This window comes from Actinomyces urinae, from assembly GCF_900119695.1.
Taxonomy (GTDB): domain Bacteria; phylum Actinomycetota; class Actinomycetes; order Actinomycetales; family Actinomycetaceae; genus Gleimia; species Gleimia urinae.
In genome coordinates this window covers 57,672-111,409 of the sequence record NZ_LT632545.1, presented here as the reverse complement: position 1 = coordinate 111,409, position 53,738 = coordinate 57,672, and the positions used below count along the sequence as shown (strand labels likewise).

The window sequence follows — 53,738 nt, the reverse complement described above, 5'->3', positions numbered from 1 at the left end:
ACGTGTTACTCACCCGTTCGCCACTCTCACCAAAACGTAAAAAACGCCCTGGATCCCGTTCGACTTGCATGTGTTAAGCACGCCGCCAGCGTTCGTCCTGAGCCAGGATCAAACTCTCCAAACAAAACAAAAAGAGAAAAACCAGAACCAACCCAAAACCAGGCCAGCCCAGCGATCCCAACCAAAAAAACAAAAACAAAACAAAAAAGGACAAAACAAAAAACACACTATCGAGTTCACAAACAACACCCACACACACTCATCCCAAGAAAAATCGTAGGGAAAGAAGTGAGGTGTAACGCCGTTTCTGAGTTTTCACTGCTTGAAACAGCTTCTCCAGCTTACCAGGTTGCAATCACTTGTCAAGATTCCTGACGCGGATCACACTTCTTAGAAGCAGGCCACGAGGCTTTTGGGCTTTGCCATCTGTCTCGCAACGAGTCTCAACTCTACACATTCACTTTGGGCCGGTCAAACGAATCTTCGGTGACTCCCACCACACGCATAGTTTGGGCCGAGATTGTGGGACATACTTGTCCGCCCTACAATCCCGGCCACCAGGTCAGACTGCCTACTTGGCAGGACGCACTACTGCGAGATTTCGCCTGCCCTTACGGATCAAAACGGTCCCATCTGCCAAGGCGTCCTCGGCGCTAATAGTCTGGTCTTCACTCTCGACACGCTCATTATTCAGGTATGCGCCGCCGGAGGACACGGTTGTGCGTGCGGCTCGCTTACCCTTTTCCAAACCGGCTGCAACCAGAGCGTCCACGATCGTCGCCTCACCAAAGTTGACCTCACCTGCCGGCAACTCCGACGTAGCCGCAGACAAAGTGGCTGCATCAACCTTCTTCAAGTCGCCGCTACCCCACAGAGCCTCGGTAGCTTCCAATACGCGCTGCAAGGTTTCCTCACCATGAACCAGCTTGGTAACCTCAGCCGCAAGAGCCTTTTGTGCCTCACGCTTATACGGGGCATCCTCCACTGTCTTCTCGAGACGCTCGATTTCCGGGCGATCTAGGAATGTGAACACCTTCAAAAAACGCACCACATCAGCATCATCCACATTCAGCCAGAACTGGTAGAACGCGTACGGCGACAACATGTCCGGATTCAGCCAGACGGCCCCACCCTCTGATTTACCAAACTTTGTGCCATCCGCCTTCGTGATGAGTGGCGTGGTCATTACGCTGACCTCCACGTCCTCCACCTTGCGAATCAAGTCGAGGCCGCCAACCAGGTTGCCCCACTGATCATCACCGCCAGTCTCAAGCGTGCAACCGTAACGACGGTAAAGCTGCAGGTAGTCATTGGCCTGGAGGATCTGGTAGGAGAACTCCGTGTAAGAAATGCCTTCCTTAGAGCTCAGGCGCCGGGCAACCGCGTCTTTCGAGAGCATAGTTCCCATCCGGAAGAACTTGCCCAAATCACGGAGCAAGTCAATCGCGGATAGCTCTGACGTCCAATCCAAGTTGTTCACCATTAGTGCAGCGTTCTCGCCCTCGAAATCGAGGAAGCGTGAAATCTGCTTCTTCAGGCTCTCTACCCAGCCTTCAACAACCTCTCGGGGCTGCAAAGTGCGCTCACCCGACATGCGCGGATCGCCAATAAGGCCAGTTGCACCGCCAACCAAAGCCAAAGGACGATGCCCCGCGAGTTGCAGGTGGCGCATCAAAATCAACTGGACCAAATGTCCGTGATGCAACGAAGGTGCAGTTGGATCGAAACCGCAATAGAAAGTAACCGGTCCCGAAGATAGTTCCTTACGCAACTTATCTAGATCGGTGTGCTGACGGATCAAACCCCGCCACTGCAGATCATCAATTAGATCGGCCACTTCTATTCCTTCCAAATAACAACAATTTCCGATGGCATTCTAAGCCACTGTCACAATTCTTCACTATTTTTCATCTTTTGGCTAACGTGTTCCTATGGCGAGAAAAGGGAACCGCATCGGCAACACCGACAGGCGTAGCACGATTCTGAGAAAGTTAGAAAGCTCGGACGCTCCTATTTCCGCCACCGCATTTGGAGACCTGCTTGGCGTGACCAGGCAAGTCATCGTCAAAGATGTTGCCCTCTTGCGCGCCGAAGGCGTCCCCATCTTTTCAACCAATCGTGGATACCTGCTGATTCGCCCGGTCCAGCCACCTCGACGCGAATTCAAAGTTCGCCACGACTACGGCGAAACCAAAACAGAACTGGCGCTAATTATCGAGTATGGCGGACGCGTGCTGGACATCAAGATCGATCACCCGCAGTACGGAGAAATCAGAGCCGATCTAAACGTCGTATCACCCAAGAGCTTGAAAAACTTCCTGGAAAGCTTTGAACGGCCCCAACGTCTCTCTCGACTCACTGACGGCTACCACAAGCACACGGTCGAAGCCGATAGTGAAGAAACACTCGACGCGATTGAGGCGGCGTTAGGCGAACAAGGCTTCTTGTCCGAGCCCAAGCAATAATCCGAATTTGGGATAACCCAACGCTCTGATAACGTCTACCTGAGTGTATATACAGTAGCGCTTTGGAGATGGGCGATGAAAATCCCAAATAGGGTAAAAACCTCGGCAAACCGATTCTTTATCGACGGCCTCACCGGCATGGCACACGGCCTTTTTGCCACCCTAATCATTGGCACAATTATGGTTTCAGTTGGAAACCTACTCCCCGATGCCGTTGGAAAACCACTGGTACTCATGGGATCTATCGCTTCGGTTCTAACTGGCGCGGGCATCGGTATCGGTGTCGCACACCGGCTACATGCCAGCACCTATGTACTCGCGGGCACCGGAGTTGCGGGCATGGTTGGCGCCCACGCGGGCAAAATCCTCGACGCTGGAGTAGTAGACGGCCTCACCATGCAACTGCTCGGCCCCGGAGAGCCTCTTGGAGCCTTTCTTGCCTCGTTCGTAGCCGTTGAAATCGGCCGGGCAGTGTCCGGGAAAACTCCCGTGGACATCCTCGTGACACCGTTTGTAACAATCGTTTCCGGATCACTACTTGGACTTCTCATTGGTCCTCCAATCTCAGCCATGATGCTAAGCCTTGGAGACATCATCAACTGGGGCACCATGCATCGCCCCTTCACAATGGGAATCATCGTTTCCGTGGTCATGGGCATCATCCTCACTCTGCCCATCTCGTCCGCCGCGCTATCGATCATTCTTGGACTATCCGGCCTCGCAGCCGGAGCAGCAACCGTTGGAACCTCCGCGCAAATGGTTGGGTTCGCCGTGGCCTCATACCGCGAAAACAAGATTTCCGGCCTCATCTCCCAAGGCCTTGGAACATCGATGTTGCAAGTACCCAACATTTTGCGCCATCCCCAAATCTGGATCCCGCCGATCCTCACTTCGGCCATTCTCGGCCCCATCGCCACAACTGTCTTCCACATGGAAAGCAACGCTGCCGGCGCAGGGATGGGCACCTCCGGCCTAGTCGGCCAAATCATGACTTGGACCGTCATGTCCGAAACCACGAACCCTGCGACACTTCTGGCACTCATCGTTGGACTCCACTTTGTTGCTCCCGCGCTACTAACGCTAGGCTTTTCCGAAATCATGCGTAAACGAGGGTGGATCAAACCCGGGCAAATGAAGCTGCCCTAATGCACACCCGTGCGGGCAGGTGTAACAATGAAGCATGCGTAAAAGGATTGTTATAGGCGGTGCGAGCGGCTTTGTTGGCACCGCACTACAAAATGAACTGAAGAACGGCGATTGGGAAGTCACTCGCTTAACGCGTAGCGAACCGGGGCCTGGCGAAGTGCGCTGGCACCCCGACGCCTACGACATCACTCCTCAGGATCTCGCGGGCGTTGATGCTGTGGTTTGTCTTAACGGCGCGCCGCTCGCACGCTGGCCCTGGACGCACGCATACAAGCATGAGCTGGTGAACTCGCGGCTAAAATCAGTCAAAACACTGGCCGACGCTATTAACTCCCTACCAGAATCTCAGCGCCCCAAAACATTCCTCACCGGCTCCGCGGTGGGCTACTACGGCTCGCGCGATAATGAAGTGCTGGAAGAGGACTCACAGCCGGCTGCCGACTTTCTTGGCGGACTATGCCAAGTATGGGAGCGAGAATCTCGGCGCGCCAAAGTGGAGCGCGTCGTGAACATTCGCACCGGCCTCGTCCTGGAAGACGGCGGAGGCATGCTCCATGCCCTCGAACCCCTTTTCAAAACATTCCTCGGCGGTCGCCTGGGCGACGGGAGGCAATGGATGCCCACCATCTCACTACGCGACCACGTGCGCGCGGTGCGGTTCCTGTTAGAGAATCCGCAACTGGAAGGCGCGTTTAACCTCACCGGACCAAATCCATGCACAAACGAGGAGTTCACAGCCGGGGCAGCCGCACATTACCATCGCGTCCCCGGCCCTCCTGTGCCCGCGTTCGCCCTGCGCATGGTACTTGGCGACATGGCTGTGCTTGCTACCTCTTCACAATACGCCGTACCAACAAGGCTTCTTGAAGCAGGCTTCCAGTTCAAGGACGAGACCTTGCAGGAGCAACTGCAAAGTTCTACTTCCATTAGGTAAAACGAATCGGGCGGGCCCGCGGAAATATCGCGGGCCCGCCCGACTCTTAGAACAGCGTTAGCTAGATAGCGAGGCGACGCCGAAATTGTGCAACCTTTTGCTCCAACTCGGCCTTCTGCTCACGCACCCGTATTGGAGCCGTACCTGACCGACCGGCACGGGCCGCAACCGAACCCTGCGCAGAAAGTACGCTACGAACATCAGGAGTTAAAGCCTCGTGGATTCCGGCGAACTCCTCATCCGACAGATCCCACAGCTCCCGGTCAGTCGAATCCGCAAGCGCCACGCAGCGCCCGGAAATCTCGTGCGCATCACGGAACGGTACACCCTTCTTCACCAACCACTCCGCGATATCAGTTGCCAGCGAGAAACCGCGAGGAGCCAGATACTCCATGCGATCAGTGTGAAGCGTCATCGTCTGGATCATCCCGGTCATTGCTGGCAAGAGGACATCGAGCGTATCGATCTGATCGAAAACGGGCTCCTTATCTTCTTGCAAGTCGCGATCATACGCGAGCGGAAGCCCCTTCAAAACCGTCATCAAACCAGTTAGGTCACCAATCATCCGACCCGACTTACCACGCGCGAGCTCTGCAATATCCGGATTCTTCTTCTGCGGCATAATCGACGATCCCGTCGAAAACGAATCATCGAGTGTCACGTACCCAAACTCGACCGTGTTCCAAATGATGATTTCTTCCGCCAAACGCGACAGGTTCACACCAATCATCGCCGCGATGAAAGAAAACTCGGCGGCCACGTCACGCGCGGACGTGGCGTCAATCGAGTTCTCACAAACCTCGTCAAACCCAAGTTCTGCGGCGATATTGGCCGGATCCATCCCCAGCGTATTACCCGCAAGCGCACCCGCACCGTAAGGGGACTTCGCAGCGCGCTTATCCCAGTCAGAAAGGCGCTCTAAATCCCGGATCAGTGGCCACGCATGCGCCATCAGATGATGGGCAACGAGGACGGGCTGGGCGTGCTGCATGTGGGTACGCCCTGGCATGATTGCCTCACCTGCCTCACCAACCTGATGCAAAATAGCATCCACGAGGTCGAGCACTCGGCCCGACAGGTGCTTTGCCTCATCACGCAAGTACATGCGGATTAGTGTGGCGATCTGGTCATTTCGAGAACGCCCCGCACGCAACTTGCCACCCAGCTCGCTTCCGGCACGTTCTAGTAAGCCCCTCTCCAGTGCGGTATGCACATCCTCATCACCGGGTTGCGGAGCGAAACGGCCGCTCGCTACGTCCTCATCGAGTGAGGAAAGCGCCGCTAGCATGGCGTCAAGCTCTGCTTCGGTGAGCAGGCCGACTCGGCCAAGCTCCCTCGCATGTGCTTTCGAACCAGCAATATCCACGCGGGCTAAGCGCCAATCAAAATGGGTAGAAACCGAAAGCGCATCCAACGCCTGCGCGGGCGCGCCGGTGAACCTACCTCCCCAAAGACTAACGTTGTCGTTTGACATATCCCCTACTTGGTTGCCTCGAACGCGTCACCGTGCTCAAAACGAACGTCGCGGGCGGCGGCGAGCTTAGAGCTTAGGCCGTAGATCTCAATGAATCCGCGAGCGTGGGACTGGTCAAATGTGTCACCCGTTTCATAGGTGGCCAAGTTAAAGTCATACAGCGAGGTATCGGACTTGCGTCCCGTTACCGTCACGCGGCCACCGTGCAGGACGATACGCACATCGCCGGACACGTAGCTTTGCGTGTGATCAATGAAAGCGTCGAGAGACTGCTTGAGCGGCGAGAACCACTGTGCCTCGTAAACGAGTTCACCCCAGCGCATGTCTACCCGGCGCTTGTAGCGGTGCTGCTCTCGCTCAAGAGTGACGTTCTCCAGCTCCTGGTGAGCCTTAATTAACGTAACCGCGCCCGGGGCCTCGTAAATCTCACGAGACTTGATACCAACCATGCGGTCTTCAACGATGTCAATACGGCCAACGCCCTGCGCGCCGGCGCGCGTGTTGAGCTCTTGAATAATCTGCAGGGGCGTGAGCTTGCGGCCATCAATCGCCACGGGGATGCCCTTTTCGAACGTCAAGACGAGCTCGTCTGGAAGCGGTGGGTAAGTGGGGTCATCCGTGTAAGAGTAGACGTCCTTGGTGGGCGCATTCCACAGGTCCTCGAGGAAGCCTGTCTCGATGGCGCGGCCCCAAACGTTTTGGTCAATAGAGAAAGGGTTTGACTTGGTGGTCTCAATGGGCAGCTTATGTTTGTTGGCGTAGTCGATGGCCACGTCGCGAGTAAGAGCGAGATCACGAACCGGAGCAATACAATCCAAGTCCGGCGCAATCGAGGTAAACGACACTTCGAAACGGACCTGATCATTGCCCTTACCCGTACACCCGTGTGCCATAGTGGTGGCCCCAAACTCGCGGGCCGCCTTCACCAGGTGGCGCGAGATCAGCGGGCGAGAAAGCGCAGAGACAAGCGGATATTCGCCCTGGTAGAGACCATTCGCTTTCAAAGCCGGCATGCAGTAATCGTTCGCGAACTCATCACGCGCATCAGCCACGTAGGCTTCAACCGCGCCACAGTCCAGAGCACGCTGGCGAATCACCTCAAGATCCTCACCGCCCTGACCTACGTCAACGGCAACGGCAATAACTTCTGCGCCTGTACGCTCCCCGATCCAGCCGATCGCAACAGAGGTATCTAGACCGCCCGAGTAGGCTAGAACAATCCGGTTTTTCTTACTCATTTATTTTCTTCTTTCTGTAGCTCTTGGCTGGAAGTTTTAATGCCTTCCGCATATTTCAGTAGCTTGTCGCAGTACGCCTGCGCGGCCTCATCCGACACGCATACGACGATAATCGTGTCATCTCCTGCAACGGATCCAAGTACCGTTTCATCCCTCGAAAAGTCGATAGCCGAACCGAGGAGGTTCGCAGCTCCCGCCGGGGTACGAAGCACCACCAAGTTGTTTGCCGTAGCTCCACCTACCAGCAGGTCCTGGCACCAGCGCTGCAGCTTCTGTTCCGCGCCTTCCTCGCCCCACTCCACCGGTCGCTGTGGATTAGCCAACGCATAAACCTGACGTCCGTCCGCGCCTCTAACCTTCGTTGCCCGCACTTCCAGCAGATCACGCGAAAGCGTAGCTTGAGCAACGAAAATGCCCACCTTTTCTAACGCTTCACGAAGTTCCGATTGGGATGCGATCTGCCGGGTTGCGAGGATCTGTTCAATCGCTGCGTGGCGCCCAGCCTTCGAGGCTGGCGTGCGCGTGTTATCCGATTCTTTCACAGCTCTCCTTCGCTATAGCTTTTTGAAATAATGCCGGGCAAGGCCGCTGTGAACGCGCCTGCCTGCTCCCCGGTAAGTATCAGTGGTGGTGCTAACCGAATGGTTGTCGGATTTGCCGCGTTAATGATAAACCCGCTGTCTTGCGCCGCCTTAACAGCCATGCCGGCACGCGGTTCATCTAGCTCAATACCAATCAGCAGACCGCGGCCTCGAACCTGTTTAATATGCGGATTATTGAGAGCGCGGATGCTCTTCATCCATTGATCCCCCACGATTCGCGCATGTTCAAGGAGACCATCGGACTTGATCGTGCTTATTACCGCGAGCGCCGCGGCCGCGGCAACTGGGTTACCTCCAAACGTGGTTCCATGCATACCCGGCTTCAAAACCGCGCTTGCAACGGAAGACAAAGTTATCGTTGCACCGATTGGAACTCCCCCACCAAGTGCTTTTGCGAGGGTCACAACGTCTGGAACCACTCCGGTGTCATGGTGAGCCATCCACTGCCCGGTACGCCCCATTCCGGTTTGCACCTCGTCTACAACGAGGAGCGCGTTGTTTCGATCACACAAAGCTTGCGCCCGGGTCAAGAAATCACGCGGAATCTCGATTACTCCCGCCTCACCCTGAATCGGCTCGACAAAAATACCCGCAACATCACCTGGGGTAAATGCTTCATCCAGAGCGGTGGTTGTAGGCTCAATCCACTCGACGTTCGAGATGAGGGGCGCGAAAGGCTCCCTATAAGCCGACTTGTACGTAAGCGACAGAGCCCCGAGAGATCGGCCATGGAATGCGTTTTTTAATGCAAGAATGCGATTCTTACCAGTAGCGTTACCGTGCGCTTTTACGATCTTCAAGGCGGCCTCGTTCGCCTCTGTTCCCGAGTTTGAAAGAAACACTTTGGCTTGGCCAGATCCGCCCACGATCTCGCGCAGCGCTTCGCCCAGTTCGATTTGGGGCCTGGTTGCGAAGAAATTCGAGGCGTGCACCAGCGTGCGCACCTGCTTTTCAACCGCCTGCGCAATAGCCGGATGGGCGTGACCAAGTGCATTCACAGCGATTCCGCCCAGCAAGTCCATGTACTTGTTGCCATCCGCATCTTCCACGTACACGCCCTCCCCACGGGTCAACACCATCGCAGGAGTACCAAACACGCCGAGCATAGATTCCTCATAGCGGGCAAGCCAGTTTGAATCCACAGCTACCCCTCCTCGGTAATCATCGTGCCCACGCCCTCGTCGGTGAAAACCTCTAGGAGCATCGAGTGGGGAACACGTCCGTCAATCACATGAACCTGCTCAACGCCGCCTTCAAGCGCAGCCAAAGCGGCCTGCGCCTTCGGGATCATTCCCGCAGCAAGCGATGGCATCAACTCTTCGAGTTGCGCGCGGCTCATCCGATTAAGCAGCGAGGATTTATCTTCAAAGTCTTGGTAAATCCCCTCCACGTCCGTAAGCATAATGAGCTTTTGCGCTCCCACGGCCACCGCGATCGCCGCCGCAGCCGCGTCAGCATTCACGTTAAGCACATCGCCTGGAGAATCCTCATCAATCGCAATCGACGAGATCACCGGGATACGGCCATGACTAACAAGATCCTCTACAGGCGCTGGGTTTACCCCCGCCACGTCACCGACCTGCCCTAAATCTACCGGTTTACCATCAACGACCTGCACCTTGCGCCGTGCGTGTAACAGTGCGGCGTCCTCACCAGACAACCCCACGGCGGCGATCGAGCGTTCATTCAGGAGTGATACGAGTTCGCGCTGCACTTTTCCAGCCAGGACCATGCGCACCACCTCCATCACTTCAGGCGTTGTCACGCGAAAGCCACCCGCAAACGGGGCCTGCAGCCCTAGGCGATCCAGCATTTCGTTGATTTGTGGGCCGCCCCCATGCACCACTATTGGATGCACACCCCACGTATGTAAGAACGACACGTCCACCGCAAAAGCGCGTTGTAGCTGCGGCGAAATCATTGCATTACCGCCATATTTGATCACGACTTTGCGACCCGAATAACGCCGCAGCCACGGCTCGGACTCAAGCAAAATCTTGGTCTTATCCAATGCTGAAAGATCACTCATGATGTATATGCGCTGTTCTCGTGTACGTACGAGTGAGTCAAGTCCGTTGTGTAAACGGTTGCTGAACTATTGCCAGCACCCAGGTCGATCTCGATCTTGACCTCCTGGGATGCCGCCAAATCAAGCGATTCCTTCGGCTCACCTATACCGCCGTTCTTACAAATCATCACGCCATTGATTGAAACATTTACCTTGCCCGCGTCAAACGGAGCTATCCAGCTTGGAACCGTGCCTATCTGCGACAAAATGCGCCCCCAATTTGGGTCATTTCCAAAAATTGCGGTCTTCACTAAGTTTGAGCGAGACACCGCGCGTGCCACTTCCACTGCGGCCGCCTCACTACTCGCACCAATAACCGTGATGTCAACGAAATGCTCGGCTCCCTCCGCATCATCACGAAGCATTTTCGCAAGCTTTGCACAAGCCTGCTCCAATGCAGCAGCAAAAGTAGCCTCATCTGGCGTAATCCCCGATTCTCCTGAAGCGAGGGCTATCACCGTGTCGTTAGTGGACATGCATCCGTCCGTATCGAGGCGATTGAAACTCACCTGGACGGCGTGACGCAGCGCACTGTCAAGGGCTTCACTATCAACAACTGCGTCGGTCGTTATCACGCACAGCATGGTGGCAAGCGCAGGAGCGAGCATCCCCGCCCCCTTGGCCATACCTCCAACGCGCCACGCGTCCACCTCTATCTGGACCTCTTTTGGAACGGTATCGGTTGTCATGATTGCAGAGGCCGCGCTGGTTGCGCCCGATATGTCAAGGCCGCCCACCAGGCCTGGAATCGCCCGGGTGATCGACGCCGTATCAAGGTACTCGCCGATCACTCCCGTTGAACAAACCGCAATTTTTGCCTGGTCCACACCCGCGGCAAGAGAAAGCTCACTTACGCAAGCCTTCACATCCTTCAGCCCCTGTTCTCCCGTACACGCGTTAGCATTACCCGAATTGAGCAACACATGAGTAACCACGCCGTTTCGCATCTGTGCCCGCGAGAACTTAACGGGCTCTGCCTCCACACGGTTCGATGTAAAAACTGCCGCTGCTGCCGGGAAAGCTCCCTCGTTTACTACCAGAGCAAGATCTTTGCCTCCGGATGCTTTTAAACCCGCTGCGATTCCGGCTGCCACAAACCCCTTTGGAAAACAAACACCCGTGGACATCACAACACTCCGTTCATGTAGATGCCGAGGCACTCGTCAAAGCCAAACGCCGAATTAGCCGCTTGAACCGCAGCAGTTGCAGTGCCCTTGCCCAGATTGTCGACCGCCGCCATTGCCGTGAGAACACCTGTATCCGGGTTCACTCCCGCCCACACCTGCGCGCGGCCGGTTCCTACCACCGGGCCAGATTGAGGATAAGCCGGGGAAAGCTCAATCAGTTTCTCCGCGCCGTAGATGGCACTGTACGCCTCTTGCAATTCAGAATTGGACACACCATCCGTGGCAGCGTTCACCACTGCAACGATCCCTCGCGAAGTGGGAACGAGGATGGGAGTCATTTCCACCTCAATTTCGCCTGCCCCGCAAACCTGTAGATTTTGCACAATTTCGGGAATATGACGATGCTTTCCAACTGCTGAGTACGGCGCAATGTTGGAAAATGCGCTGGTTGCCATCAAATTTGGCTTGGGGCTACGCCCTGCGCCCGAATAGCCAACTGCAAGCGTAGCCACAATCGACCCGCTGGTAACAAAACCCGCAGCTACCGCCGGCATCATTGCAAGTGTTACCGCAGTAACGTTGCAACCGGGCACTGCCACAGCACGGGAGTTTCTCAAGATTTCGCGTTGGGTACCCGCCTTTTTCTGCTTCCCGGAAAGAATCGCGGCGGCCTCATCAGCGTGTACGAGTTCGGGCATCGCATAATCCCACGCCCGCATGTGCGGGCCGCCGTAGAACTTCTGCCAGAGCTCCTTTGACTTCAGGCGGTGATCCGCACCCGCATCGATCACCACTGGGCCGCCTTCCAGCGCGCCTGTAATATCTGCAGATTTACCATGCGGAAGGGCCACAAAAACTAGATCGAGAGACGAAAGAGACTCAACGTCGGAGGGTTGAATAATCTTGTCCGCCAAAGTTGGAATATGCGGGTTCAAATCACCAAACCGGGTACCCGCAGAAGAAGCAGCGGCGAGCACGCGGACATCAAAATGCGGGTGTTCACTCAGAATACGAGCAATCTCGCCCCCCGCGAATCCCGAGGCGCCAACAATTCCAACAGAAACACTCATGCGAATAACTATAACACTGAATGAATAGTTATCAACTAAGTGTTTGTATAGTGAATCCCCGGCCCAAAACGAGCCGGGGACGGTCTCAGCCGAGAGACTTTACATCTTTAGCAACGGAGCGCGCCCATCCACGAATGTCATCCCAATCGCGGAAGTCGCCTTCAACTGCGCCGCCAAGACGAGCAATCGTGCGTTCACGCAACGTCAGCTTAGACGGATCAAGACATCCTGAGAACTGCTTGTTCATCCGCGGTTGCACACCAATCTGGGTGGCTCCGACGCGAGCCGGATCCTTCACGAGTCCGGTGGGAACTGAAGACAGCCCCGCAGAGAACGTCCACAAATGCTTCTCAAACAGCTCCGCCTGATGCTCCTTCATGAAGGTACGCATCGACTCTTCCCACTGCGTCATGTGAACGGAAGAACCGAGCACTACACCGCCGTACTCAGAAATGTCCTTCGCGTCCGTAGCATTGACAATGTCTACGTCAACACCTTCGCTACGTAGTTCCTCGTAAATCGCATTGGCGATGTCACGGGTAGATCCGTGGCGAGATGCCCATACAACCAAAATCTTCATAGCTCTAGTTTGCCCTATTTTATGCCGATAGCACAGTTTGAGACGGGGAGTTCACACCACAAATCGAAGTGCGAACTCCCCGTGCAACCAGTTAGGCGCGCAGTTTTGCGCCAAGCTGGTTAGAAAGACGCGTGATTATCGCTTCCCTAACCTTCGCCGTCTCATCTGACTTCAGCGTGTGATCGGCTGCGCGCATACGCAATGCGAAAGCCAGCGATCGCTTACCTTCATCGATTTGAGAACCACGGTATTCGTCAAACAACTCCACGTCTTCAAGAAGATCTGATCCGGCCGCGTAGATCGCGTCAACCACCATCGAGACGGGAATATCCGCATCCAGCACAACGGCAATATCTTCCTTCACCACGGGGAAAGTTGAAACGGCAGAAACCGTAATCGGGTTGGCCGGCATTGCCTTGATCAACGCATCAAGATTTAGCTCAAGTGCGCCCGACCGTTTAGGCAGACCGTATTCCTTAACCACGGCCGGATGAAGCTCGCCCGCGCGACCAACTTCAACCAAATTCTTCTTCTGTCTGACGAACAGCACTGCACTGCGGCCCGGGTGCCACGGAGCGGCTTCCTCCGGGGTAGCAACCGGCTTCGGAGCAGGCTTCCCATGGGGCAACTGAACCTGCGGATCGCGGTACAGAGACGCAACCTCTACCTGCACGCCCAAAGCAGAACCGACAGCGAGGGCAGCCTCTAAAACATCAGCCCAATCAAAGTCCCGAGCCCCTGCACGAATGGCACTACCAACCGCTGATCCACCGGCAACGAGACCCAAGTGCCACGGCTGTTTAGGAGTTCCGCGATGAAGAGCTCCGATCTCGCGGCCACTGGGGCGCTGCTCTGCCGAAGGAATGGGCGAAGGCTTCGTGCCCTGCGGGCGAGTCACCATGCCCAGCTCGAAAACACGAACTGATTCAGCGCCGCGAGCAGCGTTGCGCTGCGCCGTTTCCAGTAGCGTATCGATGATGGAAGAGCGCATATTTGGCGCGCCATCCACTAGCGGGTTACGAAGTGCGACAACTTCTCTACGCTCATCGCCCTCCAGAATGCGCTGGCGATCGTGCGCGTTGCCAATGAACGGATAAGATCCGACCTCGACAAAACCGCGGTCTGCAAGCGTGCGTGCCGCGAACCGGCGGGCCACCTGTGCCTTGGGCAATCCAACACCGGCTGGCGCCTTGGGTAGTACCGGTTCGATATTGTCGTAGCCGTCAAGGCGCGCGATCTCTTCTACAAGGTCACAAGGCTCCGTCAAATCCGGCCTCCACGAGGGAGCCATCACGGAAAGAATATCTGCACGGCGTTCGACCGTTGCACCAATAGTTTCGAGCAGCTCGATAACGCGCTGCTCACCGTACTCCACGCCGGTTAAGCGAGCTGGTTCAGACAGCTTCATGTCGATAGCTTCGCGCCTGGGAACTTCGTTGTAATCAGTAACCGGTGAATCCGCTACGCCGCCGCCATACTCAACCAGCAGATCAACCACGCGTTGCGCTGCAACCGGCGGGAGCTCTGGATCCACCCCTCGTTCAAAGCGTTTTGCGGCCTCCGACGGAATCTTATGACGGCGCGCTGTACGCGCAATAGAGACAGCATGGAAGTGTGCGGCCTCAACCAAAACGTCAGTAGTGGCCTCCTCGACTTCTGAATATTGACCACCCATCACGCCAGCCAGGCCGAGGATGCGGCTACCGCGCTGGCCGTTAGGGCTATCGGTAATCAGAAGGTCTTCCACATCTAGCTTGCGCTCGACATCATCGAGGGTCACGAGGGTCTCGCCAGCGGTCGCGCGGCGCACTACGATAGGCTCCGCGAGCGCCGCCAAATCGTATGCGTGCAGCGGTTGACCAAGATCCAACATCACGTAGTTAGTAATGTCGACAGGTAGCGAGATGGAGCGCATGCCCATCGCTTCCAGACGCTTAACCATCCATGCTGGCGTCGGCGCATTTGGGTTGATACCACGCACGATGCGGGTAACGAACCTATCGCAACCTACCTTGCCGTGAATAGGAGAGGTATCGTCAACCTCGATCTTGAAACCTTCGGCGTTGCCAGCCGGAGGCTGCGTCTGCAGGTTTTGCGCAAGACCTGGGTCTGTGAACTTCGCTCCTGTCGAATGCGAGTATTCCCTTGCGACCCCGCGCATGGAAAAACAGTAGCCTCGATCTGGCGTGACATTGATTTCCAACAGTTCCTCACCAAGTCCGAGAAGACCAATAACGTCCTCACCTGGTGCAGGAATCTCGCTTTCATCAAATTTTTCTGTGAGCACGATAATTCCATCATGCTCATCCGACAGGCCCAGTTCGCGTTCGGAACAAATCATGCCGTCAGAAATGTGCCCGTAGGTCTTGCGTGCAGAGATAACGAAATCACCCGGAAGGACGCCGCCCGGAAGGACAACTACAACCAAGTCTCCCACTTTGAAATTATGGGCACCGCAAATGATGCCACGTGAGGGCAGATCCGAAGGCTCTTTGCCCTCACCAGGAGCATCATTGTGAATGCCAACATCCACGCGGCAGTAGTTAATAACCTTGCCGTTAGACTGTTCTTTCGCCTCCAACGTGAGGACGCGACCAACCACCAGCGGGCCTTGCACAGCTGCACGGTGAATCGTCTCTTCTTCCAAACCGACCTTCACTAGATCGGAGGCGAGGCGCTGCGCATCAGTGCCAGGGAGAACCTCCACGTGATCGCGAAGCCAAGAAATCGGTACGTTTGGCATGCTTAGTTCCCCTTCCCCGTTGTTCCGAACTGGAGGGAGAATCTTTGATCGCCCTCCACAATGTCATGCATGTCAGCGATCTCATGGCGCAACATCAAGGTGCGCTCAAGACCCATGCCAAAAGCGAAGCCCGTGTACTCATCGGGATCGATACCGCAGGCGCGTAGCACGTTCGGATTGACCATGCCGCAACCGCCCCACTCGATCCAACCGGCGCCGCCCTTCTTCTGCGGGAACCAAAGATCCATCTCCGCGGACGGTTCCGTAAATGGGAAGAACGACGGGCGCAGACGAGTCTTGGCCTCGGGGCCAAACATTGCCTTCGCAAAGTGGTCCAAGGTGCCCTTCAAGTGCGCCATAGTTAGCCCCTTATCCACCGCGAGGCCCTCCACCTGGTGAAATACGGGAGTGTGCGTGGCGTCAAGCTCATCGGAACGAAACACCTTGCCCGGCACCGCTACGTACAGGGGCAAATCGTGCGAAAGCAACAAACGTGCCTGGACGGGCGACGTGTGCGTGCGAAGCACTAGATTCGCATCACCCTCAGTCTCGCCGCCAACCGAGCGACCATCGATATAGAACGTGTCCTGCATCTGCCTTGCAGGGTGATCAATGTCAAAGTTCAACGCGTCGAAGTTGAACCACTCGTGTTCAACCTCCGGCCCCTCGCCTATCTCCCAGCCCATCGAGGTGAAGAAATCAGCGACCTCTTCAATCAAAACCTGAAGCGGGTGGCGTGCTCCCTCGGGCTGGCGCTTTACCGGAGCAGTAACATCTACGGCCTCCATGGCCAAAACGCGAGCTTCTTCTTCAGCCTCCAATAAGGCCTTTCGCTCATCGAGGGCAGCGGTGATTGCGCCGCGCGCCTTTCCAACCGCCTTACCCGCGGTTGCCTTTTCTGAACCCGGTAGCCCACCGATGGCACGGCTCGCAAGCACCACCGCAGATCCGTCACCGAAATGCTCCCGCTTGGCCTGCGCCAATTCCTCTAGAGTCGAAGCACTACCAATAGCCTCCAAAGCACGCTGCACGGCCGCGTCCATTTGCTCAGCGTCCAAAGGGTTTACTTCTACATTCTCATCAACGTTCGACATATCAATCCTTGTCGCTTATCAACGACTACCAGACTAACGCCTAAGGCCTCTAACTGCGGAATTGTTCCAATTCTCTATACAAAACACTCACCCACAACACACGTGAAGTGACTTTTGCGGGCTACCGCGCATAATTGGAAATATGACGAGTGAAGATACAGCCCAAGAATCGTTCAAAGAACCGAAGAAGTGGCGCATGCATCACCTTGCGATGGCAAAAAGGGCCGGTCGCAAACTTACGATGATAACCGCATACGACGCCCTCACCGCACCCATTTTTGAAGAAGCCGGTGTGGACATGATCCTCGTTGGAGATAGCTACGGCAACGTGCAGCTGGGCTACGGTTCAACCATCCCCGTCCTCATGGAAGATATGGAACGCGCAACCGCGGCTGTGGCTCGCTCCGTAAACCGGCCAATCGTTGTGGCCGACCTGCCGTTTGGAGCGTATGAGGCGGACTCGAAGGAAGCATTCGATAATGCTGTTCGCCTAATCCGTGTTGGAGCCAATGCCGTCAAACTCGAGGGGGGCGCGGAAATCGCACACACCGTCGCACTACTAACCCAAGCGGGCATCCCCGTTGTGGGGCACCTTGGATTCACACCGCAGTCCGAAAACGCCCTGGGAGGCCCGCGAATGCAAGGGCGCGGCGAAGCAAAGCAGAAGATGATTGACGACGCACTTGCCCTACAAGCAGCTGGCGCGGTTGCCATCGTCCTTGAACTCGTACCCTCCCCGGTTGCCAAAGCCGTGACCGACGCACTGCACGTTCCTACTATTGGGATTGGAGCGGGACCGGACACGGATGGGCAGGTACTTGTCTGGGCAGACATGGCCGGCATGTGCGAGTGGGTGCCGAGCTTCGTCAAGAAGTTCGCGAACCTACGCGAAAGCCTAAAAGACGCAGTTTCTGCCTACACCAAAGAAGTGAAGGACGGATCCTTCCCCGGCCCAGACCATTACAAGACCAACTAGAGAGCAAGATTTATGACCTCCGCATCACAGCTAGCACTTCGCGCCCCGCTCGGTAACACAAAACCGGGACTCATCTCTCCTAAACGTCACGTCCCAGACCACATTGAGCGACCCGAATACCTGTTTCATGACGGGCCCGAGGTAGTCACCACCTCTGATATCAAAACGCCTGAAACCATTGCGAAGATCCGCCGGGCCGGCAAAATCGCGGCCGATGCGCTAGCTAAAGCTGGCGAGGCTGTAGCACCTGGCGTAACCACTGATTACTTGGATCAAATAGTTCACGACTACATCATCGGGCAAGACGCCTACCCTTCCTGCCTTGACTACATGGGCTTCAAGAAATCGTGTTGCACCTCTATCAATGAAGTGATTTGTCACGGGATCCCCGACTCGCGTCCCCTAGAAGAGGGCGACATTGTCAACATCGACGTAACTGCCTACATCGACGGGGTACACGGCGACACTTGCGCCATGTTTACCGTTGGTGAGGTTGACGAGGAATCTCGCCTGCTTTGCGAGCGCACCGAAAAAGCTATGTATCGCGGGATTAAGGCAATAGCGCCCGGCCGTGAAATCAACGTGATTGGTCGGGTCATTGAAAAGTATGCCAAGCGCTTCGACTACGGCGTGGTGCGCGACTACACGGGGCACGGCGTTGGTGAAGCCTTTCATTCCGGCCTCATCATTCCTCACTACGATTCACCGCGCGCAACCGAAATAATGGAAGTTGGCATGGTCTTCACCGTTGAGCCAATGCTCACTCTCGGTTCTATCGAATGGGAGCAGTGGGACGACGACTGGACGGTTGTCACCAAAGACCGATCTCGCACCGCCCAGTTTGAACACACGATCGCAGTTACCGAGGACGGCGCCGAGATCCTCACCCTGCGCTAGAACTAAGGAGCACACCATGGAACAAAACCTTGCCTTTGGCATAGACATCGGCGGATCTGGCATCAAGGGAGCCGTGGTCAACCTTGATACCGGCGAGTTTTCCACCGAACGCGTGCGCATTCCTACGCCAAAAAAGTCCACTCCCAAAGCCGTGGCGCAAACCTGTAAAGAACTGATCGACCAGTTCGATTTACCTGCTGACATGCCTGTTGGCATCACGTTCCCCGCCCCGGTCTCGCACGGCGTAGTTCTGTTCATAGCCAACTTGCACAAGTCGTGGGAAGGAGTGAACGTCATCGAGCTGATGGAAGCAGAACTTGGTCGCAAGGTCTACCCCGTCAATGATGCAGACGCCGCCGGTTACGCCGAAGTTGTTTACGGCGCAGCCAAGGGCGTTGACGGCCTGGTTATTGTTACCACGCTCGGCACAGGCATTGGCACCGCGATGATCTACAACGGACAACTGCAACCCAATACGGAGCTCGGCCACGTGGAAATTGATGGCTACGATGCGGAATCTCGAGCCTCATCGGGAGTGCGCACGGCCGAAGACCTGTCGTTTAAGAAGTGGGCGAAGCGGCTCACCAAGTACTACTCCCACCTGGAGATGCTGTTCACCCCCGACCTGTTTGTTGTGGGCGGTGGCGTGTCTAAGAAGCATGACAAGTTCATACCACTCATCGACATCAAAACGCCCATGGTTCCCGCCAAACTATTCAACACTGCGGGCATTGTAGGGGCTGCGGCTCTGGCCAAACGCTACCTGACCGTATAAATCGCTTAGATTTTGCGCTGTCCTCATTCATTGATTATTGAGGGCGGCGCCGTTATGTGAAGGCGGAGAAGACGGCCTATAAGCCGGATTCTGTTCCAGGGCGATGCCCCTTCGATGGCCATCTATCTCGGACCACTGTTACCAGCGGCCTCTAGCAACCTACCCGCGCGCTTTGGACGGACAGCCCGGCGCGCTGCTTGGTTTTGCTCCCGGTGGGGTTTACCCTGCCAGCCCAGTCACCTGGGCCGCGGTGGTCTCTTACACCACCTTTGCACCCTTACCCGAAAACGGGCGGTTTGTTTTCTGTGGCACTATCCCGCGAGTCACCCCGGGTGGCCGTTAGCCACCACCGTGTCCTGTGGAGTCCGGACGTTCCTCGACAATGTCGCGGCCATCCAGCCATCTTCTCCGCCGCTCAAGTCTACTAGAGTTGGACGCATGCTTGTACTTTTACCCCCATCTGAAGGCAAAACCCTTCCCTCCGAGACCGTCGATTTTAATGCCGACGCGATTGCCCCGTTTTCCACGCAGCTCGCCGACGCGCGCCGAACTGTGCTCGATTGCTTGATTGAAACTTCTGCGCGAGGCGACGCCCTGGAAATCCTAAAAGTAGGCAAAACCATTGCAGACGAGGTGGAAGCCAACAAGTACCTGCGTTCAGCGCAAGCTGGCCCCGCGTGGCAAGTGTATTCGGGCGTACTTTACGAAGCTGGCCGATTTGGCGAGATCGGTGCGGGGTACAAGGCCAGCTCGAACTTCGAGATTTGGGTACAATCTGCTCTGTTTGGAGTGGTAGACCTGGCCTGCCCCATCCCGCCCTATCGCCTGTCAATGGATACGAAACTACCGGGTCTGGGCAACCTTGCCCCCTGGTGGAAGAAACACCTCGAAACCCTCATGGAACAGCGCGCCCACCATCGCGTGGTGGTTGACGCCCGCTCTGGCGCGTACCAAAAAGCCTGGCCGGGAACTTCCGCCGAATGCGACCTCATCCGAGTGAATGCGGTGCGCGAACGCGACGGGAAACGCACCGTGGTTTCACACAATGCGAAGAAATACCGCGGAATCCTCGCTGGCGCTCTACTGGAACGCGCTAGCGAGGCTGACGGGTCCATCGATTTTGTGCTCGATACCGCGCGTTCACTGACCGGCGCCGATTTCACGGGCGTCGAAGTTAGACAACGCCGCGATTTTCTCGAGCTCGTGATCGTGACGAACTAGCCCCTACTCGGTTTTAACGATGATTGCTTCCAGCTCGTCGGACATGAGCACTTCATCCTCGGCGAGCATCGTGATGTCATGCCATTCCGATTCGGGAAGATCTACAACCATGCCCACGATTTGGCGGCCCTTGGCCTCGTACACGCCGATGCCGCCGGTGCGCTCGCGGAAATACTCGTATTCATCCAGCAGCTCAGAGTCGATTTCGCCCGCAAGCTCGTCACGTTTCGCAAGCTTTTCGTTAAGCTCAGCTTCGACCTCGCCCATCGCGTCTTGAAGTTGCGCGATTGCGGCCTGCTCATCGGCTCCCACTACTTCGGTCTGACGGTCTAGTTCCGAAACGGTCTCCTGCGCGGCCTCGAATGCAGCCATAACCTCAATCAGTTCATTTTCGAGGACATTGCGGCGCTGGGCCATCTGGTTCAGCTCGTGCTGCATGGCAGTGAGGTCTTTGTGGGATCCTTCGCCTGCCGCGAGGCGCTCACTCATCACGTCTTGACGGGAGGTGAGGCGCTCCAGATCATTCTCAACCCGCTTCACTTCACGGTTTGCGTCCGTTGCGGCGGAACGCGCGGTTACTTTTGCGCGCTCCAGATCAGCTTTTCGCCCCTCAAGCGCGTCGAGCACTTTAACCGCCGGGTGTTTACTGCGGGCCGCGCGCAACTGCAAGATCCGCGTGTCAACCTGTTGTAGTTCAAGAAGTTTCACCTGGTCCGCTTTTGAAGCTTTCACTATGCCCGCTCTTTCACTAGGTAGTGCCTTTAGTTCTAATCAAAGTGTATTAGGCTGACGCGCCCTACCCAATAGTTTATCCAAGGGTTTCCAGGTGCAGGTTCCACGGTTCGGTGACAAATCGCGAAACGTCTACCTGTAGCTCTACGCCCGCATCCGTGGCGGCTTCTTCAAGATCATCTGCCAGGTGCGGCAACCACAGCCATTCAGTTGCCCAGTGCGAACCGCAGATGAGGGCCGGGCCACCTTCTTCGAGGTGCTCGCTGGCGGGATGATGGCGCAGGTCCGCGGTGACGTATACATCGGCCCCAAGCTCGCGGGCGCGCGCGAGGAACGAGTCGCCAGAGCCTCCTGATACGGCAACAGTTCTGACCGGCGTCTCAAGATCGCCGCCGGGTGCGCCTACGAAGATGCCGTGCGGACCAGCGGGGAGGGCCTTCGCTACGCGATCCGCGAACTCCCGTAGTGTTTGCGGCACTTCGAGCTTACCAATGCGCCCCAAACCGCGAGCGGTTCCCGCCTCGTCCGCGTCGATGGGATCAAACGGCTCACCTTCAATGCCAACCGCCTGCGCCAGTGCCCAAGCCACGCCGCGCGCCGCCGAATCAGCGTTGGTGTGCGCGTTCATAAGGGCCACATCGGATTTGATGAGGTCGTGAACAATCCTGCCCTTGTAATCCAAGCGCGACACGAAGCTGGTGCCTCGCAGGTATAGAGGATGGTGCGTAATCAGCATGTCGTAGCCGTCCTCAATCGCCTGCGCAACCGTTTCAGCAACGGGATCAACAGCCAGGATGATCTTACTTACCTTCTGCTCAGGGTCACCAACGATTAGACCGTTCTTATCCCACGACTCTTGGAGGCGCTGCGGATAGCGGGCCTCCATAATTTCCATAATCTGCGCAACATTAAGCATGTACTGAGACTATCGAAGAACTACCTTTGCTCAACGCCAATACCGCGTTGCGTTTTGGTTTTCGAAAGGCTCCCCCATCCACAACGATGATTGTTGGTTACGGTTTTTAAATAAGGCGCCTTCTCTAGCGCGCGGCGGGCGCAGCGGTGGAGTCGCGGAGAATAAGTTGGGTGGGGATCGTTATGTGCAGGTTCTCGGTTTCTCCTTGGATCTGACGGTGGATCAGATTGACCATTCCAACGCCAGCCCCATAAAAATCCTGCTTCACGGTGGACAGGGGCGGGAAAGAAAATTCCGCCAGTTCGATCCCGTCAAAGCCGATCACAGAAACGTCCTCGGGCACTCGTCTATTCCGTTCATGTAGCGCTCGAATAAGACCCAATGCAACTTCATCGTTAGCACAAAATACGGCCGTAACATCGGGATTTTGCGCTATTTTCTTACCCGCTTCATACCCTGATTTCGCGCTCCAGTCCCCCAAGATTATGGGCGGAACCTGCCGGTTTTCTCTTGTCAAAACATCGCGCCAAACCGCTTCACGAACCTGGGCGGAACGCGAATGCTGCGGGCCGCGCACATGATAAACAGTGCGGTGACCTAGGTCTAGTAGATGGTTCACGGCCTTACGCACGCCCCCTACTTGATCCGCAGAGGCTGAAGGATGCACATGCACCAGATTAGAATCCGAGGAAGCAACAGGCAGGTTAGGAGGTAGTGAAAGCTGATTGGCATTGGCATCTCCCGCCTGCACAATGACAAGGCCGTCAATATCTTCTTGGGAGAGCAAAGATACCGCTTTGTGAACCTGGCGAGTGTGCGGATGCTTCACTTGCACTAAGGTGACCGAATAGCCTAACTGGGCGGCCCTGTCGATCACACCGTTAGCGGTATGAGCCTCGCCAGTGCGGCGAATCTCTTGGGTTAGCAACCCAATAACTCCATAGGATCCCGTGCGCAATGCCTGCGCGGTGCGATTGGGCGCGTATCCGAGTTCGGATATGGCTTTGAGAACACGCATACGAGTAGGCTCGGAAACATTTTTATGTCCGCGTGTCACGCGCGAAACGGTTTGAGCGGAAACGTTCGCCACCCGCGCCACGTCATGAATGGAAGCGGCCCCACTTTCCCGCTTTTCTGTTCCTGTCACCTATGAAGCCTATCAGACAGAAAAGATCGATTTGTGACCTACGCAACTCAATCCAGTGTTACCGTTATCATACGTATGGCATCGATAACACCACGAGGTGCGAATGGCCGGCCGCTAATGCACTGACAGGAGAAATAAATGCAGTTACAGGTTCACCATCGAGATTTGAACGTTTTGCATGAAAATACGCTGAAACCTCGCGCCTACTACATTCCTATTTCCCCAAACCTTTATCACAACGGGAACAAATGCGAACGTAACTATAATTTGGATCGCGAACACTCAGACCGTTTCCAACTATTAAATGGCCAGTGGAGTTTCGGATACTACCCAAACCTGGAATCGGTACCCGAGCGCTTCTTTGCACCTGAAAGCACTGACCTCGAAAACACGATTCCTGTTCCAGGGGCATGGCAATTCAACGGCTGGGATGACCACCAGTACACGAACATCAACTACCCGTTCCCGTTCGACCCTCCACACGTTCCGCACAACAACCCGGCGGGCGCGTACCGGCACGTGTTCACCTACCGCGAAGACCCGGCAGTGCCGCAGGCTCACCTGGTATTCGAAGGCGTTGATTCTTGCTTTTACGTGTGGGTGAACGGGCAGTATGTGGGCTATTCGCAGGTAACACACGCCCAATCCGCTTTTGACGTCACGCAGTTTTTGAAAGACGGCGAAAATACGCTGGCCGTTTTGGTTTTCAAATGGGGTGACGGAAGTTATTTAGAAGACCAAGACAAGTTCCGCACTACCGGGATCATCCGCGACGTTTACCTATTATCCCGCCCTGAATCACACCTAAACGATTATTTCGTAACCACCGAAATGAGAGGAAACAATGCTGAGGTAACTGTGCGCGCAAACTTCGCTGGCAACTCGCTGCCAGTAAACGCCACTTTACTTCGCGACGAGGACGAGATCGGCAGCGCCACCTTGACTCCCTACATCGATGACGCGGGGATTTATACCCACACGGCGCAATTCACTATTCAAAACCCACGCATGTGGCATCCCGGTGACCCGTTTTTGTATCGATTGGTAATGGAAACGGATGCGGAAGTAATCACAGAAACCGTTGGCATCAGGGAAGTGAGCATTGAAAACGGCGTCTTGAAGTTCAACGGCACAGCCATAAAACTAAAGGGCGTCAATCGGCACGACTCTGATCCAGACACCGGTCCAGTAGTTTCTGTTGAGCACATTAAACGAGACCTACGTCTAATGCGCGAGCACAATATTAACGCTATTCGCACCGCCCACTACCCTAACTGTCCCCAGTTCTATCATTTGTGCGATGAAGCCGGTTTTTATGTTATGAGCGAGGCCGACAATGAAAGTCACGGTACTAGAAACCGGCTTTTGGCAGATGAGTCTGAAGAAAACATTGTGGAGCATTGGAACAAGCCCATCGCTGACAACCCCGACTGGATAGCCTCCACGATGGACAGGATGGAAAGGTGCATCCACTCAGAAAAGAACCGGCCTAGTATTTTCTCTTGGTCTGCGGGCAACGAGTGCGCCTATGGGCAAACGTTCGAAATCGCATTGGAATGGGTCAAAAATTTTGACCCCAGCCGCGTGACGCACTATGAAAGCGCGTTCTACCGTTCCACTGACCGAAAGTACGACTACCGTAACATCGACCTTTACGCTCGGATGTATCCACCGCTGACCGATATCACAAAGTATTTGAACGAACTGGGCGATAAGCCATTCCTCTTAGTCGAATACTGTCATGCAATGGGCAACGGTCCAGGCGACTTAGAGGACTTTTGGGCTATGGTTGGCGCCGATCCGCGCATGTGTGGCGGATTCATATGGGAGTGGTGTGACCACGCTGTGAAAGACGAAGCAGGAAATCTGCTCTACGGCGGCGATAGCGGGGAAGATCCTCACGACGGTAACTTCTGTGTAGACGGCTTGGTATCTCCATATCGGGTGCCTCACATTGGTTTGCTCGAAGCAAAAAATGTATACCGTCCGCTTCGCTGCGAATATGACCAAGCAGATGGACAACTCCATGTAACCAACACTGCCGACCACCTAAATGCAGCTGACTATGCTCGCCTAGAATGGATCAAAGTTGTGGATGGCGCGCAAGAGCGCGGCGAACTAACACTTCCGAGTTTGCCAGCCCACAAGACCATCACCCTCCCGTTGTCGCTAGACATTCCCACTGACGGCCGATGCTATTTACGGGTGGAAACCATCCTCACCCGCCCTCTTGCTTTCCTTGAACCGGGGCATTTGCTTGGCATTGACGAGTTTGCCCTCTCCAATGCAAAACCGCATACTCCGCGCGCCCTCGAACTGGTGCAAGAAGCCAGCCAAACCCAAATTTCAAGCGCCGCCAAAGTGCAGGAAACAACACTGGAAATACTTGTGGAAGCCAGCGAGTTTAGCTATGCATTTTCGCGTCACACCGGAATGCTCACAGCATTATCTAAGAGTGGGAAGAACCTACTGACTCGGCGTGCCGAGCTCAATATCTGGAGGGCGCCTACCGATAATGACATGTACATCCGCCCACTTTGGGAACGTGCACGCTATGACCGCACCTACCCACACGCCTACGAAGTAAGTGTCTCGACCCGTGAAAGCGGCGTAATCGTGAGTAGCCACGTAGCCCTGGTGTCAAAATCACTGCAACCGATTTTGAAGGCCAACATCGACTGGATTGTTAAGCCTAACGGAATCGTCCAGGTGAATGCGAAAGTTCAAAGGGACACGCAGTTTCCTGAACTGCCTCGCCTTGGACTGCGCTTCTTCTTCGACAAATCATTGCAACAGGCTAACTGGGCGGGGCTTGGCCCACACGAAAACTACATTGATAAGCGTCGTAGCGCTTGGCATGGCCAGTTCACATCCGACATTGCCGACCTGTTCGTTTCCTACTTGCGACCCCAAGAAAATGGTTTGCGGTCAGATTGCGACTACTTGGCACTACGCGGGGAAGACCTGTGCGTAGAAGTGGGTAGCGAGAACGTCTTTTCTTTCAACGCTTCCTATTTCACTCAGGAAGAGCTAACTGCTAAAACACACTACTTCAAGCTGGAAGAAGCTGACTGCACAATCTTGTGCGTCGATCACCTTCACTCCGGCATCGGTTCACAAAGCTGCGGGCCGAAGTTACTTAAGCAGTACCGAGTCGATTTCGAGACAACTAACTTCTCATTCACATTCAAAATCTCTGGTTGAGGAAGGAACAGGTAAGTCATGGAAGAAAAGAAATACCTTAAGTGGTACAACAAAGTAGGCTACGGTTCTGGCGACATCGCAGGAAACGTTGTTTATGCCTTCCTCTCAGCGTTCGTAATGATCTACCTCACGGACACTGTGGGAATGAACGCGGGAATTATTGGCACTCTAATGATGTTGTCGAAGTTCTTCGATGGCTTCTCTGACATCATCTTTGGGCGTTTGATGGACAAAACCCACTCCAAGATGGGTAAGGCACGACCGTGGATGTTCTATGCCTTCTTCGGTTGCGCTGCCATGTTGGTGTTGATTTTCGCTATCCCAACTTCTTTAGGGGCAACCGCACAGTACGCGTGGTTCTTCATCACCTACACGTTGTTAAACGCAGTTTTCTACACCGCTAATAACATCGCCTACGCTGCTTTGACCGCCCTTATTACGAAGAACAGGGCCGAACGCGTGCAGATGGGTTCAATCCGCTTCATGTTCGCTTTTGGCACGAGCCTGACGATCCAGACGGTTACGGTTGGAGCTGTACAGGCTATGGGAGGCGATGCAACGGCGTGGCGTAACATGGCGATCATTTACGCCATAGTCGGCATCCTTTCGAACTCGTTGGCTGTTTTTTCAGTTAAGGAGCTGTCCCCCACTGAGCTGGCTGAGGGAGACTCGGAAGCTGCTAAGGATGACGAACTCAGCTTCCTTGAGGCGCTTAAGCTCCTTGGGAATCGCTACTATGTGATCATTGTGGTTTGCTTCATCTTGATGCAGTTCTTCACCGCCACGTTGAACATGGGCATTTACTTCATGACCTACATTCTGGGTAATGCAAACCTACTGGGCGTATTTGCGTGGGCAATCAACATTCCTCTGATCGTGGGACTTCTTGTAACACCATTAGTGGTGCAAAAGATTGGGCGGATGCAACCGGTTACTATCGTCGGCTACATCATTGCCGTGCTCGGACGTCTAGGCGTAGTATTTGCCGCGTCAATGGGATCCATCCCGCTGATGCTGTTCTTCTCCGGACTCGCATCCCTTGGCATGAGCCCATTGCAAGGAACTCTCAACGCACTTATTGCGGAGATTAGTGAAAACACGTTCTTGCGCACAAAAAAGCGTATCGACGGGATGATGTTCTCCTGTTCCTCACTGGGCGTGAAGATTGGTTCTGGAGTTGGAACAGCTGTTGCTGGATGGTTGCTGGAGTATGGTGGGTACGACGGTAAAGCCACTGTGCAAACCGAATCTGCACTACAGATGATCTCGTTCATGTACCTGTGGGTACCACTGATCGCGAACCTACTCATTCTTGGCTTGTTGTTCTTCTTAAACGTTGAACGCAAGAACGAGGTATTGCGCGCAAGTCTAGACGTGGGCGATTCAGTACCGGAGCACGTTGGGCAGGCGAAACTGGCGGCGGAGAGCACCTCTGGCAAGCTAGTTCAAGGCCACGCGATGGGTGGCGCTGGTTCTAGGGAATCTGTTGGCCTGCACCTATCGGACCCGCAGGCTGAAACCCTAAAGGATGGACAAGATCCCCGGCCGGAGCCTCCAAAGGACAGCAATAGTCAATCCTAACGGGAACCTACTTAGCCGATGAGGTTGATTCCCCACACCCGATCGGCTCCAGGTGTGGCTCCGCACAAGCGGGGCCACACCCTTTTATGCGGGCGAATCCTTGGAAGCAAACTGGACCGCCCACGCGGCAAAAGAAAAACCCGCGCATTAGCGCGGGCTACTGTGGGCCCAGAGGGACTCGAACCCCCGACATCCACGGTGTAAACGTGGCGCTCTAGCCAACTGAGCTATAGGCCCAACTCCAACGGAGTGGAACGTCAAAGATCATATCCAACTCCGGGAGCAAATTTCATCCTACAAGCCACTATTTCACAAAACAGTGGCAATAGTCTCAGTCTACTGGCGAGCTTGAGCGATTAAACGCATGCCCGACCAGTCCTCACAGACCATGGCCGCGGACGTGGCGCTCATGCCCGCAACCTGTGCAGCGTCGGCCACTACCTCGGGCGGAACATGGTTTGACGTGCCCGACTTTGGAGTAAGCACCCAGACAACTCCACCATTGTCCATATTCGCAGAGGCATCCAGCAGGACGTCTGCCAGATCGTCCTCCTCCGAATCCTCCAGACGCCACCAGACAATCACGCCGTCAACAACGTCCGAATAATCAACGTCTACGAGCTCATTGCCCGTTGCATCTTCAACTGCGGCGCGCAAAGAATCATCGGTATCTTCGTCCCAATAAAACTCTTGAACAGTCTGGCCGCTTTTATAACCGAGGCTCGAAAGAGCCGTCGGATCCACCTTTCGGGAATCAGATTTTGATATCACGCGCTCAGTCTACCTAAGTTTCAGGCACACGCATGCCAAATAGTCCACATATGAGCCAAGCAGGCTCCACGCCCTCATCCCGTTTGGATCGTCCTGTGTTTTCAGGCACACGTATAGAAAAACCAATATGGTACCTAGTGCAAAACCCGGCAAAACCGGGAATGATTAGAACCAAAGAAAACTATACGATCCATTAGTGGATACGTTTCGAGAGAAAGAGGATTCGTGGCTGAAGCAGATCACCGCCCAGTAGTCAATGGCATGCTAAGTCAAGTGCCGGACAATGATCCGCACGAAACCGAGGAATGGCTGGAATCGCTAAGAAGCCTTCATGAAGCAAAAGGCGGGCCACGCACCCGTTACATCCTGCTTCACATGCTTGCCGAAGCTCGCCGCAAAGACGTTCAGATTCCTCTAGAACTCACCACACCCTACATCAACACCATTCCCGTTGATCAAGAACCATACTTCCCTGGCGACGAGGCAACCGAGCGCCAGTATCGCCGCTGGATGCGTTGGAACGCTGCCGTTCAGGTCATGCGCGCCCAAAGGCCCGGCGTTGGCGTTGGCGGCCACCTCTCTTCTTACGCGTCGGTAGCAACCCTTTACGAGGTTGGTTTCAACCACTTCTTCCGCGGGAAGAATCACCCCGGCGGCGGCGACCACGTGTTCTTCCAGGGCCACTCCTCCCCCGGCGTTTACGCGCGCGCCTTCCTTGAAGGCCGGCTCACCGAAGAGCAGATGGACGGATTCCGCCAGCAGGTTTCCACCGAGCATGGCATCCCCTCCTACCCGCACCCACGCCAGCTACCCGACTTCTGGGAGTACCCCACGGTGTCTATGGGTCTTGGCCCCGCCGAGGCGATCTACCAGGCTTGGTTTGACAAGTACCTAGAACTGCGCGGTCTCAAAGACACTTCGCAGCAGCACACGTGGGCGTTCCTTGGTGACGGTGAGATGGACGAGCCCGAGTCACGCGGCATGCTTCAGCTTGCAGCGCAGCAGGGCCTGGACAACCTCACGTTCGTGATTAACTGCAACCTACAGCGTCTCGACGGCCCGGTCCGCGGTAACGGCAAGATCATTCAGGAACTCGAATCGTTCTTCCGTGGCGCCGGCTGGAATGTAATCAAGGTTGTGTGGGGACGAGGCTGGGACCGTCTGCTAGAAGCCGACCAGGACCACGCCCTCGTAAACATCATGAACGAAACCCTTGACGGCGACTACCAGACGTTCAAAGCAAACGATGGTGCGTACGTGCGCGAGCATTTCTTTGGCCGCGACCCGCGCACCAAAGAAATGGTTAAGGACTGGACCGACGAGGAGATCTGGGATCTGCGCCGTGGCGGCCACGACTACCGCAAGGTATACGCAGCCTACAAGGCCGCTGTCGAACACACCGGCCAGCCCACCGTCATCCTTGCGCACACCATTAAGGGCTACGCGCTGGGCTCGCACTTTGCTGGCCGCAACGCAACCCACCAGATGAAGAAGCTCACGGTTGATGACCTCAAGGGCCTGCGCGACCTCCTGCGCATTCCGATTTCGGATGAGGAGCTGGAGAAGAACCCGTACCTGCCTCCGTACTACAAGCCGGCTGACGACGACCCAGCATTGCAGTACATGCTTGAGCGTCGCGCTAAGCTTGGCGGTTTCCTCCCCTCGCGCCACCGGGATGACAAGGCCCTGCCCATGCCGGCAGACAAGCCTTTCAATGCCCTTGCCAAGGGGTCGGGCGCCCAACAGGTTGCCACCACCATGGCGTTCGTGCGTCTTTTGAAAGACCTCATTAGGGACAAGGAATTCGGTAAGTACATTGTGCCGATCATTCCCGACGAAGCCCGCACCTTCGGCCTGGACGCGATCTTCCCGTCCGCAAAGATCTTCAACACGCATGGGCAGAACTACACAGCTGTGGATGCCTCCATGATGCTTTCCTACAAGGAAGCGAAGGAAGGCCAGGTTCTTCACACGGGCATTAACGAGGCCGGTTCTGCAGCCGCACTCCAGGTTGTGGGCACTTCTTACGCCACCCATAACTTCCCGATGGTTCCCGTTTACATCTTCTACTCGATGTTTGGTTTCCAAAGGACCGCAGATCAGTTCTGGGCTGCCGGAGACCAGCTCTCACGCGGATTCATCATTGGCGCTACCGCGGGTAAAACCACGCTTGCCGGTGAAGGTCTGCAGCACATGGACGGCCACTCGCCGGTCATCGCCTCCACGAACCCCGCTGTGGTCACCTACGATCCGGGCTATGCCTACGAGATTCGGCACATCGTAAGGGATGGAATCGAGCGCATGTACGGTCCGAATGAGTCTGGCCGTGACCGCAACGTCATGTACTACCTCACGGTTTACAACGAACCGATGCATCAGCCCGCAGAGCCGGAAAACCTTGATGTTGACGGCCTGATTAAGGGCATGTACATGCTTGACGACTTCGAGGGCGACGGCCCGAAGGTTAAGCTCCTCGCCTCTGGCGTGGGTCTTCCATGGGTTCGCGAGGCTCGAAAGATCCTGCGCGAGGACTGGGGCGTTGACGCAGCCGTTTACTCGGTGACTTCTTGGACCGAGCTACGCCGCGAAGCGATTGCGGTAGACAAGTACAACTTCGAACACCCGAACGAGGAGACTCGCAAGCCTTACGTCACCTCCGTTTTGGAGCAGGCCGAAGGCCCAACCGTTGCGACCTCCGACTTCGAGCACCTGGTTCATGATCAGATCGCTCGCTGGGTGCCGGGCAAGTACTACCCGCTTGGCGCGGACGGCTTCGGATTCTCCGACACCCGCGCAGCGGCACGTCGCTACCTGAAGATCGACGCCGAGTCGGTTGTGATCCGCGCCCTCCAGGGCCTTGTCGAAGAAGGCAAGCTGGAGCGCTCCGTGCTCCAGCAGGCTATTGACAAGTATGACCTGTTCAACCCGAATGCGGGCCACTCCGGCGGCGAGGGCGGCGACGCCTAACCCGGTTGAGATTCCCAAAATGGTGTCCCGATGGCCTAGCCTTCGGGACACCATTTTGCTTCCTCAGCAATCACTTTAGATACATAAAGTTTAGGAATCTTCACTAGGCAGACCGGACTCACCGGCTTCCCAAATCTTTCCTTCATACTCAGGCGAGAGGAGGTTTTGTGCTGTCAAGATCGCCTCAACCTCCTCGCGCGGCAACAAACCATGCTCAACTATTAGATCGGAAACCCGCCTACCGGTGCGCGCTGCTTCCTTACCGATCATGTCGCCATTTTGATGCCCAATCAGCTCATTGAAGTAAGTAACAATGCCGATTGAGCCCATCACCTGTTCGCGCAAATGCTCCCGGTTTGCCGTGATGTCCGTGATGCAACGCTCAGCGAGGGTCACCGTAGCGTTCTCTAGCAAACGCATCGACTCAAACAGCACCTGGGCAATAACCGGCTCCATAACATTGAGCTGTAGCTGGGCAGCCTCAGCAGCCATCGTCACGGTCATGTCGTTACCCACCACTTTGAAACAAACCTGGTTCACAACCTCTGGAATAACCGGGTTTACCTTGGCCGGCATGATCGACGAGCCGGCCTGCACGGGCGGTAGATTAATTTCCTGCAAACCTGTAGTAGGGCCGGACGACAAAAGCCGCAGATCATTACAGATCTTCGAAAGCTTCACGGCAAACCGTTTCAGCGCCCCGTGCACCGATACGAAAGCGCCCGTATCAGATGTTGCATCGATCAGGTTTACCGCCCTGCGGAAAGGTAGCCCCGTCACCTTGGACAGTTCTTCAACCGCAACCTGCGGGTATCCCTCCGGCGTATTCAGCCCTGTACCAATCGCTGTAGCGCCAAGATTGATGGACAAAAGGAGGTCTGCCGCCTGATCAATCACGCGTAGCTCTTCACTGAGCGAGACAGTGAACGCTTCAAACTCCTGCCCGAGAGTCATCGGCACGGCATCTTGAAGCTGGGTGCGCCCCATCTTCAGCACGTCAGCGAACTCGTGGGCCTTCTCATCCAGCGCATCCATGAGGCGCGAGGCCGAAAGGCGTAAGTCTACAAGCTCGCGGTACACCGCCAGGTGGAAACCCGTTGGGTACGAGTCGTTGGTGGACTGCGACTTATTTACGTCGTCATTAGGATGAATAATGTCGTAACGCCCCTTTTCGAAGCCGAGCATCTCGAGGGCTACGTTTGCGATCACCTCATTAGTGTTCATGTTTACCGATGTTCCCGCCCCACCTTGGAACAGGTCGAGTGGCCACTGATCGTAAAAATCTTCACTTTCTAAAATTTTGTCGCAGGCCGCCTCAATTGCGCGCGCCTTGTCCTCCGGAAGCACTTTCAGACGCCTATTCGCCCTGGCCACCGCCTTCTTCACCTGCACCATCGCGATAATGAAATGCGGATAGCTTTCTAGGCGCGTACCCGAAATCTGAAAATTTTCTGTGGCGCGAAGAGTGTGGATACCCCAATACACGTCGGCTGGAACTTCCCGTTCACCGAGCAAATCCACTTCTGTACGCGTTAGCATCCAATTCCCCTTTCGTTGCGATGACCACCAGCATATATATGATTCATCTTCGAGGCTCGGTTTGTAGTTGCCTATTTGCCTCCGGTTTGAAGCGCCAAAGCAACGAGATCTTCTAGGGTCTCCAAGTGCGCCACGTCGCCGTCTTTCAAACTGATTTTGAGGTCTTGCTCTACAGCCGCAATCACCGCATACAGGCCGATCTCATCAAGATCGAAATCATCAGCAAGGCTCATATCCGAGCGGAAATCCTCAGCCTTAACCGTTGACTCGTCGAGGAGGGCGGCAATCACTGCGGCCTCGACCTCATCCGTGTCTGAGTCCACACTTACAGACTCGGCGCCCACCTCTTCGGGTTGTTCATCCGACAGGTCATAGCCGAGCATTTCGGCAATCGAGATTCCCACGGACAATCCCCACTAACCAACCCGGTGAAGCCAGCGCACCGCCACACCATCGCCCGCGTACCTAAACGGCTCCAACTCCTCATCCCACGCGGCGCCCAAGGCAAGATTGAGGCGTTCGCGCAACTCTGCCGGATCCGCGGCCTCCATCGCCGAGCGAATACGATCCTCAGGAACCATCATGTTGCCCGAAGCATCCATTGGAGCGTGGAAAATACCAAGATCTGGCGTGTGGCACCACCGTGCGCCGTCCGAACCGCGCACGGCCTCCTCGGTGATCTCGTAGCGCAAATCGTCCCAACCTCTAAGCGCGGAAGCTAACTGCGCCCCCGTTCCCACGGGGCCAACCCAAGAAAACTCAGCGCGCATAAGGCCGGGCACAGCGCCCTGCTGAGTCCATTCCAAACGCACGTCCTGGTCCAGCACCGACGCAACATTCCACTCAACGTGCGGGCAGAGTGCCGGCGGACATGAGTGCACGAAAAGAACACCGCGGGTGTAACTTCCGGACATGATGCCTCCCTTTTCCTTGAGGTTCGTCTTCCCCTACGTCCTCAAGCGTCAAAGGCTAACCGATCCAGCGGTGCTTTCCCCATTGTGTCCTAAAAATCTCTCTCACGCTAGTCTGCGTCTCCAACGCAGCGCAATGCCAGCACGCGTTAGAGCATAAAACCTCGCTAAACCATGGCAAAAGCCCCGCCAAAGCGGGGCTTTCCACCAACTGAGCACATCATTACATGATTTCACGAACCTTGCGCAACGCCTTCTTGCGCGTTGCGCGATCCAACCGATCTAGGTATAGCATTCCCTCCAGGTGATCCGTTTCGTGTTGCAGGCAACGTCCCATGAGTTCTTCACCCTCGACCGTAATCTTCTTACCATCGAGGTTAATGCCCTCAACACGGGCATACCACGCGCGTTTTGTGGGGAACCACAAGCCCGGAACCGAGAGGCACCCCTCGTCGCCGTCCTGATACTCGTCCTTTGAAACCTCGACCAGTTTCGGATTGAGCACGTAACCGATCTCGCCATCGATATTCCAAGAAAAGGCCCGCAACCCAACGCCGATTTGAGGGGCAGCAAGACCTGCGCGTCCCTCCTCATCGACGTTCTCTAGAAGATCTTCAACGAGGCTCTTCACCGAATCGTCAATGTCAGTAATCCACTCACATGGCGTGCGCAAAACCGGATCGCCAATAACCCTAATCTCACGGTATGTCACTTGGCTGACCCCCTATTCGCTTCAAGCTCGGCAATAATAATCTGCTTTGCTTCTTCAACCGGAATCTCCTTTGAGACACCGCCGCGACGATCGCGGAACTCAACCACACCGTTCTTCAAGCCGCGCCCGACAACAAGGACATACGGCATGCCCAACAGTTCAGCATCAGCAAACTTAACGCCCGCCGATACCTTCGGACGATCATCGTAAAGCACGTCGAAACCAGCATCCGACACAGCAGTCGAGATATCGGCAGCAGTCTCAGCGATCTGTTCACCCTTACCGGCCGCAAGAACCTGCAGGTGGAACGGCGCCACAACCATTGGCCAGGACAAGCCAAGATCATCGTGGTGGCTCTCCGCCATGGCTGCAACCACGCGGGAGATACCCAGACCGTACGAACCCATGGTCACCACCTGCGACTTGCCATTTTGGTCCAGCACCGTCAGGTCCAAAGCCTTTGCGTACTTGCGACCGAGCTGGAAGATGTGTGCTACCTCGATACCGCGTGCAAGCTCAAGAGGACCCGAACCATCCGGGGCCGGATCCCCCTCCTTCACCTCAGCAACCTCAACCGTACCATCGGCCGTGAAGTCACGGCCCATCACCAGGTTGTACACGTGGTAATCAGGCTTATTACCACCAGCGATCCAAGCCGTGCCCTCCACAATCCGCGGGTCAACGAAGAAACGCACCGAGCCCGTCGGGTTGCCGTCCTCGTCAGTCGTTCGGTTCGGAGCGTTTGGCCCCACTACCTCGGGCCCCAAATAACCGGCCACCAACTCCGGATGTTTCGCAAGATCCTCAGGCGTTGCCTGCTCTACCTCAGCGGGTGCAAAAGCGGCCTCAAGGCGCTTCTCATCTACCTCCCGGTCGCCCGGGATACCAATGTTTACAACCTCACGCGTGCCATCGGGCTGCGTCAGCGTCACGACATACGACTTCAGCATGTCTCCCGCTTCCCACGGACGATCCTCGCGCGGATAAAGCTCATTTGAAAGATCGACAAGTGCGGATATGGTCTTCGCGTCCGGCGTGTGACGCAACTCCTTAGCCGGCGTATTCGAGTAATCCACGGGATCTGGAACCGGGGTTACAACTGCCTCCGCATTCGCTGCGTAACCACCAGGAGAACGCACAAACGTGTCCTCACCCATGGGATTCGGATAGAGGAACTCCTCTGAACGTGAACCACCCATAGCGCCGGACTGCGCGGCCACAATCACAAACGGCAAACCTAGGCGCTCAAATACACGCTGATACGCCTTCCGGTGTAGCTCATAAGACTTAGCGAGCCCCTCATCATCAATATCGAAGCTGTAAGAGTCCTTCATCACGAACTCGCGGCCGCGAATCACGCCCGCACGTGGACGCGCCTCATCGCGATACTTCGTCTGAATCTGATACAGCGAAAGCGGCAGATCCTTGTACGAGGAGTACATGTCCTTAACCGCGAGCGTAAACATCTCTTCATGCGTTGGCGCAAGCAGGTAATCCCCATCCTTGCGGTCCTTCAACCGGAAGAGGTTTGGTCCGTATTCTTCCCACCGGTTGGTTTTCTCATACGGCTCGCGCGGCAGTAGCGCCGGGAAGTGGACTTCCTGGGCCCCAATCACAGCCATCTCTTCGCGCACAACCTGCTCGATGTTACGCAAAACCTTCAAACCAAGAGGCAACCACGTGTAGATGCCCGGAGCCACACGACGAATGTAGCCGGCGCGCACCATCAGCTTGTGGCTTGCAACTTCCGCATCTGCGGGATCTTCACGAAGCGTCCGCAGGAAAAATTCAGACATGTTAGTAAGCACGATTACCAGCCTAACTGCAAAGCGTGATGAGAGGAAACGGCGGCATCTCTCATCGAATTAACAAGATATTAGAAGCCGTAAAATCAGGTGATCACGTCAACGCTGCCGGAACCCTCTTCAAGGCCCATCGTTTGTGCAATCTCATTCGCATGCTTCAAAAGGGCAGGCACTATCTCGGCCTCGGGCACGGTGTCAACCACCTGGCCCTTGATGAAAATCTGGCCCTTGCCGTTGCCAGACGCCACGCCAAGGTCAGCCTCGCGAGCCTCACCGGGACCATTCACAACGCAGCCCATTACCGCCACGCGCAAAGGAACCGTGAGGTCCTTCAGCCCCTCGTTTACTTCATTTGCGAGCGTGTAGACGTCCACCTGCGCGCGACCACAAGACGGACAAGAAACGATTTCGAGGGTACGTTCACGCAAGCCAAGGGACTGCAGAGTCTCGATACCGACCTTGACCTCCTCAACCGGAGGAGCGGACAGCGAAACGCGAATCGTATCGCCAATCCCCTGGCGCAAGAGCGCACCGAACGCCGTTGCGGACTTGATCGTTCCCTGGAACTCGGGCCCCGCCTCTGTCACACCAAGGTGTAGCGGCCAGTCACCACTTTCAGACAGGATCTCGTAAGCCCTGATCATCGTCACCGGATCGTGGTGCTTAACTGAAATCTTGAAGTCGTGGAAGTCGTGCTCCTCAAACAAAGACGCCTCCCACATCGCCGACTCCGCGAGGGCCTCCGGCGTTGCTTTTCCATACTTCTTTAGCAAGCGCGGATCGAGTGACCCTGCATTCACGCCAATGCGCAAAGACACCCCCGCGTCCGTCGCAGCCTTCGTGATGTCTTTAACCTGGTCATCAAACTTACGAATGTTGCCCGGGTTTACGCGTACCGCCGCACAACCCGCCTCGATCGCCTTGAACACGTAACGCGGCTGGAAGTGGATATCTGCGATAACGGGGATCGTGGACTGCTTCGCAATAATGGGCAACGCCTCCGCATCATCAGCCGATGGCACCGCGACGCGCACGATGTCACAACCGGCTGCGGTAAGCTCTGCAATCTGCTGCAAAGTTGCACCAATATCAGTGGTCTTCGTAGTGGTCATCGACTGCACCGAAATCGGTGAACCACCGCCCACTGGAACATCCCCCACGTGTATCAGACGCGTCTTCTTACGCGAAAACGGGGCTCCGTTCACCTTTGGCATTCCCAGGGCAATCTCGGTCACGATGACATCTCCCAAAAATCAGCGCCAGGCTGGTCCTGGCAAACTATTAACAGTTCCTAGACTAGGCTAATCGGCTTAATAATATCGGCTACAACGAGTAGCACCGTCATGGCCATCAGCAAAACAAAAATCACATACGACACCGGCACCATGCGGGCCGTATCCGCCGGCCCTGGATCCGGACGTCCCGTGACGCGGTTAAAAGTCCGGCGTAGGCCCTCCCAGAGAGCGCCTGCCACGTGTCCCCCATCAAGCGGCGGTAGCGGGATCAAGTTAAACACGAACAGTGCCATGTTCAATGACGCCCACAGCCTCAGCAAAAGCATTGCCCGGTCTGCAAGCCCCACGCCCTGCTCTGCGGAAACCTCACCTGCAATCCGGCCAACGCCCACCACTGACAGAACAGAATTCGGATCTCGAGGAGCATCCGTAAACAGCTGCACTCCGACGTCCCACACGGCGCGAGGCAAAACAGCCACGATAGAGGCCGTTCCCTTGAAGGTCTGCCACGTAATATCACCGACGTCGCCGAGGGTGCCACGCTCACGTTCCACCTTGGAAATGATGCCAGCAACCTTGCGCTCACCCACCTGAACCGGTGTCACATCAAACTCTTGCAACGCACCATCGCGTTCCACAACTACCTTTGCCGCGCCGTCCTGATGCTCAATAGCACTCACAACGTCAGCCCACGAACTTGCCTGCACCGACCCCCAAGATACGATCTTATCGCCGGCTCGCAAACCTGCCTCATACGCCGGAGACTTCGGATTCTCCTCAGTGCAAGTTTGCGAAGCAGTGCCAATACACTGGGGAACCTGGTCCAGCGTAGTTGTGGCCACATTAAAACCAAAACCAAGCACGATTACCGCAAAAAGAACCACTGCGAGTAACAGGTTAGTTACCGGCCCACCCAGCATTACTATGAGCTTCTTTGGGACCGACAGGTTGTAAAACGCTTGAGATTCACGTCCCTCAGGTAGCTCTTCTGCGGAGGACAAACGGGCCTCCTGCGCAAGAGTCATCTGCCCCTTCCGGTTGGTCAGCTTCACTCCCTCGCGCGCCGGAGCATACATTCCTGCCAAACGCACGTAGCCGCCAAGCAGAATCGCCTTCACGCCATATTCGGTGTCCCCTACCGGCTTCGAATACAGAGTTGGACCAAATCCCACCATGTACTGCGGCACGTAAACACCGAACTTTTTAGCTGGAATCATATGGCCAAGCTCGTGCAGGGCCACCGAGATCATCAGCGCCACAATCGCGAGCAAAATGCCGATCGCGTAACTCAAACGCGGCCTCCAATAAGTTCCTTCGTTTTTTCGCGCGCCCACGCCTCAGCGTTCAAAATGTCGTCAAGATCAGGCTCAGCAGTGCCCTCGTGTAACTCGGTTACCTTCGCAACCGTGTCCACGATGTCAAGATAAGGCAGATTACCGTGAATGAAAGCGTCCACACACACCTCGTTGGAAGCGTTCATGACGCTCGGATGAGTCGGCGAGGCGCTAACTGCGGCCCGAGCCAAGTTGAGCGCTGGGAAAGTATCGTTATCCACGGGTTCGAACGTCCAGCTCGCGCTCTCATCCCACCTCACCGGCTGCTGCACATGATCCAAACGCTGCGGCCACGAGAGGGACAGTGCAATCGGTAAACGCATATCAGGGGGCGAAGCCTGCGCAATCGTAGCTCCATCCTTAAACGTGACCATCGAATGCACGATGGATTGCGGGTGAACCACGGCCTTAATGTCGCCCGGATCGATATCAAACAGGACGTGCGCTTCGATAAGTTCCAGGCCCTTATTCATCAGTGTGGACGAATTGATCGTCACCACCGGTCCCATATCCCAAGTTGGGTGATTAAGAGCCTGCGCGGGGCTAACATTTTGCAAATCGGCGCGCTTCTTGCCGCGGAACGGGCCTCCCGACGCCGTGAGCACCAGGTGGTCTACCTCCGACCTCCCCGTAACAACCTCAGACGTGAGTCCCTTCTCGTGACGGCCCGGAACCAAACACTGGAAAATCGCAGAATGCTCCGAATCAACCGGGAGGAGCTGACCGGGCCTTTGCATAGCTGCCCGAACCAGGGCTGCGCCCACCACCAGCGACTCTTTGTTTGCCAGCGCCAAACGGGCACCCGAGCCAAGCGCTGCTAGCGTGGGTTGCAAGCCTACGCCGCCCGTCACGCCGTTCAGAACGATGCCGTCCTCATCAAGCATGCCCGCTGCGCTAACAATCGCGTCTGCGCCAACCCACAGCTCCGACTCAATGCCTCGCTGCCTCATAGCGCTAGCGATAGCGGCCTCATCCCCTGAAGCCACCGCGATTACACGAGGCTGAAACTCCTGGGCTTGCTTGAGCAACAGGTCAATATTAGACCCGCCCGCAGCCAGAGCCACGACCTCGGCAATCGAGGGATTCGCGCGCACAACATCAAGCGCCTGCGTTCCGATAGAACCCGTAGAACCAAGAAGTGAAAGAGGACGAGACATGACTACTCGATTGACAAGAGAATATCGATTGCGCGTGACAGGTACGCGTCCACGGGTCCTTCAAGATAAGCGTCCGCGCCCTTCGCGCTGGGGAACGTAACCTGGCGGATCTCATCTGCGGTGAGCTTTTCTTCATCATCAAAGAAGCGAGCAATTCGATCCAGGAATGCGTCCACCTCTTCAACCCGGTATCCGCGCTCCTTTGCCTCCGGATGCGCAAAACGGTTACCAAGAGGGCGAACCAAACGCGGGTACAGCGTTGTTGCACGGTCAGCCACGTGATCCAACCAGACGTCCTCGCCGTTAACCGCCACGTGATTCGCACGTTCGCTAGAGATAAAAGCCGACTCTAAACGATCCAGTGCCGCATCAACCACGGCCGGATCGTAGCCGCGCCTCTTCAAAGCGAACACCGTCCGACGGACCTGCTCGGATGTGATCCCCAAGCTTGGACGATCCCCCTCATAAACGGCGCGCGCCTGCTTGAAGAACGCATCTACCTCGTCCTTGTTATAACCCTTGCGGAAAAATCCCACTGTTGGGAAGAAGTTGCTCATTACTGACGCCCCTCTTTATTCTTCACCGAGGTAGCCAACTGGCCACAAGCCCCGTCAATATCTGATCCACGTGTATCACGAATGGTAGTTGCGATCCCGTTCTCACGCAGTGTTTCAACGAATTCCTTCATCACGTGCGGAGTTGAAGCAGTCCAAATTGAACCTGGCGTTGGATTTAGCGGGATCGGATTCACATGCGCCCAGCCGTGTCCGCGCTTATTCAACTCGTCCGCCAAGAGCTTCGCACGCCACGCGTGATCATTCATGTCTTTGATCAGCGCGTACTCGATCGACACGCGCCTGCCCGTCTTCACAAAGTAACGCCGTGCCGCATCCAGCAACTCGCCAACCTTCCAACGTGAGTTGATCGGAATCAGCGCATCGCGCAACTCGTCGTCTGGCGCATGCAACGAAATCGCGAGCGTCACGGGCAGCCCCAGCTGCGCAAGCTTATCGATTCCTGGTACCAAGCCAACCGTAGACACCGTTATTCCTCGTGCCGACATGCCGAACCCACGCGGCGGCTCATCCGTCATACGCCTGAGCGCCTGCACAATAGAACGATAGTTCGCGAGCGGCTCTCCCATACCCATAAACACCACATTCGACAAATGGGTTGGGCCGCCCTCCAGTTCTCCACTCTCACACGCCACGTGCGCCATCCGCACCTGCTCAATGATCTCCGCGGTGGAAAGGTTCCGCGTCAGCCCCATCTGACCGGTTGCACAAAACGGGCACGCCATACCGCAACCAGCCTGGCTCGAAATACAAAGCGTTGTGCGGCCCGGATAGCGCATGAGCACCGACTCTACCCGCGCCCCATCGTAAAGCTCCCACAGGTGCTTCAGCGTCATCCCGTCATCCGTTGCAAGAGTATGAACCTTCTTGATCAACCTCGGCATGAGCGACTGCTCAACCTGCTCCACCATGTTCTTTGGCAGGTCACTCATTAGTGCAGGATCTGCTATGTGACGCTGGAAGTAGTGGCGCGACAACTGATCCGCCCGGAACTTAGGTAATCCCTGCTCCACGAGGACCTGGCCACGCTCCTCGAAATCCAAATCCGCCAAATGCGCGGGCGGCTTACCCCGCCTGCGCGGAGCGAACGACAAGACCGGCTTCGCATCGGGAGTTTTCGCACCTTCTGGAGCCTGATCCGTCGGCATCACCTGGCGGCCCGAGCGCTTACTTGCTTCTACCAATGCAAAGCCACCTTCAAGAAAAAATAGACCACCGGAGCCGTCATTAGCAGCGAATCGAGCCTATCCATCAAACCACCGTGGCCCGGCAGCATGTTAGACATGTCTTTCAACCCAACATCACGCTTGATCAGCGACTCGATTAAATCACCAAACGTTCCTGCAACCGTGGTCAGTAACGCCAGTGGGATACCGAGCCACCAAGCCCCGCCGAGCCAAAACATTCCACCGATACCAGCAGCGATTGAAAACACGAGCGAACCAGCGAAGCCCTCCCAAGACTTCTTCGGCGAAATCCTCGGCGCCATCGGATGCTTGCCCCACATGATTCCAAATGCCCAACCGCCCGTATCGTTAGCCACGCACAGCAAAACCCATGTGATCACACCGGCCTGTGCGCCCGGAGAATCTAAAATCAACACCACGAACGACGCCAACAACGCCACGTAAATCAGCGCAAACGTCGTCACCATGATGTCAAGCACCGCCTGCGGACTCCGCCCATCCAGTAGCTTCCACACCGCCACGGCAAACACCGTTACCGTCAGCGCGCCCAGCACGGCCTCCAAACCCAAAAAATGGGCGCACACGACCATGCCAACGCCACCAACCCAGGCCAGCGGCAACACAATCTCGCGATTCTTCCGCGCAAAAGCTCCTGCCAGCTCCCACAGAGCCAACACCACAGCGGCGGACACCAGCACCACAAACGCCTCGTTCGAAACAAACAAGACCGCGAGGAACAGCGCCGCTAAACCAACCCCCACACCAACCGCGGCGGGAAGGTTACGTCCTGCCCGCCCCGACGACGGTAACGGCTTATGGTTTTCAGTTGGGCCCGGATGGGTAATACGTCTTAAATCCACAGACATCCTACTTACCGTATTAAACGGTCATCAGATCCTTTTCCTTGGCCTCCAACTCGCTATCAACAAGGGCCACGAACTTCTTCGTCAGATCCTCAAGCTGTTTCTCGCCGCGCTCAACCTCATCTTCGCCAGCTTCGCCATCCTTCTTAATCCGCTCAAGCTCTTCCTTCGCACGACGACGCTCATTACGAATCGAAATGCGGCCCTCCTCCGCGCGACTGCGAGTCTGCTTCACGTAATCGCGACGGCGCTCCTCAGTGAGCGCCGGCAACGTACAACGAATCAGATTGCCATCATCCGTTGGATTAATACCCAAATCTGCATCACGAATAGCCTGGATAATGGCCTGCACCGAACCGCGGTCATACGGGCTTACCAGCACCATACGAGCCTCCGGAATCTGCACCGAGGCAAGCTGCTGCAACGGCGTCATCGCACCATAGTAATCCACGAGAATGGAGTTAAACATCTCCGGATTAGCGCGGCCCGTACGGATATTACCGAAATCCTTCTTTATAGCTGAGACAGCACGCTCCATGCCATCTTCGGCCTCAAGTAGAGCATCTTCGATCATTTCTTAGTTCTCCTTCTCACAATCCTCATTAGTTACCAACGTACCGATCTTCTTCCCAAGCAGCGCGTCGGTAACGTTGCCCGGCTCATTCATGCCAAACACGCGCATGTTAAGACTGTTTTCCTGACACAGCGAGAACGCCGCCGCATCAACTACCTTCAACCCACGCGCAAGTGCGTCTGAATACGTCACATAATCAAGACGCTGTGCATCCGGCTCCACCCGAGGATCAGCAGTATAAATGCCATCCACGCCGTTCTTTGCCACCAACAGCTCCGAACAGCGCGTCTCCAGCGCCCTCTGCGCCGACACCGTGTCCGTTGAGAAATACGGCAAACCCGCACCCGCACCAAACACCACGACACGCCCCTTTTCCAGATGACGGATCGCACGCAGTGGAATGTAAGGCTCGGCAACCTGCCTCATCGAAATCGCGGACTGCACGCGTGTAGACACGCCCTGCTGCTCCAAGAAATCCTGAAGCGCAAGCGCATTCATCACCGTGCCGAGCATGCCCATGTAGTCAGCCCGAGCCCTATCCAGACCATGACGAGACAGCTCCGCACCCCGGAAGAAATTGCCGCCACCCACAACCACCGCAACCTGGACGCCCTCGCGAACCGCCTGCGCAATCTGTGCTGCAATCATGTTCACCACCGACGGGTCAAGACCGATCTCTCCGCCGCCGAAAACCTCGCCAGACAACTTCAAAAGAACGCGCCGACCGGCGCCAGACTGCTCAGCCATCAGCTGCAACCCCTCCACAAATAAATCCGCGGTGCACTAACTCAACACATAGTTTAACGGATATATGACCGTAGCCCCGCCCTTGCAAACAAGGGTCGGGGCTACAATCGGGGACTTACTAGGCACCCACGTGGAAACGAACGAAGTCCGTAACCTTAGCGCCGTGTTCCTTTAGAACGTCGCCAACCTTCTTCGAAGGATCGCGAGCGTAATCCTGATCAACAAGGCAGTTCTCCGCGTAGAACGCATTCAGACGGCCCTCAACGATCTTCGGAACGATGTGCTCGGGCTTACCCTCCTGAAGCGTGAGCTTCGTAAGAGTTTCCTTCTCCTTCTCGAGAACATCAGCCGGAACCGAGGTGCGATCCAGGTAGAGCGGGGAGAACGCAGCAATATGCATCGCGATGTCGCGAGCAACGTCAGCGCCAGCCGCATCAGTTGCTACCAGCACGCCAACCTGCGCCGGCAGGTCAGCCGACGAGTGGTGGAGGTACAGTTCAACGTTCTCGCCTTCCATGCGAGCAACCTTGCCAACCTCAATCTTTTCGCCAATAACAGCGCCAAGACCGTCAACCAGGTCCTTAACAGTGCCATCCTCAGCAGGCTGCTCAAGCAGATCCTGCGTGGACGTTGCGCCGCTCTTAACAGCCGCGGCCAAAACCTTCGAAGCGAAGTCAATGAACTTCTCGTTCTTCACCACGAAGTCGGTCTCAGCATTCGCCTCAACCATAACGCCGACCTTGCCATCAACGACCTCGCCAGCAATAAGGCCGGCAGCAGCCGTACGATCTTCACGCTTAGACAGCGACTTCAGACCAGCAAGACGAATGATCTCCATCGCCTTTTCCTTGTCGCCGTTGGCCTCGTCAAGCGCCTTCTTAACATCCATCATGCCCGCGCCGGTCTGCTCGCGCAGAGCCTTCACATCGGCAGCAGTGTAGTTCGCCATGAAAATCTTTCCTCTTCAAGTATTAGTGGAAAGGCTTACTCAGCCTTAGATTACTCAGCCTGAGGTGCCTGCTCTTCGGCAGCTACCTCAGCCTTCTCGGCCTCTTCAGCCTTATCGGCGTCTTCGGCCTTCTGCTCGCCTTCGGCGCTCTCAAGAAGCTCGCGCTCCCACTCGGCCATCGGCTCTGCACTGGCGTCCTCAGCGCCCGACTTCTGACGACGCTCCGAGCGAGCCATCAGGCCAGCCGCACAGGCGTCAGCGACCACGCGGGTCAAAAGCGCAACAGCGCGAATAGCATCATCGTTACCCGGGATGCCGTAATCGACCTCATCCGGATCACAGTTAGTATCAAGCACAGCCACAACCGGTATGTTCAGCTTGCGAGCCTCAGCAATCGCAAGGTGCTCCTTGTTGGTGTCAACAACCCAAATAGCCGAAGGAAGCTTAGCCATGTCACGAATACCACCCAGCGAACGCTGGAGCTTGTTCTTCTCGCGTTCCATCATGAGAAGTTCCTTCTTGGTGTGGCCCGAACCGGCAACATCCGCGAAATCGATCTCCTCAAGCTCCTTCATGCGCTGAAGACGCTTAGAAACCGTGGAGAAGTTCGTCAGCATACCACCCAGCCAACGATGGTTCACGTACGGCATACCAACGCGCTCAGCCTGCTCTTCAATAGCTTCCTGAGCCTGCTTCTTCGTGCCAACAAACAGAATGTTGCCACCGTGAGCAACCATTTCCTTCACGAACTCGTATGCCTTGTCGATGTCCTCGACGGTCTTCTGCAGGTCAATGATGTAGATGCCGTTACGCTCAGTCAGGATGAAGCGCTTCATCTTCGGATTCCAGCGACGGGTCTGGTGACCAAAGTGGACACCACTTTCCAGAAGCTGACGCATGGTTACAACAGCCATGTCTCTTCCTCTCGGTGCAAAGCACCATTCACGAGCGGCGCTAGCCACTCAAAATTACAGTTACTGCCCTAAGGCCCTGGCGTCCACGAGCCAACACCCCGAAGGGACCGAAGCTGGCCGCGCCGCTTACGCGGATTTGGACGCGCGATAGTCACCTGCAAGCAGGTGCCGCGTCGATTCTAGCTAAAATCTGGGCGTTTAGGAACTTCGAAGACTCCTTTTACGCCCACATGTTTCACGGCTCACACAACGCGCCCCCATACGTGTTTCCACAGGGAGTACAAACCCGGCGTATCCACAATCTTTTTGCTTCGAAATCGCTGCCGCTAACCGTTGTTCGTAGCCTACCCTGCATGGAGTTAGCGCATCGGTTCATGGCTCTGCTGACTGTGCTTGGGGTTGGCAGTGCACTACTTGGCCTGAGTGGCATGCCCGCCCGGGGTGATGTGTTCGTTGGGGATGTTAGTTCCTCTGTTCGGGTGGGCGGCACGCAGTCTCAGACCGTGGGTGGCGCGGATTCTCGGACTAATGGCGTGTCCGAAGCCTCGCTTAGCCCCACTCTTTCCCCCTCGCATATTGGATACGACCCCTCCACGGTGCTCTCCTGGCAAATGCCGGTAGCACCTCCCATACCTGTCGGGCGCCTATTCGACCCGCCGAATAGTCCCTGGGCGTCGGGACATCGCGGGGTGGACATCTGCCCTGGTGTGGGAGCCGCGATTCACGCTCCTGCCGAAGGCACAGTGGTTTACGCCGGAGAATTCTTCAACCGGAACGTGGTTTCCATCAGACATGCAAACGGAGTGCGCTCCACGTTTGAGCCCGTCGCTCCTGCAGTCGCGAAAAACTCCTTTGTGCACGCCGGCGACGTGGTTGGTCACCTAGAAGCCGGTCACGATTCAGATTGTCTGCACTGGGGCGCCAAGGTTAGCAAATACCTGTACTTAAACCCCCTCGCCCTCATCTTGGGAGAGCCCATACTGAAGCCCTTGGACGGATAACTAGCGGCGCCATTGGCTATCGATCATGCAGCCACTCAGGCTCGGGGATGAGCCTGGTTCATGATCGCACTCAAACGGCGCGCATCCACATGCGTGTATCGCTGCGTAGTTTGTAGCGACGAGTGCCCCAGTAAATCCTGCACCGCACGCAGATCAGCGCCACCTTCCAACATGTGAGTTGCCGCGCTATGACGCAGACCATGTGGGGAAATCACCGGAACACCGGCACTGGCGCACGCGGACTCCAGGCGTCCTCGGACAATACGTTGACTAACGCGCCCACCGCGAGCGCCTAAAAACAACGCTTGCTCGCCGCTATCGATAACGAGGGCGGGGCGGCCCGTCGCAATCCAAACACGCAGCGCATCATGAGCTGGCTTGCCGTACGGCACCACGCGCTCCTTGTTGCCCTTGCCCAGCACTCTCAAAGTGCGTTCCGCAGCGTTCAAGTGAGACAGGTTTAGGCCGGTCAGTTCCGCAACGCGAATACCGCACGAATACATGACCTCAACCATGGCCCAGTCGCGGATAGCGCACGGATCACCATCTTCTGCTTGCTGGCGCAAATAGTTAAACAAAGACCGAGCCTGATCGACCGTTAGCGTCTGCGGGAGCGTTTCATCCACTCGCGCCGCCCTCAACTTCAAAGTTGGATCAACCTGAGCGATTCCCTCACGCTTCATCCACCGCCCAAACAAGCGAACACTTGCCACGTACCGCGCTACAGACGCCCTCGAACCACCCTCGCGAACCTTAGTTGCAACCCACGCGCGAAACGCCCGCGGCGTCAGTTCAGCCGAATCAAACGGCCTCTCACCCAGGCAAAAATCAAGAGCAGAGGACACATCGCTCATGTACGCGCGCACCGAATGGTCTGCCATGCCTCGACTATGCGCCATATAGCGCTCAAACCTGGACAGAACATCGAGCGTTGACTCGTGCAACTCCATGTTCCTCCCAAATCTATGCACCAACTACAACCACTGGTGGCACAACTTTAGTCCTGCCTGGCGCGCCACCTGTGTGCGCTACCTGCAACGCGCGAACATGTCACCCTCACACGTAACCAGCTTCTTCAACAGTAGTGTAGTCATCCCCTGCTCCACCTCGTCCACGCCCAAGCCAGCGGCTCGAGCTACCCAACGAACCGTTGCAGATCCCTTCGCTGGAAGCGCGTCGAAAATGCGCTGCACATCAACATCTAGGCGCGGCTTCTTCCCCTCGGGCATATCAAATAAGAAATCACATATGCCTGACATCAACTCCAATATGTCCTCAACCCCAGTTACCAAAGTCACGCCCTCACGGATCGCCTCATTGCAACCCGCCGACATCTGCGACGACACCGAACCAGGGAAAGCCCCCACGGGCCTGCCCATCTCCCGAGCACGCCGAATCGTTACCAAAGCCCCTGACCGCGCCGACGCTTCCACCACCACGCTCGCCTGCGATAACGCCGCAATCAACCTGTTCCGACTCAAAAAACGCCACCGCGCAGGCCGCCAATCCGGCGGGCACTCAGCCACAATCGCACCCGACATCTCGATCTGCTCAAACAGGCCCTCATGGGAAGCCGGGTAAAGGTACGACACTCCTCCGGCCATCACCGCCACCGTCTGCCCCACCTTCAACGCGCCCACGTGAGCAGCCGCATCAATACCAAACGCTCCACCCGACACCACGCACACACCCTTGCGAGCAAGGTCAAACGCGACATCACGCGCAACCGAGTTACCGTGCGAACTCGACGCCCGCGCCCCCACAATCGCTACCCGCGGCATCGCCTTCAGCTCCCCACGCATCCAAAGCGCAGCCGGAGCCTCCAACCCCAGATCATTCAGCCCCGCGGGCCAAGCAGGATGCTCCGGCCAGAGCACCGTCCCGTCCACCCGAGCCAACGCATCCAAATCGCGCTGCACATCCAGATCCTCCACGCGGGGCAGCCACCTCTTCAGTGCCTTCACCCACGGGCGTTCGCGGCCCTCCTCGTCGAATAAGATCTGCGGCGAGAGCTTCTCTACGTCAGGTTGGGTTAGTAGCCACTCCAGCGCCGCGGCGCTACCCATCTGCTCGCGCAATGCCCCCGCAGCCACGTCGCCCGGCTCCACGATGGCACTCCAAGCACACGCAACCTCTTTCTCACTAGCCAAATCAGGAATTCGCATCATCAACCCCATTTCTAAACTTCAACGAACTAACGAGCTCCGACAGCCCCACTCGGCGCGCGCCGCGCACATCCGCGATCGTCAGAGCCAGACGCAACACTCGATCCGCACCGCGCAAGCTCAAAGTGCCGTCCTCAATCGCGCGCTCCACACCCCTATACACCGACGGTTCAATCCCGTACTTAGGGTCATGAAGCAGTCGCGACGGAACATGCGCATTCATAGTCCAAGGCGTGCCGCGCCACCGCTCGCGTGCCCGCTCACGTGCTTGCACCACGAGCTTGCGCGCATCCGCAGACGTATACGCCGGTGGATCCGACAACTCAGCTGGAGACGGAGTCATCATCGGGATCTGAATATCCATCCGATCCAGCAACGGACCCGACAACCGGCTCATGTAGCGGCGACGCTGCAACGACGAGCACATGCACGACTTACGCCGGCTAATCGCATGCCCACAAGGACACGGATTAGAAGCTAGAACCAACTGGAATCGGGCGGGATATTCCACGTGATGGCGCGCCCTATGCAAGTTCACAACACCCGACTCCAAGGGCTGGCGCATCGCATCCAACACCTGGGGCGAAAACTCCGCTGCCTCATCCAGCACCAAAACACCCGCGTGCGCCCGCGAAATCGCTCCCGGCCGCGGAACCCCAGTTCCTCCACCAATAATCGCCGCCATCGTCGCACTGTGATGCGGAGTTTCGATTGGCGGAGTCCTCATCAACCCACGCGACGGATCGAACGTGCCGCAAATCGAATGGATCGCAGTCGCCTCAATCGCATCCTCATCATCGAGGGGCGGCAAAATAGTGGGCAGACGTTTAGCAAGCATTGTCTTGCCCGCGCCCGGCTCTCCCACCAACAGCAAGTGGTGACCGCCGGCCGCAGCCAACACCAGCCCCTCCGCCGCGAACGCCTGGCCGCGCACATCAGCTAAATCAACCTCATCATGCGCATGCGTAACCTCCGGCTGCACAGTTGGGGCTTCGCGCGCAGAAAGAGCCGGCAATCCCTCAGGCAAACGGCCTCCGAAATGAGCAACAAGATCACGCAAATGAGCGAAACCAAGGACCTCCACTCCGGGCAGTAGCCGCGCTTCCGCGAGCGAATCCTCCGCCACCACAATCTGCGCCATCCCCTCACGGCGCGCCCCAACCACCGCCGGTAGCACTCCCCGTATCGGACGTAGCGAACCATCCAAACCGAGCTCCGCCATAAACACCGCGCCATCAACGGCCCTAGGCGAAACCACTCCTCGCGCAGCCAACAGACCCACCGCTATCGCTAAATCAAATGCAGATCCAGCCTTCGGAATCCCTGCCGGCGACAGATTCACCGTCACCCGATGTTCAAACCAATCAACACCGCACGACTGGAGGGCCGCCCGCACACGATCGCGCGATTCCCGCACCGACGCATCCGGCATACCCACCAAGTTGAACGACACAAGGCCCGAACCCACGTGCGTCTCAACCGCAATAATGTGCGCCGTAATACCTGACCACGCAACCGCGTGCGTGCGCACCAAAATAGGCCTCATAACACTCCTTTCCGGTGCTCAATATCAGCCAAACTTCCCCTCACCTTCACAACCACCGCATCCATGCACACGGAGCCGCTCTGCGCATGTTCCGACAACCAAACAGCTGCCCCGCGGCGCAAAAACCGCATCTTCTGTTCCGTAATCGACTCCCATGCAGTTGCCGCTCCTCGAACCGAGCGAGTCTTTACCTCCACAAACACGATTCCCCGCTTCGGATCACGCGCCACAATGTCGAGCTCCGCGCCCCGTCTCCTGTAATTCCTGTCCAAAATCTGCCAGCCCAAGCCGGTGAGGTATTCCGCCACCAAATCCTCACCAACCTGGCCCAACCTATGTGTCCTACCCATCAACACCTCCCGCGCACCATCCTGTTGCCTCGAGCAAATAAGCTCGCCACTAACCGGGTGCAGGTGTGGACAGCCAGGGGAACAGTAGCGCTGGGGAAAAGCCGGGTGGGCAGGTTCCTCGGTTGCTGCGGGGGATGACGGGCCGGCCCAAACCACGACCGTGAGGGGAAGTGGCAGAATACGGGCCTCTTTTGGCCACTTCCTGTCGCAATGCCGACGCGGCACAACGCAAACACCACTACTGTGAGGGGAACTGACTATAACTGCTACCTAAATGGACACTTTGGGTCTGAATCGCTGTTTCATCACCAGGCAAGAACACAACCGTGAGGGGAAGCGGCAATAACAGCTGCCCAAACCGACGCTTCCCCTCACAAAACCGAGTACGCATCAGGCCTCGAATACGAATGAGACCTAAAACGGCACAAAGCGCCCCTTATTCGGGCATTTTGGGTCGGAATCGATAACTAGCCCGCAACAGTTATCGCAACCGTGAGGGGAAATGGCCAGAACAGCGTACTCATTCGGCACTTTGGGTCTGAATCGCGGTTTCGTTGCCAGGCCAGAACACAACCGTGAGGAAAACTGCCAAAAGAGCTGCCTAATTCGACCCTTTAGATCTGAGATGCGGATACAGCCGTTTAGGTCGGGAATACGGATATGGGAGTTTGTGTCGGAAAGTCGGATTCGGTAACTGGGCCAGAAATGCAGGAAGGGCAGTTTGGGTCGGGAATGTAGGGAGGGCAATTTGGGTCTGACACATTCAAGGGCCGGACGTAGCGCTACACGTAGTCAGGTCATAGCGCTACATCGAGTCAGACCAAAGCTCCTCACCTAGGCAGGTCAAAAGGTCACGCCCAAAAGAGGCACAAAAACGGCGTGCCCAGAAAGGGGAAGCACGCCGTCCTCAAGAATTCACATAGCTCTCAGGAATTCACACCGTCCTTGCGGACTATGGGAGCTCTAGCTCTGACTTCGAGAGCTCTTCAATATTCACATCCTTAAACGTCAGCACACGCACAGACTTCACAAAGCGCGACGAACGGTAAATGTCCCAAACCCACGCGTCCTCAAGCCGCAGCTCAAAAAACACGTCATTGCCCACCGGATGCACCTGCAAATCCACCTGATTACACAAGTAAAAACGGCGCTCCGACTCAACCACATACTTAAACAAGCTGATCACGTCGCGATACTCGCGGAACAGATCCAGCTCCAAGTTGTTCTCGTAATTCTCAATCTCAGGATTCATCCCCCAAGCCCCTTCTTGCCCGCACTAATCCTTCAAAAGCCGCCACGACTGCCGGTGGTAAGCGCTCACGCCAATCTTAGCCAATGCCTCCCGATGCGCCGCCGACGCATAACCCTTATTCGCCGACCAACCATACCCAGGATCCGGTAAAGACACCATCAAATGGTCACGCACAACCTTCGCCACAATCGAGGCCGCCGCCACCACCGAACACGACGCATCGGCCTTTACCAAGGTCTGCACCCTAGGCTCGCCCACAGCAACAAACGCGTCCCGGCCCTCACAGGCGCCAAACAAATCCTCCGTTGGAGTCAGCCAATCATGTGACCCATCCAACAGCACCACGTCCGGTCGCACACCGGCAGAGGCCAACGTCATCAAGGCGCGGAGCCCGGCCCTCCTCAATGCCCCAGTAATGCCCAACTCGTCGACCTCAGCAGCCGATGCCATCCCCACAGCAGTGGGCCACGCCCACCTTGCCGCCTCCAAAACCAGGCGCTCCCGAGCGGTCGGCGACAAAAACTTCGAATCTGCCAAAGCAGCATCCGGCTCAACTCCAGGAGAAACCGCAACTCCCACCGCAACCGGACCTGCTAGAGCTCCGCGACCAACCTCGTCCATGCCAACAACGGTGCCAAACCGGGACAAATCACGCTCAACATGCGTGCTTGCAAGCTTCAAGTCTGCTCACCGCACGTTCTCGAAAGGCGCATTATCCGTCGGATTCGACCAATGACCCAAAGGCCAGCTAACCCAAAACACCTTGCCCACCACATCATTCACATCAACAAAAGCAAGATCTGGGATAGTCATGTGCGCGCGCGAATCCGCAGAATTATTGCGATTATCACCCATCACCCAGAGGTGTCCCTGCGGAACCGTCACGCTAAATGGCTGGACGGAATTATCCGAACCCGCCTTCAAATACGGCTCCGAGATAGCCTGGCCATTTACCAGCAGACGGCCGCCGTCATCACAGCACTCAACCGTGTCTCCGCCCAAGCCGATCACGCGCTTCACCAGATGCTGATCGCCCGAGGCCGGCCGCAAACCCGTATATACCAGTGCTTTCTCAATCGCCCCGGATACTCCTCCTGGATCTGCGACGGGCGGGAGCCACTCGTTGGCATCTCGGAAAACCACCACGTCACCACGCTCAAGCTCGAACGCACCCGGCGTAAGCCTAGACACGAG

The 53,738-nt window shown here is 56.2% G+C and carries 48 protein-coding genes, 1 tRNA gene, 1 rRNA gene and 1 other RNA gene (1 of these 51 only partly in view); 11 read left to right on the top strand and 40 right to left on the bottom strand.

Annotation, left to right across the window (positions count from 1 at the left end; genetic code table 11):
- Together BQ7114_RS00505 and tyrS are read right to left on the bottom strand one after the other, a co-directional pair.
- Window positions 1-124, bottom strand: a 16S ribosomal RNA gene (locus BQ7114_RS00505); the annotation flags it as partial.
- A 447-nt stretch (window positions 125-571) separates the two neighbouring features.
- The gene (tyrS, locus tag BQ7114_RS00500; RefSeq protein WP_072340483.1) at window positions 572-1,837 is read right to left on the bottom strand and encodes a tyrosine--tRNA ligase; all 1,266 of its coding nucleotides are present in this window, start codon (window positions 1,835-1,837) and stop codon (window positions 572-574) included.
- A gap of 94 nt (window positions 1,838-1,931) precedes the next feature.
- Between tyrS and BQ7114_RS00495 the strand changes: the two genes are divergently transcribed.
- From BQ7114_RS00495 to BQ7114_RS00485, 3 genes are all read left to right on the top strand, one after another.
- Window positions 1,932-2,465: a transcription repressor NadR gene (locus tag BQ7114_RS00495; RefSeq protein WP_072340480.1), complete on the top strand. Its 534-nt coding sequence runs from the start codon at window positions 1,932-1,934 to the stop codon at window positions 2,463-2,465.
- A gap of 75 nt (window positions 2,466-2,540) precedes the next feature.
- Complete coding sequence (locus BQ7114_RS00490) at window positions 2,541-3,611, top strand: PTS sugar transporter subunit IIC (protein ID WP_072340476.1); 1,071 nt, start codon at window positions 2,541-2,543, stop codon at window positions 3,609-3,611.
- 34 nt (window positions 3,612-3,645) lie between these two features.
- On the top strand, window positions 3,646-4,545 hold the full coding sequence (locus BQ7114_RS00485; RefSeq protein WP_072340473.1) for a TIGR01777 family oxidoreductase: 900 nt from the start codon (window positions 3,646-3,648) through the stop codon (window positions 4,543-4,545).
- Window positions 4,546-4,606: 61 nt separating this feature from the next.
- On the opposite strand, the gene argH is transcribed toward BQ7114_RS00485, so the two are convergent.
- The 10 genes from argH to pheS all read right to left on the bottom strand — a co-directional run bounded on the left by argH (window position 4,607) and on the right by pheS (window position 16,541).
- Complete coding sequence (argH, locus tag BQ7114_RS00480; protein WP_072340470.1) at window positions 4,607-6,019, bottom strand: argininosuccinate lyase; 1,413 nt, start codon at window positions 6,017-6,019, stop codon at window positions 4,607-4,609.
- Window positions 6,020-6,024: 5 nt separating this feature from the next.
- A complete protein-coding gene (locus tag BQ7114_RS00475) occupies window positions 6,025-7,257 on the bottom strand; it encodes an argininosuccinate synthase (RefSeq protein WP_034510948.1) in 1,233 nt (410 codons plus the stop codon).
- Window positions 7,254-7,799: an arginine repressor gene (locus tag BQ7114_RS00470; protein ID WP_072340467.1), complete on the bottom strand. Its 546-nt coding sequence runs from the start codon at window positions 7,797-7,799 to the stop codon at window positions 7,254-7,256. The genes BQ7114_RS00475 and BQ7114_RS00470 overlap by 4 nt, the downstream gene beginning before the upstream one ends.
- On the bottom strand, window positions 7,796-9,001 hold the full coding sequence (locus tag BQ7114_RS00465; protein ID WP_072340464.1) for an acetylornithine transaminase: 1,206 nt from the start codon (window positions 8,999-9,001) through the stop codon (window positions 7,796-7,798). Before BQ7114_RS00465 ends, BQ7114_RS00470 begins: the two co-directional genes overlap by 4 nt.
- 2 nt (window positions 9,002-9,003) lie before the next feature.
- Window positions 9,004-9,888 carry an acetylglutamate kinase gene (argB, locus tag BQ7114_RS00460; RefSeq protein WP_072340460.1) on the bottom strand — a complete coding sequence of 295 codons (885 nt, stop codon included), beginning with the start codon at window positions 9,886-9,888 and terminating at the stop codon, window positions 9,004-9,006.
- Entirely contained in the window at window positions 9,885-11,054 is a 1,170-nt protein-coding gene (argJ, locus tag BQ7114_RS00455) for a bifunctional glutamate N-acetyltransferase/amino-acid acetyltransferase ArgJ (RefSeq protein WP_072340457.1), read from the bottom strand. Before argJ ends, argB begins: the two co-directional genes overlap by 4 nt.
- Entirely contained in the window at window positions 11,054-12,124 is a 1,071-nt protein-coding gene (locus tag BQ7114_RS00450) for an Asd/ArgC dimerization domain-containing protein (protein ID WP_072340454.1), read from the bottom strand. The genes argJ and BQ7114_RS00450 overlap by 1 nt, the downstream gene beginning before the upstream one ends.
- Before the next feature lie 85 nt (window positions 12,125-12,209).
- A complete protein-coding gene (locus tag BQ7114_RS00445; protein ID WP_072340450.1) occupies window positions 12,210-12,704 on the bottom strand; it encodes a flavodoxin domain-containing protein in 495 nt (164 codons plus the stop codon).
- A gap of 91 nt (window positions 12,705-12,795) precedes the next feature.
- Entirely contained in the window at window positions 12,796-15,447 is a 2,652-nt protein-coding gene (gene pheT, locus BQ7114_RS00440) for a phenylalanine--tRNA ligase subunit beta (protein ID WP_072340446.1), read from the bottom strand.
- 2 nt (window positions 15,448-15,449) lie between these two features.
- Window positions 15,450-16,541, bottom strand: coding sequence for a phenylalanine--tRNA ligase subunit alpha (gene pheS, locus BQ7114_RS00435; protein ID WP_072340443.1), 1,092 nt, complete (start codon window positions 16,539-16,541; stop codon window positions 15,450-15,452).
- A gap of 142 nt (window positions 16,542-16,683) precedes the next feature.
- Between pheS and panB the strand changes: the two genes are divergently transcribed.
- The 3 genes from panB to ppgK are packed head-to-tail and all read left to right on the top strand — an operon-like array spanning window position 16,684 to window position 19,189.
- Window positions 16,684-17,517, top strand: coding sequence for a 3-methyl-2-oxobutanoate hydroxymethyltransferase (panB, locus tag BQ7114_RS00430; protein WP_072340440.1), 834 nt, complete (start codon window positions 16,684-16,686; stop codon window positions 17,515-17,517).
- A 12-nt stretch (window positions 17,518-17,529) separates the two neighbouring features.
- Window positions 17,530-18,414 carry a type I methionyl aminopeptidase gene (map, locus tag BQ7114_RS00425; protein ID WP_072340437.1) on the top strand — a complete coding sequence of 295 codons (885 nt, stop codon included), beginning with the start codon at window positions 17,530-17,532 and terminating at the stop codon, window positions 18,412-18,414.
- Between the two features lie 16 nt (window positions 18,415-18,430).
- On the top strand, window positions 18,431-19,189 hold the full coding sequence (ppgK, locus tag BQ7114_RS00420; RefSeq protein ID WP_072340434.1) for a polyphosphate--glucose phosphotransferase: 759 nt from the start codon (window positions 18,431-18,433) through the stop codon (window positions 19,187-19,189).
- A 63-nt stretch (window positions 19,190-19,252) separates the two neighbouring features.
- On the opposite strand, the gene rnpB is transcribed toward ppgK, so the two are convergent.
- An RNA gene (gene rnpB, locus BQ7114_RS00415) (RNase P RNA component class A) lies at window positions 19,253-19,596 on the bottom strand.
- A gap of 31 nt (window positions 19,597-19,627) precedes the next feature.
- On the opposite strand from rnpB, the gene BQ7114_RS00410 reads away from it, so the two are divergent.
- A complete protein-coding gene (locus BQ7114_RS00410; protein WP_072340430.1) occupies window positions 19,628-20,410 on the top strand; it encodes a YaaA family protein in 783 nt (260 codons plus the stop codon).
- A 3-nt stretch (window positions 20,411-20,413) separates the two neighbouring features.
- On the opposite strand, the gene BQ7114_RS00405 is transcribed toward BQ7114_RS00410, so the two are convergent.
- The 3 genes from BQ7114_RS00405 to BQ7114_RS00395 form a co-directional block, all read right to left on the bottom strand.
- The gene (locus tag BQ7114_RS00405; protein ID WP_072340426.1) at window positions 20,414-21,142 is read right to left on the bottom strand and encodes a zinc ribbon domain-containing protein; all 729 of its coding nucleotides are present in this window, start codon (window positions 21,140-21,142) and stop codon (window positions 20,414-20,416) included.
- Between the two features lie 76 nt (window positions 21,143-21,218).
- Window positions 21,219-22,058 (bottom strand): Nif3-like dinuclear metal center hexameric protein, encoded by an 840-nt coding sequence (locus BQ7114_RS00400; protein WP_072340423.1) that lies wholly within the window; start codon window positions 22,056-22,058, stop codon window positions 21,219-21,221.
- 124 nt (window positions 22,059-22,182) lie between these two features.
- Window positions 22,183-23,205, bottom strand: a complete 1,023-nt coding sequence (locus BQ7114_RS00395; protein WP_230205920.1) for a LacI family DNA-binding transcriptional regulator — start codon at window positions 23,203-23,205, stop codon at window positions 22,183-22,185.
- Window positions 23,206-23,343: 138 nt separating this feature from the next.
- On the opposite strand from BQ7114_RS00395, the gene BQ7114_RS00390 reads away from it, so the two are divergent.
- Both BQ7114_RS00390 and BQ7114_RS00385 read left to right on the top strand, forming a co-directional pair.
- Complete coding sequence (locus BQ7114_RS00390; RefSeq protein WP_072340420.1) at window positions 23,344-26,409, top strand: glycoside hydrolase family 2 TIM barrel-domain containing protein; 3,066 nt, start codon at window positions 23,344-23,346, stop codon at window positions 26,407-26,409.
- Window positions 26,410-26,427: 18 nt separating this feature from the next.
- Window positions 26,428-27,990: an MFS transporter gene (locus tag BQ7114_RS00385; RefSeq protein ID WP_072340418.1), complete on the top strand. Its 1,563-nt coding sequence runs from the start codon at window positions 26,428-26,430 to the stop codon at window positions 27,988-27,990.
- Window positions 27,991-28,153: 163 nt separating this feature from the next.
- Here the strand turns inward: BQ7114_RS00385 and BQ7114_RS00380 are convergent.
- Window positions 28,154-28,227: transfer RNA gene (locus BQ7114_RS00380), tRNA-Val, on the bottom strand.
- Between the two features lie 99 nt (window positions 28,228-28,326).
- The gene (locus tag BQ7114_RS00375; RefSeq protein ID WP_230205919.1) at window positions 28,327-28,761 is read right to left on the bottom strand and encodes a DUF3052 domain-containing protein; all 435 of its coding nucleotides are present in this window, start codon (window positions 28,759-28,761) and stop codon (window positions 28,327-28,329) included.
- A 261-nt stretch (window positions 28,762-29,022) separates the two neighbouring features.
- Here BQ7114_RS00375 and aceE point away from each other — a divergent pair, with 261 nt between their 5' ends.
- A complete protein-coding gene (aceE, locus tag BQ7114_RS00370; protein ID WP_072340513.1) occupies window positions 29,023-31,728 on the top strand; it encodes a pyruvate dehydrogenase (acetyl-transferring), homodimeric type in 2,706 nt (901 codons plus the stop codon).
- A gap of 90 nt (window positions 31,729-31,818) precedes the next feature.
- On the opposite strand, the gene aspA is transcribed toward aceE, so the two are convergent.
- The 15 genes from aspA to rpsB all read right to left on the bottom strand — a co-directional run bounded on the left by aspA (window position 31,819) and on the right by rpsB (window position 46,230).
- The gene (gene aspA / locus BQ7114_RS00365) at window positions 31,819-33,267 is read right to left on the bottom strand and encodes an aspartate ammonia-lyase (protein ID WP_072340415.1); all 1,449 of its coding nucleotides are present in this window, start codon (window positions 33,265-33,267) and stop codon (window positions 31,819-31,821) included.
- 71 nt (window positions 33,268-33,338) lie between these two features.
- Window positions 33,339-33,671 (bottom strand): acyl carrier protein, encoded by a 333-nt coding sequence (locus tag BQ7114_RS00360; RefSeq protein ID WP_143236754.1) that lies wholly within the window; start codon window positions 33,669-33,671, stop codon window positions 33,339-33,341.
- Between the two features lie 12 nt (window positions 33,672-33,683).
- Window positions 33,684-34,181 carry a DUF3145 domain-containing protein gene (locus tag BQ7114_RS00355; RefSeq protein WP_072340410.1) on the bottom strand — a complete coding sequence of 166 codons (498 nt, stop codon included), beginning with the start codon at window positions 34,179-34,181 and terminating at the stop codon, window positions 33,684-33,686.
- A gap of 220 nt (window positions 34,182-34,401) precedes the next feature.
- A complete protein-coding gene (gene def / locus BQ7114_RS00350; protein ID WP_072340408.1) occupies window positions 34,402-34,890 on the bottom strand; it encodes a peptide deformylase in 489 nt (162 codons plus the stop codon).
- A complete protein-coding gene (locus BQ7114_RS00345; RefSeq protein ID WP_072340406.1) occupies window positions 34,887-36,698 on the bottom strand; it encodes a proline--tRNA ligase in 1,812 nt (603 codons plus the stop codon). The genes def and BQ7114_RS00345 overlap by 4 nt, the downstream gene beginning before the upstream one ends.
- An 83-nt stretch (window positions 36,699-36,781) precedes the next feature.
- The gene (gene ispG / locus BQ7114_RS00340; protein WP_072340510.1) at window positions 36,782-37,909 is read right to left on the bottom strand and encodes a flavodoxin-dependent (E)-4-hydroxy-3-methylbut-2-enyl-diphosphate synthase; all 1,128 of its coding nucleotides are present in this window, start codon (window positions 37,907-37,909) and stop codon (window positions 36,782-36,784) included.
- A gap of 77 nt (window positions 37,910-37,986) precedes the next feature.
- Window positions 37,987-39,222 (bottom strand): M50 family metallopeptidase, encoded by a 1,236-nt coding sequence (locus BQ7114_RS00335; protein ID WP_083431667.1) that lies wholly within the window; start codon window positions 39,220-39,222, stop codon window positions 37,987-37,989.
- Window positions 39,219-40,421 (bottom strand): 1-deoxy-D-xylulose-5-phosphate reductoisomerase, encoded by a 1,203-nt coding sequence (gene dxr / locus BQ7114_RS00330; protein ID WP_072340404.1) that lies wholly within the window; start codon window positions 40,419-40,421, stop codon window positions 39,219-39,221. Before dxr ends, BQ7114_RS00335 begins: the two co-directional genes overlap by 4 nt.
- Window positions 40,422-40,423: 2 nt before the next feature.
- Window positions 40,424-40,978, bottom strand: a complete 555-nt coding sequence (locus BQ7114_RS00325) for a DivIVA domain-containing protein (protein ID WP_072340401.1) — start codon at window positions 40,976-40,978, stop codon at window positions 40,424-40,426.
- Window positions 40,978-42,144 carry a dual-specificity RNA methyltransferase RlmN gene (gene rlmN, locus BQ7114_RS00320; protein WP_072340504.1) on the bottom strand — a complete coding sequence of 389 codons (1,167 nt, stop codon included), beginning with the start codon at window positions 42,142-42,144 and terminating at the stop codon, window positions 40,978-40,980. Before rlmN ends, BQ7114_RS00325 begins: the two co-directional genes overlap by 1 nt.
- Window positions 42,145-42,173: 29 nt before the next feature.
- The gene (locus tag BQ7114_RS00315) at window positions 42,174-43,049 is read right to left on the bottom strand and encodes a phosphatidate cytidylyltransferase (protein WP_072340398.1); all 876 of its coding nucleotides are present in this window, start codon (window positions 43,047-43,049) and stop codon (window positions 42,174-42,176) included.
- 13 nt (window positions 43,050-43,062) lie between these two features.
- Entirely contained in the window at window positions 43,063-43,620 is a 558-nt protein-coding gene (gene frr / locus BQ7114_RS00310) for a ribosome recycling factor (protein WP_072340393.1), read from the bottom strand.
- 3 nt (window positions 43,621-43,623) lie between these two features.
- Window positions 43,624-44,367 carry a UMP kinase gene (pyrH, locus tag BQ7114_RS00305; protein ID WP_072340389.1) on the bottom strand — a complete coding sequence of 248 codons (744 nt, stop codon included), beginning with the start codon at window positions 44,365-44,367 and terminating at the stop codon, window positions 43,624-43,626.
- Between the two features lie 118 nt (window positions 44,368-44,485).
- A complete protein-coding gene (gene tsf, locus BQ7114_RS00300; protein ID WP_072340386.1) occupies window positions 44,486-45,316 on the bottom strand; it encodes a translation elongation factor Ts in 831 nt (276 codons plus the stop codon).
- 50 nt (window positions 45,317-45,366) lie between these two features.
- Complete coding sequence (gene rpsB, locus BQ7114_RS00295) at window positions 45,367-46,230, bottom strand: 30S ribosomal protein S2 (RefSeq protein ID WP_072340384.1); 864 nt, start codon at window positions 46,228-46,230, stop codon at window positions 45,367-45,369.
- 353 nt (window positions 46,231-46,583) lie between these two features.
- Here rpsB and BQ7114_RS00290 point away from each other — a divergent pair, with 353 nt between their 5' ends.
- Window positions 46,584-47,231: a M23 family metallopeptidase gene (locus BQ7114_RS00290; protein ID WP_230205918.1), complete on the top strand. Its 648-nt coding sequence runs from the start codon at window positions 46,584-46,586 to the stop codon at window positions 47,229-47,231.
- A 35-nt stretch (window positions 47,232-47,266) separates the two neighbouring features.
- On the opposite strand, the gene BQ7114_RS00285 is transcribed toward BQ7114_RS00290, so the two are convergent.
- From BQ7114_RS00285 to lepB, 7 genes are all read right to left on the bottom strand, one after another.
- Window positions 47,267-48,181 carry a tyrosine recombinase XerC gene (locus BQ7114_RS00285; protein ID WP_072340381.1) on the bottom strand — a complete coding sequence of 305 codons (915 nt, stop codon included), beginning with the start codon at window positions 48,179-48,181 and terminating at the stop codon, window positions 47,267-47,269.
- Between the two features lie 78 nt (window positions 48,182-48,259).
- Window positions 48,260-49,399: a DNA-processing protein DprA gene (gene dprA / locus BQ7114_RS00280; RefSeq protein WP_230205917.1), complete on the bottom strand. Its 1,140-nt coding sequence runs from the start codon at window positions 49,397-49,399 to the stop codon at window positions 48,260-48,262.
- A complete protein-coding gene (locus BQ7114_RS00275) occupies window positions 49,383-50,942 on the bottom strand; it encodes a YifB family Mg chelatase-like AAA ATPase (protein WP_072340378.1) in 1,560 nt (519 codons plus the stop codon). The genes dprA and BQ7114_RS00275 overlap by 17 nt, the downstream gene beginning before the upstream one ends.
- Window positions 50,939-51,292 (bottom strand): YraN family protein, encoded by a 354-nt coding sequence (locus BQ7114_RS00270; RefSeq protein ID WP_072340375.1) that lies wholly within the window; start codon window positions 51,290-51,292, stop codon window positions 50,939-50,941. The genes BQ7114_RS00275 and BQ7114_RS00270 overlap by 4 nt, the downstream gene beginning before the upstream one ends.
- 952 nt (window positions 51,293-52,244) lie before the next feature.
- Window positions 52,245-52,544: a DUF2469 domain-containing protein gene (locus tag BQ7114_RS00265; RefSeq protein WP_034510720.1), complete on the bottom strand. Its 300-nt coding sequence runs from the start codon at window positions 52,542-52,544 to the stop codon at window positions 52,245-52,247.
- Window positions 52,545-52,568: 24 nt separating this feature from the next.
- Window positions 52,569-53,225 carry a ribonuclease HII gene (locus BQ7114_RS00260; RefSeq protein ID WP_143236752.1) on the bottom strand — a complete coding sequence of 219 codons (657 nt, stop codon included), beginning with the start codon at window positions 53,223-53,225 and terminating at the stop codon, window positions 52,569-52,571.
- Window positions 53,226-53,231: 6 nt separating this feature from the next.
- Window positions 53,232-53,738: the 3' portion of a signal peptidase I gene (gene lepB, locus BQ7114_RS00255; RefSeq protein WP_072340372.1), read on the bottom strand. 264 nt of this gene lie beyond the right edge of the window; the window shows 507 of its 771 coding nt (coding positions 265-771); the start codon falls outside the window, past its right edge — the gene reads right to left on this strand; it ends in the stop codon at window positions 53,232-53,234.

Coding starts and splice junctions, on each gene's coding strand:
- BQ7114_RS00495 (WP_072340480.1), top strand. CDS start 1,932: ATGGCGAGAAAAGGGAACCGCATCGGCAACACCGACAGGCGTAGCACG.
- BQ7114_RS00490 (WP_072340476.1), top strand. CDS start 2,541: ATGAAAATCCCAAATAGGGTAAAAACCTCGGCAAACCGATTCTTTATC.
- BQ7114_RS00485 (WP_072340473.1), top strand. CDS start 3,646: ATGCGTAAAAGGATTGTTATAGGCGGTGCGAGCGGCTTTGTTGGCACC.
- argH (WP_072340470.1), bottom strand. CDS start 6,019: ATGTCAAACGACAACGTTAGTCTTTGGGGAGGTAGGTTCACCGGCGCG.
- BQ7114_RS00475 (WP_034510948.1), bottom strand. CDS start 7,257: ATGAGTAAGAAAAACCGGATTGTTCTAGCCTACTCGGGCGGTCTAGAT.
- argB (WP_072340460.1), bottom strand. CDS start 9,888: ATGAGTGATCTTTCAGCATTGGATAAGACCAAGATTTTGCTTGAGTCC.
- argJ (WP_072340457.1), bottom strand. CDS start 11,054: ATGTCCACGGGTGTTTGTTTTCCAAAGGGGTTTGTGGCAGCCGGAATC.
- BQ7114_RS00450 (WP_072340454.1), bottom strand. CDS start 12,124: ATGAGTGTTTCTGTTGGAATTGTTGGCGCCTCGGGATTCGCGGGGGGC.
- BQ7114_RS00445 (WP_072340450.1), bottom strand. CDS start 12,704: ATGAAGATTTTGGTTGTATGGGCATCTCGCCACGGATCTACCCGTGAC.
- pheT (WP_072340446.1), bottom strand. CDS start 15,447: ATGCCAAACGTACCGATTTCTTGGCTTCGCGATCACGTGGAGGTTCTC.
- pheS (WP_072340443.1), bottom strand. CDS start 16,541: ATGTCGAACGTTGATGAGAATGTAGAAGTAAACCCTTTGGACGCTGAG.
- panB (WP_072340440.1), top strand. CDS start 16,684: ATGACGAGTGAAGATACAGCCCAAGAATCGTTCAAAGAACCGAAGAAG.
- map (WP_072340437.1), top strand. CDS start 17,530: ATGACCTCCGCATCACAGCTAGCACTTCGCGCCCCGCTCGGTAACACA.
- ppgK (WP_072340434.1), top strand. CDS start 18,431: ATGGAACAAAACCTTGCCTTTGGCATAGACATCGGCGGATCTGGCATC.
- BQ7114_RS00410 (WP_072340430.1), top strand. CDS start 19,628: ATGCTTGTACTTTTACCCCCATCTGAAGGCAAAACCCTTCCCTCCGAG.
- BQ7114_RS00400 (WP_072340423.1), bottom strand. CDS start 22,058: ATGCTTAATGTTGCGCAGATTATGGAAATTATGGAGGCCCGCTATCCG.
- BQ7114_RS00390 (WP_072340420.1), top strand. CDS start 23,344: ATGCAGTTACAGGTTCACCATCGAGATTTGAACGTTTTGCATGAAAAT.
- BQ7114_RS00385 (WP_072340418.1), top strand. CDS start 26,428: ATGGAAGAAAAGAAATACCTTAAGTGGTACAACAAAGTAGGCTACGGT.
- aceE (WP_072340513.1), top strand. CDS start 29,023: ATGCTAAGTCAAGTGCCGGACAATGATCCGCACGAAACCGAGGAATGG.
- aspA (WP_072340415.1), bottom strand. CDS start 33,267: ATGCTAACGCGTACAGAAGTGGATTTGCTCGGTGAACGGGAAGTTCCA.
- BQ7114_RS00355 (WP_072340410.1), bottom strand. CDS start 34,181: ATGTCCGGAAGTTACACCCGCGGTGTTCTTTTCGTGCACTCATGTCCG.
- ispG (WP_072340510.1), bottom strand. CDS start 37,909: ATGCCAAAGGTGAACGGAGCCCCGTTTTCGCGTAAGAAGACGCGTCTG.
- dxr (WP_072340404.1), bottom strand. CDS start 40,421: ATGTCTCGTCCTCTTTCACTTCTTGGTTCTACGGGTTCTATCGGAACG.
- BQ7114_RS00325 (WP_072340401.1), bottom strand. CDS start 40,978: ATGAGCAACTTCTTCCCAACAGTGGGATTTTTCCGCAAGGGTTATAAC.
- rlmN (WP_072340504.1), bottom strand. CDS start 42,144: ATGCCGACGGATCAGGCTCCAGAAGGTGCGAAAACTCCCGATGCGAAG.
- BQ7114_RS00315 (WP_072340398.1), bottom strand. CDS start 43,049: ATGTCTGTGGATTTAAGACGTATTACCCATCCGGGCCCAACTGAAAAC.
- frr (WP_072340393.1), bottom strand. CDS start 43,620: ATGATCGAAGATGCTCTACTTGAGGCCGAAGATGGCATGGAGCGTGCT.
- pyrH (WP_072340389.1), bottom strand. CDS start 44,367: ATGGCTGAGCAGTCTGGCGCCGGTCGGCGCGTTCTTTTGAAGTTGTCT.
- tsf (WP_072340386.1), bottom strand. CDS start 45,316: ATGGCGAACTACACTGCTGCCGATGTGAAGGCTCTGCGCGAGCAGACC.
- rpsB (WP_072340384.1), bottom strand. CDS start 46,230: ATGGCTGTTGTAACCATGCGTCAGCTTCTGGAAAGTGGTGTCCACTTT.
- BQ7114_RS00290 (WP_230205918.1), top strand. CDS start 46,584: ATGGAGTTAGCGCATCGGTTCATGGCTCTGCTGACTGTGCTTGGGGTT.
- BQ7114_RS00285 (WP_072340381.1), bottom strand. CDS start 48,181: ATGGAGTTGCACGAGTCAACGCTCGATGTTCTGTCCAGGTTTGAGCGC.
- dprA (WP_230205917.1), bottom strand. CDS start 49,399: ATGATGCGAATTCCTGATTTGGCTAGTGAGAAAGAGGTTGCGTGTGCT.
- BQ7114_RS00275 (WP_072340378.1), bottom strand. CDS start 50,942: ATGAGGCCTATTTTGGTGCGCACGCACGCGGTTGCGTGGTCAGGTATT.
- BQ7114_RS00270 (WP_072340375.1), bottom strand. CDS start 51,292: ATGGGTAGGACACATAGGTTGGGCCAGGTTGGTGAGGATTTGGTGGCG.
- BQ7114_RS00265 (WP_034510720.1), bottom strand. CDS start 52,544: ATGAATCCTGAGATTGAGAATTACGAGAACAACTTGGAGCTGGATCTG.